This is a genomic window from Streptomyces sp. MB09-01, from assembly GCF_033794505.1.
Lineage (GTDB): Bacteria > Actinomycetota > Actinomycetes > Streptomycetales > Streptomycetaceae > Streptomyces.
In genome coordinates this window covers 1-41,375 of record NZ_JARAYQ010000040.1, presented here as the reverse complement: position 1 = coordinate 41,375, position 41,375 = coordinate 1, and the positions used below count along the sequence as shown (strand labels likewise).

At 70.2% G+C, this 41,375-nt stretch carries 26 protein-coding genes; 13 read left to right on the top strand and 13 right to left on the bottom strand.

The window, feature by feature from the left end:
• Window positions 1-353: 353 nt before the first annotated feature.
• The 5 genes from PV721_RS11790 to PV721_RS11770 form a co-directional block, all read right to left on the bottom strand.
• On the bottom strand, window positions 354-593 hold the full coding sequence (locus tag PV721_RS11790; protein ID WP_319723104.1) for a galactose oxidase early set domain-containing protein: 240 nt from the start codon (window positions 591-593) through the stop codon (window positions 354-356).
• Window positions 590-1,582, bottom strand: a complete 993-nt coding sequence (locus tag PV721_RS11785; RefSeq protein WP_319723102.1) for a hypothetical protein — start codon at window positions 1,580-1,582, stop codon at window positions 590-592. The genes PV721_RS11790 and PV721_RS11785 overlap by 4 nt, the downstream gene beginning before the upstream one ends.
• Before the next feature lie 14 nt (window positions 1,583-1,596).
• Window positions 1,597-2,454 carry a papain-like cysteine protease family protein gene (locus PV721_RS11780; protein ID WP_319723100.1) on the bottom strand — a complete coding sequence of 286 codons (858 nt, stop codon included), beginning with the start codon at window positions 2,452-2,454 and terminating at the stop codon, window positions 1,597-1,599.
• 1,424 nt (window positions 2,455-3,878) lie between these two features.
• Entirely contained in the window at window positions 3,879-4,121 is a 243-nt protein-coding gene (locus tag PV721_RS11775; protein WP_319723098.1) for a DUF2399 domain-containing protein, read from the bottom strand.
• Between the two features lie 15 nt (window positions 4,122-4,136).
• Window positions 4,137-4,328, bottom strand: a complete 192-nt coding sequence (locus tag PV721_RS11770; protein WP_319723096.1) for a DUF2397 family protein — start codon at window positions 4,326-4,328, stop codon at window positions 4,137-4,139.
• Between PV721_RS11770 and PV721_RS11765 the strand changes: the two genes are divergently transcribed.
• The 3 genes from PV721_RS11765 (at window position 4,306) to pglX (ending at window position 15,009) form a co-directional block, all read left to right on the top strand.
• Window positions 4,306-6,525, top strand: a complete 2,220-nt coding sequence (locus PV721_RS11765) for an AAA domain-containing protein (protein ID WP_319723095.1) — start codon at window positions 4,306-4,308, stop codon at window positions 6,523-6,525. The genes PV721_RS11770 and PV721_RS11765 overlap by 23 nt on opposite strands.
• Window positions 6,526-6,703: 178 nt before the next feature.
• A complete protein-coding gene (pglW, locus tag PV721_RS11760) occupies window positions 6,704-11,395 on the top strand; it encodes a BREX system serine/threonine kinase PglW (protein ID WP_319723094.1) in 4,692 nt (1,563 codons plus the stop codon).
• The gene (gene pglX / locus PV721_RS11755) at window positions 11,392-15,009 is read left to right on the top strand and encodes a BREX-2 system adenine-specific DNA-methyltransferase PglX (protein ID WP_319723093.1); all 3,618 of its coding nucleotides are present in this window, start codon (window positions 11,392-11,394) and stop codon (window positions 15,007-15,009) included. Before pglW ends, pglX begins: the two co-directional genes overlap by 4 nt.
• 67 nt (window positions 15,010-15,076) lie before the next feature.
• Here pglX and PV721_RS11750 read toward each other — a convergent pair whose 3' ends face one another.
• Together PV721_RS11750 and PV721_RS11745 are read right to left on the bottom strand one after the other, a co-directional pair.
• Entirely contained in the window at window positions 15,077-15,286 is a 210-nt protein-coding gene (locus PV721_RS11750) for a DUF397 domain-containing protein (RefSeq protein ID WP_319723091.1), read from the bottom strand.
• Window positions 15,268-16,110, bottom strand: a complete 843-nt coding sequence (locus PV721_RS11745) for a helix-turn-helix transcriptional regulator (RefSeq protein WP_319723089.1) — start codon at window positions 16,108-16,110, stop codon at window positions 15,268-15,270. Before PV721_RS11745 ends, PV721_RS11750 begins: the two co-directional genes overlap by 19 nt.
• A 208-nt stretch (window positions 16,111-16,318) precedes the next feature.
• On the opposite strand from PV721_RS11745, the gene PV721_RS11740 reads away from it, so the two are divergent.
• The 8 genes from PV721_RS11740 (at window position 16,319) to PV721_RS11705 (ending at window position 31,107) form a co-directional block, all read left to right on the top strand.
• Window positions 16,319-16,588, top strand: coding sequence for a hypothetical protein (locus PV721_RS11740; RefSeq protein WP_319723087.1), 270 nt, complete (start codon window positions 16,319-16,321; stop codon window positions 16,586-16,588).
• Window positions 16,585-16,821: a hypothetical protein gene (locus PV721_RS11735; protein WP_319723086.1), complete on the top strand. Its 237-nt coding sequence runs from the start codon at window positions 16,585-16,587 to the stop codon at window positions 16,819-16,821. Before PV721_RS11740 ends, PV721_RS11735 begins: the two co-directional genes overlap by 4 nt.
• 181 nt (window positions 16,822-17,002) lie before the next feature.
• Complete coding sequence (locus PV721_RS11730) at window positions 17,003-18,889, top strand: DUF2075 domain-containing protein (protein WP_319723084.1); 1,887 nt, start codon at window positions 17,003-17,005, stop codon at window positions 18,887-18,889.
• A 95-nt stretch (window positions 18,890-18,984) separates the two neighbouring features.
• Entirely contained in the window at window positions 18,985-22,890 is a 3,906-nt protein-coding gene (gene pglY / locus PV721_RS11725) for a BREX-2 system ATPase PglY (RefSeq protein ID WP_319723082.1), read from the top strand.
• Window positions 22,887-25,787, top strand: coding sequence for a BREX-2 system phosphatase PglZ (pglZ, locus tag PV721_RS11720; RefSeq protein ID WP_319723080.1), 2,901 nt, complete (start codon window positions 22,887-22,889; stop codon window positions 25,785-25,787). Before pglY ends, pglZ begins: the two co-directional genes overlap by 4 nt.
• Window positions 25,788-25,824: 37 nt before the next feature.
• A complete protein-coding gene (locus PV721_RS11715) occupies window positions 25,825-27,570 on the top strand; it encodes an AIPR family protein (RefSeq protein ID WP_319723078.1) in 1,746 nt (581 codons plus the stop codon).
• A 49-nt stretch (window positions 27,571-27,619) separates the two neighbouring features.
• Entirely contained in the window at window positions 27,620-28,948 is a 1,329-nt protein-coding gene (brxD, locus tag PV721_RS11710) for a BREX system ATP-binding protein BrxD (protein WP_319723076.1), read from the top strand.
• On the top strand, window positions 28,945-31,107 hold the full coding sequence (locus PV721_RS11705) for a DEAD/DEAH box helicase (RefSeq protein WP_319723074.1): 2,163 nt from the start codon (window positions 28,945-28,947) through the stop codon (window positions 31,105-31,107). The genes brxD and PV721_RS11705 overlap by 4 nt, the downstream gene beginning before the upstream one ends.
• 256 nt (window positions 31,108-31,363) lie before the next feature.
• On the opposite strand, the gene PV721_RS11700 is transcribed toward PV721_RS11705, so the two are convergent.
• Together PV721_RS11700 and PV721_RS11695 are read right to left on the bottom strand one after the other, a co-directional pair.
• Window positions 31,364-32,701: a class I SAM-dependent RNA methyltransferase gene (locus PV721_RS11700; protein ID WP_319723072.1), complete on the bottom strand. Its 1,338-nt coding sequence runs from the start codon at window positions 32,699-32,701 to the stop codon at window positions 31,364-31,366.
• Between the two features lie 93 nt (window positions 32,702-32,794).
• Complete coding sequence (locus PV721_RS11695; RefSeq protein ID WP_319723070.1) at window positions 32,795-34,849, bottom strand: APC family permease; 2,055 nt, start codon at window positions 34,847-34,849, stop codon at window positions 32,795-32,797.
• A gap of 219 nt (window positions 34,850-35,068) precedes the next feature.
• Between PV721_RS11695 and PV721_RS11690 the strand changes: the two genes are divergently transcribed.
• The gene (locus PV721_RS11690) at window positions 35,069-35,737 is read left to right on the top strand and encodes a potassium channel family protein (protein ID WP_030385679.1); all 669 of its coding nucleotides are present in this window, start codon (window positions 35,069-35,071) and stop codon (window positions 35,735-35,737) included.
• Window positions 35,734-36,396 (top strand): potassium channel family protein, encoded by a 663-nt coding sequence (locus tag PV721_RS11685; protein ID WP_319723064.1) that lies wholly within the window; start codon window positions 35,734-35,736, stop codon window positions 36,394-36,396. The genes PV721_RS11690 and PV721_RS11685 overlap by 4 nt, the downstream gene beginning before the upstream one ends.
• Before the next feature lie 369 nt (window positions 36,397-36,765).
• Here the strand turns inward: PV721_RS11685 and PV721_RS11680 are convergent, their stop codons facing one another.
• The 4 genes from PV721_RS11680 to PV721_RS11665 are packed head-to-tail and all read right to left on the bottom strand — an operon-like array spanning window position 36,766 to window position 41,235.
• Window positions 36,766-37,491 carry a DUF3159 domain-containing protein gene (locus PV721_RS11680; protein WP_319723061.1) on the bottom strand — a complete coding sequence of 242 codons (726 nt, stop codon included), beginning with the start codon at window positions 37,489-37,491 and terminating at the stop codon, window positions 36,766-36,768.
• 3 nt (window positions 37,492-37,494) lie between these two features.
• On the bottom strand, window positions 37,495-37,914 hold the full coding sequence (locus tag PV721_RS11675) for an OB-fold nucleic acid binding domain-containing protein (protein WP_125816976.1): 420 nt from the start codon (window positions 37,912-37,914) through the stop codon (window positions 37,495-37,497).
• A gap of 25 nt (window positions 37,915-37,939) precedes the next feature.
• Window positions 37,940-38,626 (bottom strand): response regulator, encoded by a 687-nt coding sequence (locus tag PV721_RS11670; RefSeq protein ID WP_319723055.1) that lies wholly within the window; start codon window positions 38,624-38,626, stop codon window positions 37,940-37,942.
• Complete coding sequence (locus PV721_RS11665; RefSeq protein WP_319723053.1) at window positions 38,623-41,235, bottom strand: sensor histidine kinase KdpD; 2,613 nt, start codon at window positions 41,233-41,235, stop codon at window positions 38,623-38,625. The genes PV721_RS11670 and PV721_RS11665 overlap by 4 nt, the downstream gene beginning before the upstream one ends.
• Window positions 41,236-41,375: the final 140 nt, after the last annotated feature.

The following is a 41,375-nucleotide window of genomic DNA, read 5'->3' as shown; positions in this document are numbered from 1 at the left end:
CCCCCATACCAAGCCCCCCTCGTACGCGGAGTGGCGATCATAGGACGGAACGCAACCGGAGCGGCAGGGCGCATGCCGGCCCGACCACGGCCCCGTCCTCACCCCTTGCGCCGGACGGTGGTGGTGAACCCCTCGTGCGCGGGGCAAGGGTGGGCGATGCGGGCCTCCGCTGACGTACGCCTCCTCGTCGCCGGCGACGCGCCGCAGCGCACGGACACGGACACACGAACGGGGACGAATGCACTTGGCTGGTGCCCAGCGGTCCTCACGGGCGACGGCCCGCCCCGGAATCCGTGGGTCCGGAATCCAGGACGGGCCGTCGCTACCGTTCGTTTCCTTCAGTTTCGTTTCCCTCAGCGCAGGGAGACGAATGTGGCGGTGCTCGGTACCCCCTTCTCGTCCAGCAGGAAGAGCATGTAGTGGCCGGGCGGGGCGTCGTTCGCGGAGGGCGGGGCCTGCAGCCCGATCGTGTTGCCCTCACGGTGGACGATCCGCAGTTCCAGGTGGCGCTGACTCGTGTTGACGGCGTGGGTCGCGGTGGTCGGCGCCAGCAGGACGGCCTTCTTGACCTGACCGGGAGGCGAAGTCGTCACCCTGAAGCGGGAGTCGTAGCCGATGGGGCCGCCGCGGTGGCCGTCCCCCGCCGGCGTACGTACACCACGACCCCGCCGATCGCCGCCAGGCCCGTGGCCCCGGCGATGGCGACCGGCTGCCAGGACGCCTCGGCCGCCATTCCGGACGCGGCGGCCACCGGCGTTCCGGACACGGCGGCCACCTTCTCCGGCTGGTCCTCCACGAGGCCTCCGTACCCGCCGGCCAGGCCCTTGCGGTCGTACTCCGAGCCGGGCATCTTGTCGCCGTAGCGGGCCGTGACCAGCTTCTGGTACGCGGCGAGGGTGACGCCGCGCTTCCCGCCGAGGCCCGTGGTCGCCTCCTCGTTGAGCGGCTCGACCGTGCCTTCGGGGGTGAGCCGGTACCAGGCGTGGATCTGAGGCTCGGTGAAGGTACGGGCCTGCGGAGTGCCGCGCTCCGCAAAGCCGAGCTCGGCGTCCCCGTCCCGGATTCCGGCCAGCTGCCAGCCCTCGGCACCGACGTTCTGCACGGCGCCTTCCGTGGCAGCGGCGTTGCCCTTGGGCTCGAGCAGTACGGCGGCGTGCTTGCCGTCGGAGGCGGTCACCCGGGAGGCCAGGTAGGAGAGCCGGAGCGCGGTCTCCGGGGTAGCCCGGGTCTTGCCGGTCACGAACTCGGGGCTGATCTCGAACATCGGCACCGGGTCCTTGAGATCGAACGCGGGCGGCGCGGCGACGGCGGCCGGCGCGTTGCCCGGGGCGCCGACGGCACCGCCGTCCGCGGCGGGGGCGCTGCCGGCCTGCCGGGCCGAGACCAGGAACCGGGAGACGGTGTCGCGAAGTTGGCCACTGCGGATGGCCTGCTGCGCGGACGGGTAGCCCGCGATGCTGTCACCCTCCGCAGCCTGTGCGGGAACGATTCCGCACAGGGCGGCGGCGAGCGCGGCCGTGGTGAGGACCGCGGCCCGGACGGCCGCGTGCCTGGTGCGTCGCATGGTCTGCGTGGTCTGCATGGTCGGTGTTCTCCTCAGCCCTGGATCCCGATGCGGGAGTGGGTCCACTGGAACGAGTTGTTGTTCACGTAAGTGGCGTGGTTCCACCAGGTGTAGGTCTGGGTGGTCTGCCACGGGTCACCGACCGCGATCATGTTGGTGGCGCTGTCGTAGCCGTAGATGACGTTCATGTGACCGCCGCCGGTGCGCCAGCCGAACCGGACCGCGAACGGCCGGCCCGCGGCGATCTCGGTGGCCGATTCACTGAACGAGGCGTTGCGGTACAGGCTGCGGCCGCTGTTCCTCAGCCCCAGCCGGGCCAGGCCGTTGGCCATGTCCTCCAGCGTCGCGGGCTGATTGTTGCAGTCCACCCAGGTTCCCTGGGCGGCGAGTTGACAGAACTGCTCCTGGCTGACGGAGCGGCCCCAGTGTTTGGCGATGGTCACGCCGGAGGCGTCCCAGCACCACTGGGTCCTGACCTGCTTCTGCATGACGATCGGGAGGGTCTTCGCGGTCGTGGGTTTCGGGTTCGGGTTCGGACTCGAACCGCACACCGGCAGGGGGGTGGTGTTCTCGCTGATGAAGGCGTCGGCGATGTAGTACGAGCCGGTGTAGATCCAACGCGGATTGTTCTCCACGGTGTCGCCGGTGGTCCGGCAGGACATCCGGATCCTGTCCCCCACCTTCGAGGAACCGTTCACCTGAGCCGAAAGGGACGGCTTGGCCCGGTGGTTGACGGTTCTGTAGTTGCCCTGCCCGCCAATGACCGTGCCGCTGACCACGTCGGCCTGGGCAAGGGCGCCGAAGCCGAACAGGAGACCGCCCGAGAGTGCGGCGGTCATTGCGGCTATCAGCGTTTTCTTGCGGCGGGACGCGCGACGTCTGTGCATCATGCTCCTTGATCTGAGAATGCGTGACTTGCTTGCCCGGCGGCGCTCGGGATGGGTGACGAACAGCCGGCCCGCCGGTCACGGAACATCACGGCCGTCCGGGCAGCCGCGACGGACTCCACTGCGCGGCGATTGCGGCGAGACCGCCGGCACTCCGAGGACCGGGGCCCGGAGCGGCGCCGCCAAGTGTGGACAGCTCAACCGCCTTACGAGGCAAGCATGTTGATGGCGAAGCCGCCGGGATGGGCCGGGGAAGGCACCAGCGGCGATGGGCCGACGGCGTCTGCGCCGGTCGCGCTCACCGTGCGGGTGATGGTTCCGCAGGTGGCGGCGAACTGCGATGCCCGGTGGCGACACCGCTAGCGATGGGGCTGCCGAACTGGAGGTGCTTGGTCTGCCGACCTGCCCAGACGACTACCGCCGGGCCGCACCGACTGACCGAGCGTCACATTCGGTCGGGCCGGGGGCCCTGCACTGCCGGTGAAACTGAGGTTCAGGCCCTCTGAGACCAGGCACAACCGCACCTCTTCCCTTGAGTGGATCGGGTGCCGGGAATCCTGCCAGAGGGACGGAGGGATACGAACGAAGTTGCTCTACGCGCGAAGATGTCGCCTATTCAATCACCGAAAGGACCCGACATGACGGAACGTCAATTCACCTGAGACACAATCCAGTTGGAGATCACTCGCGCTTTGGTCCAGGCCATTCACACACGCCCGCCGACGCACGACTTTACGCAAACTTGATACATCGCATCCCTTTATTGGACGCAACGTCAAATAGTGAAATCGCCGAGAGTGTACGGCGCGTGACTCTCCATCATTTCAGAAAGGGAAATCTCTCGGACCTTTTCCGGCTGAGCCACCAGCCGGACTGAAGGGCCCGGCGAGCCCAGGCCCGCCCTCGTCGCGGGCGGGAACGACCGGATGGGCAACGACACTGGCACGCCTGCCGCGGACCCTTCGGGACAAGGTCCTACGTGCAGGGAGCACACACGGAGGGACACCCGACGCGCCCTGCCGCAGCCCCAGCTCGACACCGTCTTCCGCGGCCTCATGACCGCACACGACGGGGAACCCGTGAAGGTCTTCATCGGCCGCCGCCCACTACAAGGACCAGCGGCGCAGGGGCCTCCGCCTCACGCACCCTCCCGCCCTCCGGGCGGGCCCGGGGCCCGCCCAGCCGGCCCTGCCGGACCGGGGGCTGGGCTCCTGCGCACAGACAGCGGCACCTGCAGCCAGATCAGGAGTCGTCACGGATCGGCTCCAGGATCGCCACGCACTCCACGTGGTGCGTCATCGAAAATATGGCGTAATGCGAGGAGGACTGGGCAGTTCAGGTCAGCGGCGGTGCGTGATCGTTCTGAGCTGTACTGCACGTGCCTGGAGCGTCAAACGAGCGTCGTGACGAACCAGGGCTGCATGTCGTCACACCAGGTCTGACAACAACTGACCGACTACCGTCTCCTCCTCCCGGCTACCGAGTTCCGCGAGTGGGCCGGACAGCTCCGGGTCCCAGGGAGCTTCGGCCGGGCGGCCGATGAGGGGCGATACTACCGGCCCCGTAAGCTCCGCAGCCCGGTATTCGGCAGCCGTGAACCGCCGCCACGGCTGCCGCGACGCGGCGCAGCAGGGCGGAGGCGATGCGCAGCCCGCCCCAGTCGAAGTCACCGTGGTAGCGGCCCGTTATGCCACCCTCATGAAGATCTCGATCGGGCCGCCCTCCTCCAGCTCCAGGATCAGCCGGGCGATCCGGCCGTCCAGCGTGATCAGGTTCTGGATGGACCGCTCCAGATACTGGCTCAGCCGGTCCTCGCAGGAGAGGAAGACCCCTTCCTCCACCTCGTGCAGATCGATGGTGCGCTGGAGGGAGCCCACGAACGACCCGCGCACTGTCGGCGAGCGCGCCGAAGCGGGATTCGACGCGCCGTCGTACTTCGCGGCGCACCTTGAGGCGAAGGGCGCCGTCGGCAGGTGGCGACAGCGCGACACGATCACCGCCCTCCAGGACGAACTGGCGGACGCGGCGGGCCGCCACCGACGCCCGTGTGGCAGCCCAGGAGGCCCGCGCCACCGCGACCGCGCACATCGCCCGTATCGGTGCACGCATCAACGCACTGGCCGAGACCATCCCCTCACCCGGGACCAGATCGCCCGGCTCGAAGCCGATGCCGCGTCCCTCCTGGTCGAGAGCGAGCAGGCGCAGCAACGGGCGGTCGCCCTCGAACAGGAGGCGATCCGGGCCTCCGAGACCGCCGTCCGCACCCGGCAGGCCCATGACCTGACCGAACACGCCGCCGGACGGGGCTGGCCGGCCCAGCACGAGCGGGCCGAACGACTGCGTCCCGCCGTGGCCGCCGACCGCACCCGCCGCCCGGACCTGGAGAAGCAGTACCAGCAGGCGCAGGAGGAGTACGAACGGCTCGCCCGCAACGCCCAGGGCGAGATCATCAAGTCCGCCAAGCTGGTCGCCACCACCCTGGCCCGGTTCCGCATTAACCGAACGGTCTTCGAGGGGCCGTACGACGTGGTCCTCGTCGACGAGGCGGGTGCCGCGACCCTCCCCGAGGTCCTGCTCGCCACCGGAAAAGCGGACCGGGCGGCCGTCCTGCTCGGGGACTTCATGCAGCTGGGGCCGGTGATCCCGCCGACCCTCGGCAACAACGACCGCCCCGACATCAAGCGGTGGCTGCACCCGGACGTCTTCCAGCACTGCGGAATCCAGGAACCCTCCGACGCCCGGGCGCACCCGTCCTGCGTCACGCTCACCGAACAGCACCGGTTCGGCCACGCCGTCATGCGTCTGGCCAACGACCTCGCCTACGGGGGTGTCCTCACGGGCGGCCCCCAGGTGCTGCGGGAGCGACCGGACAACGACCCCGAGATCGTCCTCATCGACACCGACGGCCTGCGCGAGCTGGCCCGTGCCCACCTGAACGGCAGCCGCAAGGGGTGGTGGCCGGCCGGCTCCCTCATCGCCCGGGCCCTGGTGGAACTCCACCGCGAGCAGGGTGAAGAGGCCGGCATCGTCACCCCGTACGGCGTCCAGGCCGAGGCCACCCTGGAGGCACTGCGCGACGTCGAAGGCGCAGGGCGTCCGCTCGCGGAGGTCGGTACGGCCCACCGGTTCCAGGGCCGGGAGTTCGACGTCGTCGTCTTCGACACGGTGGAGGGCAGCGGGGACAGCCGCGAGCTGTGGATGGCCCTCGCCCACCGGCAGCCGGGGGCCGACGCCTGGCACCGCAACAGCGTCCGCCTGTTCAACGTGGCGGTGACCCGGACGAAGGCCCGGCTGTACGTCGTCGCCGGCGGGGCCCGCGTCAGGAACGCCAAGCCCGGAACGGCCCTGGCCCGGCTCGCCGCGCTGATCGGATCCCCGGGCGTCCGGGTCCTGAAGGCCAAGCACCTGATCGCCCCGCCGAAGGCCCCGGTCCCGTTCCGCGGCGAGTTCGGCACGGCCCTGGCGGAGGTGCTGGGCCGGCACGTGGAGGTGACCGACGTCCACGACGAGAGGACCTTCTACGACACCTTCACCGAGGAGATCCACCGGGCACACCACTCGCTGTGGCTCTGGGCGCCGTGGGTCGCGAAGCGGCTCCGCTCCCTGCTGCCCGCCCTGGCTGCCGCCGCTGACCGGGGGGTGCGGATCACCGTCTTCATCCGCGACGACACGGACCAGTTGCAGCGCAAGCCCGCGAGCCAGGCGCTGATCACGGACCTGCGCGCCGTGGCCCACACCGTGATCCCGATGAACGTCATGCATCAGAAGATCGCGGTCTTCGACGAGCGGACCGTCCTGCTCGGCAGCCTGAACGCCCTGTCCCAGAGCTGGACCCGGGAGGTGATGGTCGCGATGCGCGGCGCGTACTTCGCCCGCAAGCTGCTCGCGCACGAGCACGCGGAGACCTTCGCCCGCCCGCCGAAGTGCGGCCGGTGCCGGGGCACGGAGATCGAGATCCGGCGGCGGAAGAACGGCAACTGGTTCTGGCGCTGCTACGCCACCGCGTGCAAGACCACCCCTTCCGGGCGCTCCAACGCCTGGACCCAGGACATCCATCTGCGGGCGGGCCGCTGACACCTCTCCTGTCCGTGCCCAGCCACCACACCGGGGACCTGCTCCTTTTCACTCCGATCAGGTCCGGCTGTCACTGCCTGCCGTTAGGATTCTCGGAGTTTCCGCCAAGTCCGGCAGTGCAGGACGGAATGGGCGGAGATCACAGACGGCGCGGTGACGGAGAAGGCAGGAACGGCGCATGCGGGAAGGCCGCTGGACCACGGTCACCGAGTCCGAGTTCGACCACGAGCGCCGCGCGCTGGACGCCATCCGGGAGCAGCTGCCCGACGCCGACCCGTGGCGGGCCTGGTCCAACTTCACCTTCACCGCGAACACCGGCCACGTCCGCGAAGTGGACCTGCTCGTCGTCGCCCCGGGCGGCGCCTGCATGATCGAGCTGAAGAACTGGCGCGGCACGGTCACCAGCGAGAGCGGCACCTGGGTGCAGATCAAGCCCAATGGCCGCCGGGAGTCCCACGGCAACCCGCTGCACTTGGTCAACAAGAAGGCCAAGGAACTGGCCGGGCTGCTCGGACAGCACGGCAAGCGCGTCTGGGTGGCCGAGGCCGTCTGTTTCACGGACGGCTCCCTGCGGGTCCGGCTGCCCGCCCACGACCAGAACGGGATCTACACCCTTCCCGAGCTGCTCGCCATGCTGAAGCAGCCGCCGCGGGACGAGCGCCACCGGATCACCGCCGTCGACTCCCGCGAGATCAAGGGCGCGCTGGAGCGGGTCGGTATCCGCCGCAGCGACGCCGAGTACAAGGTGGGCCCGTACGAGCTGGAGCGGAAGGCCTTCGACACGGGGCCGACCTGGGCCGACTACAACGCCAAGCACAGCGAGCTGCCCGAGACCGCCCGGGTCCGCATCTACCTCCGGGAACGCGGCTCCTCCGCCGCGTTGCGGCAGTCGGTGGACAACGCCGCCCGCCGGGAGGCCGCCGTACTCCAGCGGTTCAGGCACCCCGGCGTCGTCCAGTACCGGCAGTACTACCCGTCCGAGCACTCCGCCGGCCCCGTCGTCGTGTTCGACTACGACCGGCAGACCCTGCGCCTGGACGAGTACCTCCACCAGTACGGCGACAAGCTGGACATCCTGGCCAGGATGTCGCTGGTCCGGCAGCTCGCCGAGACGATGCGCTCCGCCCACTCGCGCCGCATCTTCCACCGGGCACTGGCCGCCCGCGCCATCCACGTGATCCCGCGCAGCCGGGGCTGCGAGGGCCGGACGGTCGGCGAGGAGGCCGCGTGGCTCGCCCCGCGCCTGCAGATCTCCGACTGGCAGATCGCGACCCAGAGCAGCGGCACCGGCGGCGCCGCCCCGGGTGCCACCCGGCTCGCGCCCACCGCGCTCTCCGCCATGCACCTGTCGGAGGGCTCGGACCCGTACTTCGCACCCGAGCTGACCGCTCTCAGCGCCGACCCGGTCTACCTGGACGTCTACGGTCTCGGGGTCCTCACCTACCTGCTCGTGACCGGCAAGCCCCCGGCCGCCAGCCAGGCCGAGCTGCTCGCGCGGCTCGAGGCGGGCGAAGGGCTGCGGCCCAGCTCGCTGGTGGACGGCCTGTCGGAGGACATCGACGACCTGGTCCAGGCCGCCACCGCCTACCGGCCCGCCCAGCGGCTGTCCACGGTGGACGAGTTCCTGGAGATGCTGGAGCTGGTCGAGGACGCCCTCACCGCACCGTCCGCCGATTCCGCGGCCGCCGTCCAGGACCTCACCGACAGCGCGGACACCGCCGACACCGCCGCCCCGGCCCCCGAGAAGGACCCGCTGGAGGCCGTTGCCGGGGACCTGCTCGCCGGCCGCTGGGAGGTCCGGCGCCGGCTGGGCACCGGTTCCACCAGCCGGGCCTTCCTCGTCCGCGACCGTGAGGCCGATCCGCGCCATCCCCGCTCCCTGGCGGTCCTCAAGGTGGCCCAGTCCGACAGCCGTGGTTCGGTGCTGGAGCGCGAGGCCGAGATCATGGGCCGGCTCCGCGCCGACTCCCGGGTGATCCGGCTCGTCGAACCGCAGCCCCTGAAGATCGGCGGCCGTACGGTCCTCGCCCTGGAGTACGTGGGCGACGAGCGTGCGGCGGATCCGGACGGCACGGACGAGTCCGGCAGCCGTACCCGCCACCGCGAGGAGACCGTCGCCCGCCAGCTCCGCGACCGCGGGCGCCTCCCCATGGACCAGCTGGAGGCGTACGGCGACTACCTGTTCGGCGCCGTCGACTTCCTGGAGGGCGAGGGCGTCTGGCACCGCGACATCAAGCCGGACAACATCGCCATCCGGATCCGCCCGAACCGCACTCGCGAACTCGTCCTGATCGACTTCTCCCTCGCCGGCTACCCGGCGACGGAACACGAAGCGGGCACCGAGGGGTACCTCGACCCGTTCATCGGCACCCTCACGCGCACGGCGTACGACTCGCACGCCGAGCGGTACGCGGTCGCCGTCACCCTGCACGAGATGGCCTCCCGCGAGCTGCCCAAGTGGGGGGACGGCTCCCTCCCGCCCCGGATGACCGATCAGAAGGAGTTCCCGTATCCGCTGATCGCGGCCGATGCCTTCGAGCCCGCGGTCCGGGACGGCCTGGTGGCCTTCTTCCGGAAGGCCCTGGCCCGGGACACGGCCAAGCGCTTCCCGGACCTCAAGCCGATGCGGGACGCCTGGAAGAAGATCTTCCTGGACGCCTCGCAGTCCGTCCCGTCCAGCCACCGCTCCCGCCACCCCGAGCCGACGACCGTCACGCAGACCCCGGAGTCCGGCGCCCCCGCCATCGCGCGGGCCGACTCCCTGACCGCTGACGAGCAGCGCGACCGGCTGGCCGCCGAGGTCACCCGGGACACCCACCTCTCGGCCGCCGGCCTGACTCCGGCCGCCGAGTCCTTCCTCTACGGGCTGGACATCACGACGGTCGGCGGTCTGCTCGACTACAGCCGCGTCAAGCTCCTCAACGCGCCCGGCCTGGGCGCCAAGACGCGGACCGAAGTGCAGCGCCGTCAGCGCGAGTGGGGGAACCTGCTGCGCGAGGAGCCGCTCTCACCGCTCAGCCCGCGCGGCCGGGCGGAGGCCAAAGAGGAGCTCGCCCGGCTCACCGCCGCGGAATCGGCCGTACTCGGCGGACTCGCGACGGCCGAAGGTGCGGGCGGCCTGTCGGGCAAGGCCCTCCGGTCGGTCACCCTGGACACCCTCGCCACGCTCCTCGTACCGGAGCTGAACAACAACCGTTCGAACGCCAACAAGATCGAAATGGTGCGGCTGCTGCTGCGCCTGCCCGACGAGCGCGGCGAGCTGCCCCCCATCGGAGTGTGGCCGAAGCAGAAGGACGTGGCGGAGTCGCTCGGCCTGTCCGCGGGACGCATCCCGCAGATGCTGAAGGAGGAGCGCAAACGCTGGAAGAAGCACCCGGCGGTGCAAGCACTCCGTGACGAGATCATCGGCCTGCTGGAAGGGCTCGGCCGGGTCGCTTCCGCCGTCGAGGTCGCCGACGCGCTGGCGGTGCGCCGCGGCACCCAGCTCGCCGAACGGGAGCAGCGGCGTGCGCTGGCGCTCGCCGCGGTCCGCGCGGTGGTGGAGGTCGAGCAACTCGACCCGGAGGAAGCCGAGTTCCAGCACCAGCCGAACCGCAAGGCGACGGAGGACTCCCTGGGCGCGGGCCTGCTGGCCCTGGACGTCCGCGAGTCCGACGGCCCGGACACCCCGACTGCCCCGGGCCTGCTGGACTACGCCTCCCGCCTGGGCCGTACCGCGGACCGGCTGGCCCGTCTGGAAACCCTCCCGACGGCGGCGACCGTACTCGGCGAGCTGAACGCGCTCACCGTCCCGCCGGGCACCATCGACTGGGACGAGCGCCGGCTGGTCGAGCTGGCCGCCGCCGCCTCGGCGAACGCGGCGGCCACCCCGCGCCTGGAGATCTACCCCCGCGACCTGGCTTTCGTACGGGCCCTGCGCCTCACCCAGGCCGGCCTGGTACGCCTCACCCCGGGCATGCCGGAAGGCCGCCAGCCCGGCATCCGGGCGGAGGACATCCACGAGCGCGTACGGGCCCGCTTCCCCGAACTGGTGGTCCAGGACGCGCGGGGCACGCTCACCCACGACCTGCCGACCGGCGGACCGCTGACCAAGGCCCTACGGGACGCAGGCTTCGATCTGTCCCTGTCCACCCTCCAGGGCACGAAGACGCAGCGCTACCTGCCCACCCGCATGGACAGCATCACCAGCTACCTCACCTCCGGCTCCGGCCCACGCGCCACGGACATCGGCGCCGCGATCCGCTACGCGGACGACCCGCTGCTCGCGGGGGCTGCCCGCGCGGACGAACGGCTGCGCGTCTCCGCCCGCAAGGACGGCTACCGGGTCCTGACCGTGCACCACGGCAGCTCGCCCGCGGCCGTCCGGGCCCTGGAGGACCGCATGGGCGCGGCAGCGGTCTCGGTCACCGAACTCTTCCTGGAAGCCCTGCACGCCCTGGTCCCGCCCGGCACCAAGCCGACGTGGGAAACCCTGCTCAAGGCGGACGCGGCGGAGTCCGGCTCGCGCGGCGCGCTGAAGTTCGCCGAGTACGCGCGGACGGCCTGGGGCGCGGTCGAGCCCCGGGTACGGGACCTCCTCTCACCTGCCACCGGCTCCGGCCCGGTCCTCCTCACGGACGCGTCGGTCTTCGCCCGGTACGACGCGATGGGCGTCCTGGACCGGCTGGCGGAAGCCGCCCGGCAGGGCGGTCGCGGGCTGTGGCTCCTCGTGCCGCAGGGCGACCCGGCGCGGGAGCCGAGGCTGGGGCAGGTGGCCGTGGCCTACCAGGTGGGCCTGGGCGAATGGATCGAACTTCCGGACTCATGGGTCCAGGACCGGCACCGGCACGCAGCCGGCGCCACTGCTTCAACCGAGGGAGACGCCAAGTGATCGACCGCAAGGCCCTGTTGGACGATCTGAAGAAGCAGGTCACAGCGGCCGAGGCCGATCTGACGAAACAGGTCAAGGCCGTCGAGGAGGTCGGGGCGAGGCTGAAGGCCGAGTACGACCGCGCCCGCAAGCTGGGCCGCACGGCGGCGACCTGGAACTCCTGGCTGGACGACCGCGTCACCCAGGTCGCGGTGGCCTGGGTCCTGGGTACGGTCTTCGTCCGCTTCTGCGAGGACAACGGCCTGATCCCGGAGCCGTACCTGACGGCCCCGGGGACGGACCGCCGCGACCTGGCCCTCGCCCGCTTCGAGGACTACGTCTCGAAGTCCCAGGACCCGACCTACCGCGGCTGGCTGGAGCACGCCTTCGAAGACCTGGGCGCCGGCCAGGCAGGTCGGCTGCTCTTCGACCGCCGCCACAACCCGCTGTACCAGATTCCGCTGTCCCACGACGGCGCCAGCGACCTGGTGGACTTCTGGCGCGCCCGCGACGAGGCGGGCGTCCTGATCCACGACTTCACGGACCCGCTGGAGGAGGACGGGGACGGCACGAGGGGCTGGGACACCCGGTTCCTCGGTGACCTTTACCAGGACCTGAGCGAGGCCGCCCGCAAGACGTACGCCCTGCTCCAGACCCCGGAGTTCGTGGAGGAGTTCATCCTCGACCGGACGATGAACCCGGCGGTCCGCGAGTTCGGCTACGAGGGCCTGAAGATGATCGACCCCACGTGCGGGTCGGGCCACTTCGTCCTGGGCGCGTTCCGCCGCCTGGTCCGCCTGTGGGCGGAAGGCCACCCGGCCAAGGACCTGCACGAGCGGATCGCGGCGGCCCTTGATTCGGTCCACGGCGTCGACCTGAATCCGTTCGCGGTGGCCATCGCCCGCTTCCGTCTCCTTGTGGCGGCGATGGCCGCGAGCGGGGTCCGGACGCTGACGGAGGCCGCGAGGTACGAATGGCCGATCCACTTGGCGGTGGGCGACTCCCTGATCAAGCACCGTCACAAGCAGGAGAGCCTGTTCGAGGGCGACGGCTCGGAAGACTCGGACGAACTGGCCGAGTTCAAATACGAGACGGAAGACATCCACGAACACCCGGACATCTTGAAGCAGGGCCGCTACCACGTGGTGGTCGGCAACCCGCCGTACATCACGGTAAAAGACAAGGGACTGAGCAAGCTCTACAAGGAGTTGTACAGCGCCTGCGCACTCCAGTACGCCCTCTCGGTGCCGTTCGCTCAAAGATTTTTCGAACTGGCTAAGGTTGGGGACGCCGACGGGCTCGGGTACGGCATGGTCGGTCAGATCACTGCGAACTCCTTCATGAAGAGAGAGTTCGGCACACGACTAATCGAGTCATACTTCGGTCACGAAGTGGAACTGACCGAGGTCATCGATACGTCTGGTGCAGTCATTCCCGGACACGGCACCCCGACCGTCATCCTGATCGGTAAGCGACGCGGTGGTAGCGGTCGCTCCGAGATGATTCGGACCGTCCGTAGCGTGCAGGGCGAGCCAGCCGCGCCGGAGCATGGTGAGGATGGGTTGGTCTGGAAGGCGATCGTGCAGCAGATCGACGATCCCGGGTCAGTAAGTCAGTGGGTCTCCGTTGACGATCTAGAGCGAGGCCGGTATTTCGGTAGGCAACCGTGGATCCTCGCCGACGGCGGGCTCGAGATGGTTGAGCAGTTGAAGGAGGCGCAGGCGGGGCAACTTGCAAGCGTCAGGAGAGTAATCGGTCGCTACACACATACCGGGTCGGATGAAAGCTATTTTGCACCCACGGGAACATGGGATCGACTGGGTGTCTCAGCGGACAACATTGTTCCTCTCATCAGTGGAGATGCTGTGCGCGATTGGAATATCTCCGCCGAAACCGAGTCCGCCTTCCCATATGGAACTGATCTCCGCGCCAACCTGCCGTCGGGCCTCGAACAAATCTTGTGGCGCCACCGGTCCCTACTTCGCGAGCGACGGGAACCCGGAGGGACGCACGAAGAAATCGGTCTCACTTGGTACGAGTGGAGTCGTTGGCACCCGGAGCGCTTCTCAATCCCCCTCGGCATTTCCTTTCCATTCGTAGCGACACACAACCACTTCGCCCTGGATCGCGGTGGAAAGGTCTTCAACCGTCACGCGCCAGTCATCAAGTTGCCGGAAGGCACAAGCGAAGAGGAACACCTTCGGATTCTTGGGGTGCTCAACAGCTCCACTGCCGGATTCTGGCTCAAGATGGTCAGCCACGACAAGGGGAGCCAGGGAGTTAACGAGGGCTACAAGTCACAGCCTTGGGAGCGGTTCTTTGAGTTCACGGGAACCAAACTGCAGGAATTCCCACTACCCTCCACTTACCCGACCTCCCTCGCTAAAGCCCTCGACGGCGTCGCGCAACAGCTCACCAAAACCAGCCCGGCAGTTGTATCGGCCAGCGCAACCCCCACTACCTCGGCCCTCCGCAACGCCGAGAGCACTTGGCTCGGGACACGGGCCCGGATGATCACTCTCCAGGAGGAGCTGGACTGGCAGGTCTATTCCCTCTACAACCTGCACCCCGAAGACCTCCGCGTCTCCGAAGACCCCGATTCACCCGATATCCCCGAACTCGTTCTCGGTGAGCGTGCCTTCGAGATCGTCCTCGCTCGTCGCGTGGCCGCAGGCGAGGCCAGCGACGAGTGGTTCAAGCGACATGGGTCGACGCCCATCACTGAGATCCCCTCCCACTGGCCCGCCACCTACCGGGAGGTCGTCCAGAAGCGGATCGACGCCATCGAGTCGTCCCGCGCCATCGGTATGGTCGAGCGGCCCGAGTACAAGCGCCGCTGGGCCACCGAGGGCTGGGACGCGCTCCAAGAGAAGGCGCTCCGCGCCTGGCTGCTGGACCGGATCGAAGACCGCTCGCACTGGTTCGACGAGAACGGCATGCCCGCACTCGTCACCCTCTCCCGGCTCACAGACAACCTGTCCCGCGACGAGGACTTCGTCTCCGTCGCCAAGATCTACGCCCCGCGCAAGGAGCTGCCCGCCGTCGTCGCCGAGCTGATGGCCGACGAGCACGTGCCGTTCCTCGCCGCCCTGCGCTACAAGCCCTCCGGGCTCAAGAAGCGCGCGGACTGGGAGCACGTCTGGGACCTCCAGCGGCAGGAAGATGCCGCCCCGGACGAGCCGGCCAAGCGGAAGATCCGGGACAGCATCCCTGTGCCGCCGAAGTACACCTCGGCCGACTTCCTGCGCCCCTCCTACTGGCGGGCACGCGGCAAGCTCGACGTACCCAAGGAGCGCTTCATCTCCTACGGGCAGACCAACGCCCCCACCCCGGAGCTGTACGGCTGGGCCGGCTGGGACCACGCGGAGCAGGCATACGCGCTCGACACGTACATCGCCGCCAACGAGGCCCTGACCGCCGAGGAAGCGACGCCGTTCCTGGCCGGCCTGCTGGAGCTCCAGCCATGGCTGGACCAGTGGCACGAGGAGTTCGACGCGACCTTCGGCTCCTCCAAGGCCGCGTTCTTCCGTGGTGACCGCCAGATGGAACAGGGCAAGCACGGCCTGACGGACGACGACCTGCGTGCCTGGCGTCCCGCCGCCCCAACGCGTGGCCGCCGTACCGCCAAGAAGTAGTAGTAGTCCCCACGACGCAGAACGGCTTCCCCTGATCCCTCGATCACGGGAAGCCGTTCGGTCATTTTCAGGCGGTCAACTCATCGTCCCGGAGCGCCGCAACGAACGAAGCCCACTGCTCTGCCGGGAACACCAGCACGGGCCCATGCGCGTTCTTGCTGTCCCGCACCGGCACGACGGCAGCGAAGTCATCCGAGACCTCGACGCACTGACCGCCGTCCGGGTTGCTGTAACTACTCTTGCGCCACGCAACGGCACTCAGGTCGATGGATCGCACGGCACTTCCTCCAACATGCGCAGGATGAACTTCCGCGACGCGGGCGGGGAAAGCGCCAGGTCACGAACCGCATCGTAGGCGCGTTGCAGACGCTCAACCGAAGCGTTTTCCTCGATGAGTTCACCACGATGGGCGCTCTCCACGTATGCCACGGTACGGGCATCAGGCAGCCGTAGGAACATGACGTCAGTGCTCACCAAGGCATGCGGCCCGACCTTCAACGGCAACAGGTGAATCGTCAGGCAAGGCCGATCGGAGAGGTCGAGCAGCCACTCAAGCTGGCTGCGCCACTCTTCTTCGTTCGCCAAGCCAGAGCGCAATACCGCCTCCGAGAGGATCGTCCGAAACGGCGGCGCACCCTTCCCCTCCAGCACCTCCCGCCGCGACATCCGTGCCTCCACCTGCTGCGTCAGCTCCGGCTCCACCATCCCGCCCGCCGTCAGCAGCTCACGCGCGTACCCCGGCGTCTGCAACAGCCCCGGCAGCACGCTCACCGCGAAGTGCCACAGGCTCACCGCCTCCGCCTCCAGCGCCATGTAGCGCCGGTACTGCTCGCGGAACTGGCGCTGGTCCCCCGCCGCCACCTCCCACAGCGCCAGCAGCAGACCCGGCGTCCCGTAGTGCTGGTCGAGCGCCTGGACCACCTCCGGGCCGCCCAGGGTCTCGCCCTTCTCCATCTTCCCGAACAGCGACCAGTCCCACCCCAGCCGCTCCCCCAGCTGCCGCAGGCTCGCCCCGCTCCCGGTCCGGAGTATCCGCAGTTCCTCCGCGAACCGCTGGCGTGGTTCCTGGCTGCGGCCGGTGATGACGCGTCGCTGCGGCATCGCGCTTCCCTCCGAGGACGGTGCTGGTGTGGAAGGTGTGGAACCACTGATCACCTGCGGCGAAGCACGGCGGCCCCACGGCGTGGCGGGCCGGTTCCGGATACATGCTCGTCATGCCCGCACTACGCACCGTAATCCGACGTGCCGACCCGGGTCAGGCGAACGACGCAAACCCCCTCGACCGGAACTCCCCACGACAGGAGCCCTCATGGCCACCACGCCACACCACCGGACCCCGGACACCGCCCGCACCACGCGCGCCGCCCGCGCCAAGATCAAGGAGGCCGTCACCGCGCGCGACGCACTCGCCGCCGCCCTCTCCCGGGCCGGAATCCAACTCCCCGCCATGGACGTCCGTACCCCCTGGCCCGACGAGCGCGCCGACGAGGCCCGGTACGCGGTCGTGCACCTGGGGGTCTGCTCCGCGCCCGTCGCCCACGCCCTCGCCACCGTCATCGCCAAGGGCGCCGCCGGGTGACGGACCCTCCACCCGTACGCCTGCGGCCCGGTGATGCCGTACGGGACCGCCGGCGCGGCCGGGTCGGTGTCGTCACCGGCCGCGACGACGCCCACGACGGCGTCCGGCTCCGCCCGCTCACCTCCGGCCCGGAGTGGACCGCCGAAACGGCCGATCTGGAGCCGGTGAGCCGCCGGGAGCGGCTGCGGGCCTGCATCGCCGAGGTGAACGCCCGCAGCCGGAGGTCGATTTGAGCCAGGTCGCCAGGCCATGCCTGCCCGGAGAGGTCGTGTGATCACGGTCTGCCCTACGATGGCCGGACCAATCTCAGCGGCCCGACGAGCTTCCTGACCGCACGCGCACATGCGCGGGCGGACACCGACCAGGACATGCCCCCACCCGCACGAGTCACTTCGTGCTGCCTGGGGGCAAGTCTTGCTGTTCCGTGAATCCGTGGCATCCGTGGCCGCCCGCTTCTTCGGCGGTTCGGTCGCGGAAGGGGCGCTCGCGCTGATGCTGGCCGAGAACTTCCTGCACGCCCGGGGCCACCGCCCGCACCCCTCGGAGATCCAGTCCTGGGAGCGCAGCCTCCCGGCGCTCGCGAACACCCTGGTCGAGGCCGGTCTCGGCGACGTCGAGATGCTGATCGAGTACGCGCTGCCGCTCACCAGCAAGCGCGCCGACGTGATACTGGCCGGCGTGCACCCGGCCACGGGCGAGCCCTCGTACGTGATCGTGGAACTCAAGCAGTGGAGCAGGACGTACCAGGAGGGCGACGACCCGCGGCTGTGCCGGATCGACGCGTACTCCGACGCCCAGCTGAACCCGATCGAGCAGGTCCGCGCCTACTGCGACTATCTGGTGTCCTTCAACGGAGCACTGGAGCACACCCCCGAGTCGGTCGCCGGGGTGGCTTATCTGCACAACGCCAAGGACTCCGACGTCCGGTGGCTGCGCGAGGTGCCGGAGGACGTGCACGGGCGGCTGTTCACCCAGGACCAGCGCAGCTCCTTCCAGACCTACCTGCGCTCCCGCCTCGCCCCGAAGGCCGGGGGCGAGGCCGCCGAGATCCTCCTCCACGGCAAGGTGCGGCCTTCGAAGCAGCTGATGAAAGTAGCGGCCGACGAGGTCCGCAACCGTGAACAGTTCGTCCTGCTCGACGAGCAGAAGGTCGCCTACGAGCTGGTCATGTCGGCGGTCCGCAAGGCCCAGCGGGCGAACCACAAGCAGGTGATCGTCGTCGCCGGCGGGCCGGGCTCCGGCAAGAGCGTGATCGCCCTGTCGCTCCTCGGGGAGCTGTACCGCCGCGGCGTGGCCGCCCTGCACGCGACCGGGTCCGCGTCCTTCACCAAGACCATGCGGAAGGTCGCCGGTGCCCGGAAGACCGAGGTGCAGCAACTGTTCAAGTACTTCAACAGCTTCATGGAGGCCGAGCCGAACGACCTCGACGTCCTGATCTGCGACGAGGCGCACCGCATCCGGCTGACCTCCGCCCACCGCTACACCCGGGCCACGCTGCGCACCGGGCGCCCCCAGGTCGCGGAGCTGATCGACGCAGCCCGGGTGCCCGTCTTCCTGCTGGACCAGCACCAGGTGGTGCGGCCGGGAGAGATGGGCACGGTCGCAGAGATCGAGCATGCCGCCAAGGCGCAGGGCCTGGAGTGCACGGTGGTCAAGCTCGACAGCCAGTTCCGGTGCGGCGGCAGCGAGGCGTATCTGCGCTGGGTGACCGGCCTGCTCGGGCTGGAGGGAGACGGCCCCGTCGTCTGGGAGCCGGACGACAAGGTGCAGCTGCTGACCGTGGACAGCCCGCAGGAGCTGGAGGACTTCCTGACCGCCCGCAAGGCCGAGAAGTACGGGGCTCGGATGGCGGCCGGCTACTGCTGGAACTGGACCAAGGAGATCACCTCGGAGATGACGGAGCTGCCGGCCGACGTGGTGATCGGGGGCTGGGCCAAGCCGTGGAACGTGCCCGGGGACCGGTCGCTGTTCGGTGCGCCGCCGGCGCCGCTGTGGGCCACCGAGGAGGCCGGGTTCGGGCAGGTCGGCTGCGTGTACACCGCCCAGGGCTTCGAGTACGACTGGTCCGGCGTGATCATCGGGCCGGATCTGGTCTGGCGTACCGACGGGTGGGTGGTGGACCGTACCGCCTCCAAGGACCCGATCTTCACCAAGGCGACCACGGACGAGGACATCGACCGGCTGATCCGCAACACGTACAAGGTGCTGCTCACCCGAGGCATGATCGGCACCGTGATCTACTCCACGGACGCCGAGACCCGGGAGAAGCTCCGCGAGCTGATCCCGGCCGCCCAGGTGTGATCGTCTCTGGCGATATCGGTCCCGCGATGTCCGACCCACCCCATACGATCGGGTGAGCAGCGCGACGACCGATTTACCGGAGAGTGAGCCCGTACATGGCCCAGCAGCCGCCCCTCCTCCGCGATGTGATCGACATCAAGGAGTCCATCTCGACCTCGGACTTCGTCCTGCAGCTCTCGGAGGCCACCTCCCCCGAGGGCGCCGAGCGGGCACTGAAGGACTACGTGGTCACCGAACGGCTGCTGGAGAACTTCGACGAGGCACTCGGGCTGATCAAGGCCGCCCTGGACGGGCACACCTCCAAGGCGGCCTATCTGCACGGTTCCTTCGGTTCCGGTAAGTCGCACTTCATGGCCGTGCTGCACGCGCTGCTCGGCGGCAGCCCGGCTGCCCGCACCAAGGGCGACTTCGACCCCGTACTGAGCAAGCACGAGTGGCTCGGGGCGGACGGCAAGCGCTTCCTGCTCGTGCCGTACCACATGCTCGGGGCGAAGGCCCTGGAGCAGCGCGTCCTCGGCGGGTACGTCACCCATGTGAAGCGACTGCACCCGGAGGCCGCGACCCCGCAGGTGTACCGGACGGACGCGCTGTTCGACGACATCCGCTCCATGCGCAGCCGGATGGGCGACAACGCCGTCATCGGCGGGCTGGCCGCCGAAGCGGCCGGCGTGGCGGACGAGGACGACGAGTGGGGCGAGTCCTTCGCCTGGACGCCCGCGCTGCTGAACACCGCGCTGGCCGCCGAGGAGGTCCACGAGGCCGCCCAGGGGCTCAACCTGGTCAGCCCCGCCACCCCGGCCGAGCTGCGGGCGCGCCTCGTCCAGGACGCGAGCACCAACCTCCTCCCCGGCTTCGCGAAGAACGCCACCGAGGACGAGCACGGGTTCATCTCCCTCGACGCCGGGCTCTCCGTCATCGCCGAGCACGCCAAGGGCCTCGGCTACGACGGCCTGATCCTGTTCCTGGACGAGCTGATCCTCTGGCTGGCGACGCTCATCCACGACCAGAAGTTCGTCGCCAAGGAAGCCAGCAAGATCACCAACTTCGTGGAGGGCGGAGACGCCCGTCGCGCGATCCCGGTGGTCTCCTTCATCGCCCGCCAGCGCGATCTGCGCGAGCTGGTCGGCGAGGAGGTGTCGGGTGCGGCGGAGTCCTCCATCCAGGACACCCTGAACCTGGCCTCCGGCCGGTTCGACAAGATCACCCTGGAGGACCGCAACCTCCCCCAGGTCGCCCACGCGCGCCTGCTGCGGCCGAAGGACGACGAGGCCGCCGCGCTGATCCGGGCCGAGTTCGAGAAGACCCGCAAGGTCCGCCAGGAGGTGTGGGACACCCTGCTCGGCTCGGACCGCGGCGCCGACGGCGTCGGGGCCGACGAGGAGAGCTTCCGGCTGACGTATCCCTTCTCGCCCGCGTTCATGGACACGCTGGTGCACGTCTCCTCCGCGCTTCAGCGCAACCGGACCGGCATGAAGCTGATGGGCCAGCTGCTCGCCGACCACCGGGACGAGCTGAGGCTCGGCGACCTGATCCCGGTCGGTGACCTGTACCCGCTGATCACGGCGGGCGGCGACAAGCCGTTCACCGACAGCCTCAAGGTGGTCTTCGAGGCCGCGGACAAGCTCTACCGGACCAAACTGCGCCCGTACCTCCTGGGCACGCACAACGTGACCGAGGAGGAGGTCGAGCAGTACACCCACCGGCCCGACAGCCTCACCGACCAGGGCCTGCGCGCCCGGGTCAAGCTGTTCGTCGGCGACAACCGGATCGTCGGCACCCTGCTGCTGTCCGCGCTCGCGCCGAGTGTTCCCGCCCTCGCGGACCTCACCATCCGGCGGCTGTCCGCCCTCAACTACGGCTCGGTGGTCGCCCCCATCCCGGGCCGTGAGTACGGCATCCTGCAGAACAAGGTCTCGGAGTGGGCGGCCCGGTTCCCGGAGATCGTGGAGACCGGCAGCGAGGCCAACCGGGGCGTCCGGCTGGAGCTTTCCGGCGTCGACGTCGACTCGGTCATCGCCAATGCCAACGTCAACGACAACCCCGGCAACCGCACGGCTCTGGCGCGGCGGATCCTGTCCCAGGAGCTGGGCATCGTCAGCCAGGGCCAGTTCGTCGACGAGATGTCCTTCGTGTGGCGCGGAACGGACCGCTCCGCCGAGGTCGTCTTCGGCAACGTGGCCGACGAGGACGAGCTGCCCGACCACGACCTGATGCCCCGCCAGGACGGCCTCTGGCGGATCGTGATCGACCTCCCCTTCGACGAGACCGAGTACGGGCCGGTCGAGGACCGGGACCGGATGCGCAGGCTGCGCGAGAAGCAGGGCGAACCCTCGCGCACGGTGGCCTGGCTGCCCACGCACCTCTCGCACCAGCGCTACGCCGACTTCCGGCGGCTCGTCGTCATCGACAAGGCCCTCGCCGACGACCAGCGGTTCGACAGCCAGTACGCCGGGCACCTGAACGCCGACAACCGTGCCCGCGCCAAGGGCCTGCTGGAGACCCAGCGGGAAAGCCTGCTGACGAAGGTCAAGGCCGCCTTCAAGCAGGCGTACGGCCTGGCCGAAAAGAAGGCCGGCGACGTGGAGGTCGGCTTCGACGACCACCTGGCCTCGCTCCGCGAGGTCGAGGGGCTGACCCTCTCCTTCGGCCAGTCGCTGCGCGACGGCATCCGGCACATCGCCGGCCGCCTCCTCGCCACCCAGTTCCCGGACCACCCCGACCTCGACCCCGAGAACACGGGGACGGCGGCCAAGCCGGCCGACGCCCGGAAGGTGTTCACCCACGTCCGTGCCGCGGCCGAGGCGCGGGACGGGCGGACCGAGGTCCCGGCGGCGGACCGTGCGCTGATGCGGCGGCTCGTCGGCCCGCTCCGGCTCGGACAGCAGAAGGAGGCGTACTTCGAGCTGTCCCAGTTCTGGGCGGACCACTTCCGCCGGCTGGCCCGCGAGCAGGGGGTGACCGGCGACCTCAGTCTGATCACTCTCACGGACTGGACGGACAAGCCGGCGCCGCGCGGCCTGCCCGAGTTCCTGACCCGGCTGGTGGTCGCCGCGTTCGCCGAGATGGACGACCGGGTCTGGGTCCGCGAAGGCACTCCCCTCGACCCCGCTCCGGAACTCGCCCAGATCAAGGAACGCGACGCCCTGCGCAGTCAGCCGCTTCCCTCGGAGGCCGACTGGGAGGCGGCCCGCCAGCGCTTCGCGACGGTCTTCGGGCAGAAGGCTCCGACGCTGCGGCGCGGGCGGATGGTCAACCAGCTGGCCCGCGAGATCACCGCCCAGGTGCGCACCTTCCAGGGACCGCAGGACGAGCTGGTGGACCAGCTCCAGAAGCACGCCGGCTTCCTCCGGCTCGACGAGACCGTCGAGACCGGACGCCTCGCCATCGCACGCCGGGCCGTCGACCTGCTCAAGGCCCTCGACCGGACCTCCGGTCCCGGCGCCACCGGTGCGAAGCGGACCGTCGAGGCCCTGGCCGGCTTCGACTTCGGACCGGTCAGCGGGGAGCGGCTCGGGAACTCCCTGAAGCAGGCGAGCGCCGTGTCGCGGGCCCTGGTGTCGGCTTCGTGGACCACCCTCGACCTCGCCTCCGGCCAGGGACCCGAGGGGGAGGAACTCCTCGACTCCCTGCGCAACGTCGCGGCTGAACCCCAGATCCCGGACGACCTGGTCGCGGCACTGACCCGCACCACGGACAAGGTCCTCGCGCTGATCAAGCGGAACCAGGCGGCCGCCGCCCCGGCCCCCGCACCCCAGCCGGCGGTCCGGGATCCTCGTGCCGATTACGTATCCCTGGACACTCGCAGCAGCCACCCGCCCGTCCCGGTGGACGCACCCTCGACGGATACGGGGAGCAGCATCGTCGGGCGGCCGGGCACCTCGGGTGCCCGCCGTACCACGGCGGCCCGGGCGGTAGCCGAACTGCAGTCCGAGCTGGCCGAGTTGGCCGCTCGCGAGCCGGGCGCCACCATCGAGATCACGTGGCGGGTCGTCGAAGGATGAGCACGGCAACGACCGGTTCCGTCGCGGTCCGGCTGAACCTGGCGACGATCACGCAGTACCTGTCCTCCCAGAGCTCGCTCGCCGGCTCCCTCAAGGGCGGCGGCAGGCGACGGGTGGTGCTGCTGCGCTCCGCACCGCACTGGGACGGGCCGGCCGAACCGGCCTGGGGGGAGGGCCGGACGGCGCGGATCGTGGCCGCGCCCTCCCCGCTCGCCGTCCACGAGCTGGTCCTCGGCCAGCTCACGGGGCAGGCGGCCGGTCCGGCCGTACTGGTCGTGCTGACCGACCGCGAGCAGCACGAGCTCGACCCGGCGATCCTGGCGCGCACCCACAAGAGGCGCATCGACACGGTGGACAGCTGGGACGTGGTCCGCGACGCGTTCGGCGCACAGGACGTGGACGGCCGGCTGCGGGCGGACAACTGGGCGGCCGAGGCCCTGCTGGACGCCACACCGCCCGGTGGCTGGCCCGCCCTCGCCGGCGGGATGCTGTCGCGGCGTTCCGCGCTGTCGTCGCTGGCGCTGCGGCGGCTCCGGCTCGGCCGGTACGGGCCGGACGCGCCGGCCGGAGCGAGCGGTCCTGCCGCGAGCGACGAGCTGGACATGCACACACTGCTGGGCTGGTCGCTGCTGCCGAGTGGGCCGGAGCGACTGCTGGAGCTGCGCGGTCCCGAGCGGTCGGGGCTGGTGGAGTTCCTCGCCGAGGAAGACCAGGCCGGGCTCCCCGGCCGGGCCCTGCTCGCACTGGTCCTGGCCGACCACGGCACCGACGCGGTGGCCTTCGGTCTGGTGTGCGCGGCCCTGTGGGTCCATGCGGTCCCGGACGCGGGCGTCTACCAGGCCCGCGGCCGTGCGGAGCGCTGGTTCGGGGAGCAGCCCCCGGCCTCCGGGGAGCAGTTCGACGTCCTGGCCGCTGCCTTCGGGCGGGCTGCCGAGGAGTACGTCTCCGGGCTCGCTGCAACGGCGCGCTCCCGCCTCGGCGCTGCCCAGGTGGAGGAGGCCCGGGAGGCGCGGCGGGCCCTCGACACCGTCCTGGACAGGGCCTCCGCGCTGGTCCGCCAGTTCGGAGCGGAAGCCGCCGCACGCAGGAGCCCGGTCCTCCAGACCGGACTCGACGAGGCCTTCACGGCCGTCGGCCGGGCCTTGGCGCGGGGCGACGTACAGGCTGCCGCGGGGGCGATCGCATCGCTGAACGGCCATGTGCGGGCCGAGGACCCGCACACCCTCGCCAGGATCGAGCGGACGCGCATGGCCCTGCGGCTCGCCCAGTGGCTGGCCTGCGAGCCCGCTCCCGGCTCGGACACGGTGGCGGCTGCCATAGAGCGGCACCTCACCGAGACCGGCTGGGTGGACCGGGCGGTCGAGCACGTCGAGGCTGGCGGCGACCCCGACCCGGAGCTGAGGGCGGCGTACGACCGGCTCGCGGAGCGCGTCCGCACCGTGCGGAAGGAGATCGACCGCGACTTCGCCGGCCTGCTGGCCGCCTGGACCGCCGCGGGCACCCCGCCGAACTCCATGCTGACCCTGGAGACCTTCCTCGACCGTGTGGTGAAGCCGGTCGTCCGGGGTGGCACGGGTCGCCGCGTCCTGCTGCTGGTGCTGGACGGGATGAGCGCCCCCATCGCCACCGAACTCGGCGAGGAACTGCGTTCCTCCTGGGCCGAGTTCGACCCGCTCGACGAAGGGGATCCGCGTCGGCGCGCCGTCGCGGCGGTCCTGCCCACGGTGACCGCGGTGTGCCGGACCTCCCTCTTCGCGGGGCGGCTGCTCCAGGGCACGCAGAAGGACGAGAAGCAGCTGTTCCCCGAGCTGTTCAAGCGGTGGGGCGGGGCATCGGCCGCGGTCTTCCACAAGGACGACCTCCGTGCGGACAGCGCCGGTCACGCCTTCGGGCCGGAGCTGACCGAGGCCCTGACGAACGGCCGGACGCACGTGGCGGTCGTCCTGAACGCGATCGACGACCGCCTGGGCAAGGAACAGAAGCTCGGCGACGGATCCTGGCAGGCCGCGCACATCCCTGGGCTCCCCGAGTTGCTCCGCGTGGCCGCGACCGAAGGCATGGCAGTCATCCTGACCAGTGACCACGGGCATGTGGTCGACCGTCACGGGGCGAAGGCCGAGGCCGCCTCGCCACTGTCCGCCCGCCATCGGGCACCAGGCGGGGAGACCGCACCGGCCGAGGTGGTGCTCTCGGGCCCGCGCGTGGTCGCACCCGAGTCCGGTGGCTCCGTCGTCGCCCTCTGGGACGCCGACTCCCGGTACACGGCGCGCAAGGCCGGCTACCACGGCGGCGCTTCCCTGGCCGAGTTCACCGTCCCCGTGCTCGCCTTCCTGTCCTTCGGCGCCGAACCGCCCGCCGGCTGGCGGGAGCTCGGTAACCGGAGTCCGGCATGGTGGGAGACCGGCGGGTCGGCTCCCCGACCGACCGCGCCCGCCGCCGAAGCTGTGCCCACACCCGCACGACCCGTCCGGCAACGTCCGACGAGGGCCCAGGCCGAACTCGCCCAGAGCCATGACTCGTTGTTCGACGTGACGGTCGTCCCGGCGGGCGAGGACTCCCAGACGCTCGTCGACCAGGTGCTGATGTCCCCGGACGATGCACTCGTGGAGGCGCTTTTCGCAGCCGAAGCGTTCCAGAGCCAGCTGGAGCTCCTCGCCCGGAAGCCTCCGAAGGACAAACTCGACCGTGCCGTCCGCGCCTTGCTCGATGCGGGCACCCTCCCGGTGACCGCTCTGGCGCAGCGGGTCGACTACCCGGTGACCAGGGCTGACGGCTTCGCTGCCATCCTGCGCCAGCTCCTCAACTTCGACGGGGTGCAGGTGCTGGAAACCCTCACGGACGGCCGTACAGTTCGGCTGGATTCTGCCTTGCTGAAGCTGCAGTTCGATCTAGGCTGACAGACCGTTTGTTGTCGAACCCATCGAGCAAGGACACATGAGCGCCAACGACCGTGTGCTGATCAACCAGATGATCGAAGAGAAGCGGAACTCGCGTTCCGTCGCGCTGTCCTTCGACGCGGCCTTCGAGAGGTTCGCCTGCGAGCATGCGCTGCACGGCTTCGGCCTCTCCGAAGAGGAGGTCGAGGCCGGGGTCATCGGCGGATCTGACGACGGCGGCATCGACGGTGCCTACGTGTTCCTGGGCGGGCGGCTGCTGCACGAGGACAGCGACGTACTGCAGCAGCCCTCCGCCGCCGCCCAGATCGACACCGGCACCCGGTTGACCCTGTGGCTCGTTCAGGCCAAGACTTCCTCCACCTTCTCGGAGACGGCCCTGGACAAGGTCGAGGCCACCTGCAAGAACCTGCTCGACCTCCAGGCGGACGACGCCGACTTCGCGGTCCTCTACTCCGCCGACCTGATCGCCAGATTCCGGCTCTTCAAGGACGCACTGAGCCGGCTCATCACCCGCCACCCGACCGTGCTGATCAAATTCTCCTACGTCACCCGCGGCGAAGCGGGCGAGGTGCATCCCAAGGTGCAGGCGAAGGCGAAGATCCTGGAGGACCGGTTCGACAAGGCCTTCGCGATCTCGCAAGGTGAAGTGGAGTTCCTCGGCCCCGCGGAACTCTGGAAGCGCGCCAGCACCCGGCCCTCGTACACCCTGGAACTCCCCTACCAGGAGAGCATCACGCACGGCACCAGTCACATCGCTCTGGTGGCACTCCGGGACTACATAGAGTTCCTCAGCGACGACAACGGCGTGATCAAGTCGCACATCTTCGACTGGAACGTGCGGGACTACCAGGGCGACGTCGAGGTGAACCGGGAGATCACCCAGTCCTTGCGGGACCCCGCGGCACCGGAGTTCTGGTGGCTGAACAACGGCATCACCATCGTCTGCTCCCAGGCCACGTCGGTGGGCAAACGGCTCAGCCTCTCCGACGTCCAGATCGTCAACGGACTGCAGACCTCCTACACCCTCCACCAGACGCTGTCCGCGCGGCACGCGGCCGACCCGGCCGAACCCGTCTTCGGCCGACTGGTGCAGGTCCGCATCCTCGTCACCGCGGACCAGGCGGCCCGCGACGCCGTCATCCGTGCCACCAACCGCCAGACCACCGTCCCCGTCGCCTCCCTGCGGGCCACGGACGACATCCAGCGGCAGATCGAGACGTACTTCCACGAGCACGGCTGGTTCTACGACCGGCGCAAGAACTTCTACCGCAACCAGGGCAAGCCGGCCGACCGGATCATCAGCATCCCCCTGCTCGCCCAGTCCGTCATGGCCATGGCCCTCGGCCGGCCCGACTACGCCCGCGCCCGGCCGTCGAGCCTGCTCAAGTCGGACTCGGACTACCAGCGGGTCTTCTCCGAGAAGACCGGGCTCCCCGTCTACCTGTGGCTGGCCAGGACACAGCGCCAGGTGGACGACTTCCTCCAGTCGCGACCCCAGCCCATCTCCCGCTCCGCATACACCAACCTCCACTTCCACTTGGCCATGCTCGGGGCCGTCGACCTGGTGGGACGTGTGTTCACCCGGCCGGACGCCCTGACCAATGCGGCACGGGAAGAGGTGTTTCCCACGCCGGTGCGCCTCGAATCCCTCTGGACCTCGCTGCGCGAGCAGTTCGACGGATTCCAGGACGAACACGGCTGGGGAGCCGACAAGACCGCGAAGAGCGCGGAGTTCGTCAACGCACTCACGAGGAACCTCGGCTACGGAAGCTTCCGCGGCTGAGCGGCGATCGCCCGCAGGGACGATCCGGCACGGATGGAAGAATGCGGGGGTGACCGACCCGCGCTCTTCCGCCGTCTCCGCCGCCCGTCGTCGTACCGCCATCGACGCACTGCGCCGCGGCGCCGTACCCGAAACCGGGCTGGACCTGCTGGCCACGGGCCTGGACCGGTTCGAGTCCGCGCTCGATGCCGAACTGGACGCGGTCATCTCGGGCGCTTCCGTTTTCAAGGCCGTCCGCGGTGAGTACGGCTCCGGGAAGACGTTCTTCACCCGGTGGCTCGGCGAGCGTGCCAAGCAGCGAGGGTTCGCCGTGGCCGAGATACAGATCTCGGAGACGGAGACCCCGTTGCACCGCCTGGAGACGGTCTACCGACGTCTGACCGAGCGGCTGACCACGGCCAGCTTCCCACCCAGCGCCCTGCGCCCGGTGGTCGACGCCTGGTTCTACGCCCTGGAAGAGGACGCCCTCGCCGACGGAGCGAGCGAGGACGAACTGGCCGACGCGGTCGAGAACCTGCTGACGGCCCGCCTCACCGAAGTGTCCCGGCACGCCCCGTCCTTCGCCACCGCACTGCGCGGCTACCGGGCCGCCCTCGCCCGGGGAGACGAGGCGACGGCCTCCGCGGTCCTGGCCTGGCTCGGCGGCCAGCCGCATGTGGCCGCCGCAGCACGCCGGTCGGCCGGCGTCCGCGGCGACCTGGACCATTTCGGCGCTCTGGGCTTCCTCCAAGGGCTGCTCACCGTGCTGCGCGACTCCGGACACCGCGGGCTGTTCCTCGTGCTCGACGAGGTGGAGACCCTCCAACGGGTCCGGTCGGACGCCCGCGACAAAGCCCTCAACGCACTGCGCCAGCTCATCGACGAGGTGCATTCCGGGCGCTTCCCCGGCCTGTACCTGATCATCACGGGTACGCCGGCCTTCTACGACGGGCAACAGGGAGCCCAACGGCTGGCCCCTCTCGCCCAGCGGCTCGCCACCGACTTCACCACGGACCCGCGCTTCGACAATCCACGCGCAGTGCAGATCCGGCTGCCAGGGTTCACCCAGGACTCCCTGGTCGCGCTCGGGATCACCATCCGGGACCTGTACGCGGCCGGCGCCTCCGCACCGGACCGGGTGAGGGTGCTGGCCGACGACGCGTACGTCGCCGACCTGGCCGGCGCGGTGGGCGGAGCCCTCGGCGGCAAGGTCGGCGTCGCGCCCCGCGTCTACTTGAAGAAGCTGGTCGGCGACGTACTGGACCGCATCGACCAGTTCGACGACTTCGACCCACGACAGCACTACCGCCTGACCGTCTCCAGCGGTGAGCTGACCGAGGTGGAACGGAACCTGGCCGCCGCGGTCTCCGCCGACGAGATCGACCTGGACATCCCATGACAGGACCCGCCGACCGGTCCGAGCACCACCACGACCCCGTCGACCGCCTGGACCCCGTCGTCCTGCACCATGTGGTCAACACGCTTGGCTGGCCCGACCTGCGGCCCCTGCAGCGAGCGGCCATCGATCCCGTGATGGACGGGCACGACGCGGTGCTGCTGGCCCCCACCGCGGGCGGCAAGACCGAGGCGGCCTGCCTGCCGATTCTGTCCGCCATGTCGGAGCAAGGCTGGTCAGGCACGTCAGCACTCTACCTCTGCCCGCTCAAGGCGCTCCTGAACAACCTGGCGACCCGTATCGACGGCTACGCACAGTGGCTGGGGCGGAGCGCCGCGCTCTGGCACGGGGACACCAAGGAGTCACAGCGAAACCGCATCCGCACCGGCCGACCGGACATCCTCCTCACCACGCCCGAATCGCTGGAGGCCATGCTCATCGGCGTGAAGACCGACCATACCCACCTGCTCGGCGGGCTCCGGGCGGTCGTCGTGGACGAGGTGCACGCTTTCGCTGGGGACGACCGGGGCTGGCACCTGCTGGCCGTGCTGGAACGCCTGGAGCGGGTAGTGGGCCGCTCGATCCAGCGGATCGGACTGTCGGCGACCGTCGGCAACCCCGAGCAGCTGCTGACCTGGCTCCAGGGCTCGGGGGCCGGGCGAAGGCCGGGCCGCGTGGTCTCCCCGGGCAGGGCTCCGGCTCCGGACGGAGGGGTGGCTCCCCCGCCCCCCGGTGACGTCGAGCTGGACTACGTCGGCTCCCTCGACAACGCCGCCAAGATCATCGCCTCGCTCCACCGGGGCGAAAAGCGGCTGGTGTTCTGCGATTCGAGACGCCAGGTGGAGGAACTGGGCGCCGCACTCCGCGCACGCGAGGTCTCCGTGTTCCTGTCCCACGCCTCCCTCTCCGCCGAAGAACGTGCCCGGTCGGAACAGGCGTTCGCCGAGGCCCGTGACTGCGTGATCGTGGCCACCTCCACCCTCGAACTGGGCATCGACGTGGGCGATCTGGACCGGGTCATCCAGATCGACTCCCCTGCCACCGTCGCCTCGTTCCTGCAGCGCATCGGACGCACCGGACGCCGGGACGGATCGAGCCGCAACTGCCTCTTCCTCACCACCCGCAAGGACTCCCTGCTTCAGGCAGCCGGCCTGCTGTTGCTGTGGAGCCAGGGTTGGGTGGAACCCGTGGTCCCACCGCCTGAGCCCCGGCACCTGGTCGCCCAGCAACTGCTTGCCGTCATCCTGCAGAAGCACAAGGTGGGGGACCGGCTGTGGGCGGACGAGTGGAACGGACTGGCGCCCTTCGACGCTTCCGCGGCTCCCATCCTGCGCCATCTGGTGGGCGAGGGGTTCCTCGACTCCGACGGGGGACTGCTGTTCATCGGCCCGGAGGCGGAACACCGCTTCGGACGACGCCATTTCATCGAGCTGACCGCCTCGTTCACGGCGCCCCCGCAGTTCACCGTGCTTTCCGGGCGCACGGAGATCGGCCAGGCGGATCCGGCCGTACTCACCGAGGAACGGCCGGGGCCTCGCCGACTGCTCCTGGCGGGGCGCAGCTGGCAGGTGACGTACATCGACTGGGGACGCAGGCGCGTGTTCGTCGAACCCGTGGAGGGCGGAGGCATCGCCAAGTGGTCGAGCGGCACGCCCACCGGCCTCTCGTACGCGCTCGCCCGTGCCATGCGGGACGTGCTGCTCGGCGCCGACCCACCCGTCTCCCTGACCCGCAGGGCAGCCGTGGCCCTGCGCGAGTGGCGTGACGAGGAAGCGCCCCATACGGTCCACCCCGGCGGAACCCTCATCACCCGGCGCGGAGGGGACGTCCGCTGGTGGACCTGGGCCGGCTACCGGACCAACGCGACCCTCGCCGCCACGTTGTCCACCGCAACCGACCCGCTCCAGCAACCGACCGACTGCTACGTGCGCCTGCGCGAGGACCTGACGCCGCACGCTTGGCGAGCAGCCAGGGACAGCGTGCCCTGTGCCTCCGCCCTGGTCCTGCCGGATGTCGACCAGCGAGCCGTACACGGCCTCAAGTTTTCCACGGCGTTGCCCACCCGACTGGCAACGGCCACACTGGCCGCCAGGCTCGCCGACTTCGACGGCGCGCGCCGAACCCTGGCCGAATCCGTACGGTTCGTATCAGACCAGCGGTGATACGGCTCGGTGGTCGACACCCGCGAGGTGACCCTCTCGCTCTGCTTGCCGACCGCACTCCTGCTGCGTGACGGGCCTTCAGAACGAGCGTCATGCGAGCGTCAGCAACCCAAGACGTGAGCGGACACGCTGTGTGTCGCCAGCGTCGTACCCGTCTGAATCCGCAGGTCAGACGGGTACCCGAGACAACTCCCAGCTTCACGCGTTGGACGATAGGAAACACGTCGAGCGGACGACGAAGGCCAGAAACTGCAGGTCAGGCGCCCTTTGCGACCGGCTCCAGGATCGCCACGCACTCCACGTGGTGGGTCATCGGGAAGAGGTCGAAGACGCGGAGGGTGCGGACGCGGTAGCCGGCCTCCTTGAAGTAGCCCAGGTCGCGGGCCAGGGCCGCCGGGTCGCAGGCCACGTAGGCGATGCGGCGGGCCGAGAGGCCCGCGACGTGGCGGACCGTGCCCTTGCCTGCGCCCGCGCGGGGCGGGTCCAGGACGACCAGGTCGCACTCCGTGATGCCGGTCTTCGGGAGGATCTGGTCGACCTTGCCCTGCTCGATGCGGACCCGGGGGAAGTCCGCCAGGTTGTGCCGGGCGTCCTCGACCGCGCGCTTCGTCGACTCGATGCCGAGCACCGCGCCGGTCTCGCCGAGGCGTTCGGCCAGCGCGCCCGCGAAGATGCCGACGCCGCAGTACAGGTCGAGGGCCATCTCGCCCTTGCGCGGCATCAGGCCCTGCATGACGGCCTTGATCAGGGTGTCTGCGGCCTGCGGGTGGACCTGCCAGAAGCCGCCCATGCCGACGCGGTACGTACGGCCGTCCGCGCGCTCCCGTACGAAGGGGCGGCCGTGGACACGGTGCACTCCGCCGTCCTTCTCCTCGACCCGGAGGACCGAGACCGGCTTGTCCAGCTCGACGAGCGGGAGGCGGCCGCCGGGGCGGGGCGTGAGGACGACCTGGCGGTCCTGGGAGCCGGTCGCCGCGATCGCCTCGACCGTCTCCATCTGGGGCCAGTCCTGCTGCTCGATGCCGAGCTCCGAGACACCCGGGGCGGCGATCATGCAGTGGTCGATCAGTTCGATGTCGTGCGAGCGGTGCTTGCGCAGGCCGACCCGGCCGTCCTCGTCGATCGCGAACTGCACGCGGGTGCGCCACTGCGGCACCTGACCGGCCGGCAGCTTGTCGCCCTCGGCGGGCATCACGGTGCCGTCCCAGCCCGCTTCCTCCGGGGTGAGCCCGGCGAGCCGCTTCAGCTGCTCGGCGACGACCTCGCCCTTGAGCCGGCGCTGCGCGCCCGGCTTGGCGTGCTGCCAGTCGCAGCCGCCGCACTTGCCGGGGCCGGCGTACGGGCAGGGGGCCTCGACGCGGTCCTTGGAGGCGTCGAGCACGGTGATGGCGTCGGCGCGCAGGTAGCGGGAGTCGACGTCGCCCTCGGTGACCTTCGCGACGACCTTCTCACCGGGCAGGGTGTGGCGGACGAAGAGGACGCGGCCGTCCTCGGTCCGGGCGATGCAGTGTCCGCCGTGCGCGACGGGGCCGACCTCGACCTCGTACTCCTCCCCGACCAGTGACTGCTTCTCGTTCTGCTCGACGCTCGTCATGGTGGGGAGACTCCAAAAAACCGAAAACGGGGAACGGCCGGACGACCGACCCACCAGTTTACGTGGATCTCGTCCGGCCGTTCACCAACCTGCTCAGTCCTTCGAGGCGGGCTCCTTCGGGGGCCGCGGGGTGTCGACCGGGCCGCGGCGCACGGCGCCCGGGGCGTTCCAGTCCTGGCGCTTCTTCGCCCGCTTCTTGGCGAGCTCCGAGGACTCCAGCTGGTAGGGCACCGAGGTGACCATCACACCGGGCGTGAAGAGCAGCCGGCCCTTGAGGCGCAGCGCGCTCTGGTTGTGCAGCAGGTGCTCGTACCAGCGTCCGACGACGTACTCCGGGATGTAGACGCTGACGGCGTCGCGCGGGTTCTCGCTGCGCAGGCCCTTCACGTACTCGACCACCGGGCGGGTGATCTCGCGGTAGGGCGAGTCGAGGATCTTGAGCGGCACGTTGATCCCGCGCCGGTCCCACTCGTCGCGCAGCGCCTTGGTCTCGGCCTGGTCGACGCTGATGCTGAGCGCCTCCAGGGTGTCCGAGCGGGTCAGCTTGGCGAAGGCCAGGGCGCGCAGCGTGGGCTTGTGGACCTTGGAGACCAGGACGATCGAGTGGACCCGGGAGGGCCGCACGCTGTCGTCGCTGGGGCCTTCGGCGGCGGCGATCTCGGCGGAGACCCGGTCGTAGTGCTTCCGGATCGCGCTCATGGTGCCGTAGAAGATCACCATGCCCAGCAGGGCGACCCAGGCGCCGTGGGTGAACTTGGTGGCGAGGACGACGACGAGCACCATGCCGGTGAAGAAGGCGCCGAAGGTGTTGATGGCGCGGGAGCGGTGCATCCGGCGGCGGGCGGCGGCGTCGCGCTCCGACTTCAGGTGGCGGTTCCAGTGCCGGACCATGCCGATCTGGCTCAGGGTGAAGGAGACGAACACGCCGACGATGTAGAGCTGGATCAGCTTGGTCGAGTCCGCGTCGTAGATCCAGACGAGCAGGATCGCGGCGCCGGCGAGCAGCACGATGCCGTTGGAGAAGGCGAGGCGGTCGCCGCGGGTGTGGAGCTGACGCGGCAGGTAGCGGTCCTGGGCGAGGATCGAGCCCAGCAGCGGGAAGCCGTTGTACGCGGTGTTCGCGGCCAGGAACAGCACCAGCGCGGTGGCCGTCGCCAGCAGGATGAAGAGGAAGCTTCCGTCGCCGAAGACGGCCTCGGCGACCTGCGAGATCACCGGGTCCTGGACGTACTCGGGGCCGACCGGGACACCGTTGTGCAGCAGGTCCACGGCCGGGTTCTCGGCCATCCGCACGTCGGTGGCCATGGCCAGGCCGATGATCCCGCAGAACATGGTGACCGCCAGGCCGCCCATGAGGGCGAGGGTGGACGCGGCGTTCTTGCTCTTGGGCTTGCGGAAGGCAGGAACGCCGTTGCTGATGGCCTCGACGCCCGTCAGTGCGGCACAGCCCGAGGAGAAGGCGCGCAGCAGCAGGAAGACCATCGCGAAGCCGGCCAGGCCCTTCTGCTCCGGTTCGATCTCGAAGTCCGCGGTCGGTGCCGCCATGGTTTCGTCGAGGACGATGCCCCGCCAGGCACCCCAGGCGATCATGACGAACACGGCCCCGACGAACACGTAGGTGGGGATCGCGAAGAGCTTGCCGGACTCCTTCACGCCGCGCAGGTTCATCAGCGTGAGCAGAAGGATCATGACGATCGCCGAGAGCACCTTGTGCTCGATGACGAAGTGCACGGCGGAGCCGAGGTTCTCGACTCCGGAGGAGATCGACACGGCGACGGTCAGGACGTAGTCGACGAGCAGGGCGCTCGCGACGGTCAGACCGGCCCGGGGTCCGAGGTTGGTGTTCGCCACCTCGTAGTCGCCGCCTCCGCTCGGGTAGGCGTGGACGTTCTGGCGGTAGGAGGCCACGACGGTGAACATCAGTACGACGACCGCGAGTGCGATCCAGGGGCTGTACTGGTACGCCGACACGCCCGCGATCGACAGGACCAGCAGGACCTCGCCAGGGGCATATGCCACGGAGGAGAGCGGGTCGGAGGCGAAGACGGGAAGGGCGATCCGCTTGGGCAGGAGGGTTTCTCCGAGGCGGTCGCTGCGTAGCGCCCGGCCGATCAGGATCCGTTTGGGCACGTCGGTCAGTTTGGACACGCAGAGGATCGTAAGCGTTCGAAATCAGACTGACGAACCCCCACCCCCTCATACCGCAATCCCGCCGCAATTCCTCCCCGGTCGCATCACGACTGCGGCGCAAGAGGCCACACCCGTGACCGCCCGTGTGTAGCTTGGGCCATGGTCTGAGACCCTGTTAAACCAGAGCATGCAATGAGGCTGGGAACCAGCGAGTCGCTGACAGCCGGAAGGACGGCCGTGCACATCGTCATTATGGGCTGCGGAAGAGTGGGCTCCGCCCTCGCGCAAACCCTGGAACAGCAGGGGCATACGGTCGCCGTCGTCGACCAGGACCCCACCGCATTCCGCCGGCTCGGCGCCGGATTCGGCGGCCGCCGCGTCACCGGGGTCGGCTTCGACCAGGACACCCTGAGGGAGGCGGGAATCGAGGACGCGGGCGCCTTCGCCGCCGTCAGCAGTGGTGACAATTCCAACATCATCGCCGCCCGCGTGGCCCGGGAGATGTTCGGCGTCGAGAACGTCGCCGCCCGCATCTACGACCCCAAGCGCGCCGAGGTCTACCAGCGCCTCGGCATCCCCACCGTCGCCACCGTGCGGTGGACCGCCGACCAGATGCTGCGCCGGCTGCTGCCGTCGGGCGCCGAACCGCTGTGGCGCGACCCGAGCGGCGGTGTCCAGCTCGCCGAAGTGCACACCTCCGCCGCCTGGATCGGGCACAAGGTCAGCAAGCTCCAGGAGGAGACCGGCGTCCGCGTCGCCTTCCTCACCCGCTTGGGCGAGGCCATGCTGCCCACGTCGGCGACCGTCCTCCAAGAGGGCGACCTCGTCCACGTCATGATGCGTACGGACGAGATCGACAAGGTCGAGGCGGCGTTCGCCGAAGGACCTGAGGAGGCACACGCATGAGGGTCGCGATCGCAGGGGCGGGCGCGGTGGGCCGCTCCATCGCGGGCGAACTGCTGGAGAACGGCCACGAGGTGCTCCTGGTCGACAAGGCCCCGACCGCCATCTCGGTGGAACGGGTGCCGCAGGCCGAATGGCTGCTGGCCGACGCCTGCGAGATCACCTCGCTGGACGAGGCGGCGCTCCAGCGCTGCAACGTGGTCATCGCGGCGACCGGTGACGACAAGGTCAACCTCGTCGTCTCGCTGCTCGCCAAGACCGAGTACGGGGTGCCGCGCGTGGTGGCCCGGGTGAACAACCCGAAGAACGAGTGGCTCTTCAACGAGTCCTGGGGCGTCGACGTCGCGGTCTCCACGCCGCGCCTGATGTCGGCCCTGGTCGAAGAGGCCGTCAGCGTCGGCGACCTGGTGCGCCTGCTGCGCTTCAGCCACGGTGACGCCAACCTCGTCGAGCTGACCCTGCCGCCCGACTCCTCGGTCGCGGGCACCCAGATCAGCGAGATCACCTGGCCCGAGGACACCTCGCTGGTCACGATCATCCGCGGCAACCGCGTCCTCACCCCGCACGGGGAGGAGACCCTGGAGCCCGGCGACGAACTGCTGTTCGTGGCCGCCCAGGCCCGCGAGGAACAGCTGGAGGACCTCCTCCAGGCCCGCGGCTAGCCCTTGGCCCTGCGGGCACGCTCGACGACGAAGGGGGCGCGCCCTGCGGGGCGCGCCCCCTTCGGGCTTTCCGCCCCCGGGCCGTCTCGGGTGCGACGGCGCGGGTGCAGGGTTTCTGCCCCTGCACGGCGGCGCCGGCACCCGGCCCGGCACGGACGCGCGCTCCCGGGCCCGTCGCGGGCCGTGGACGGGTCCGGCGGCGGCGCGCGAGAGGCCGCCGGCTCTACGGGCTCACCCTTGCGCCCGCAGGCGTGCTCCCACCGCCGGGATCGCGTACGCAGTGCCGCCCGGCGCGCGGGGGCCCGGCAGCACGAAGGGGCGGGACCGGCCACCTGGGCCGGTCCCGCCCCTTTCGCCGGCTGTGGGCCGTCAGGCCTTCGGCCCCTTGGCGGCGGCCTCCTCGGCCTCCTTCGCCTCCCACTCCGCGATCACGTCGATCGGCGGCGGCGCCTTCGCCAGGAAGAGCCAGGTGAAGTACACGGCGAGCACCATCGGGGGCAGCTTCAGCGCGACCAGCACCCAGCCCAGCTGCGTCGCGTCACCCCACCAGTACAGCGGGAAGAGGATCGCGTACTTGGCGAGGAAGATCAGGCCCCAGGCCAGGCTGGCCTTGGTGTAAGCCCTCTTGCGCCCCGGGTTGCGCGTGCGCCAGGACAGGTTCTCCTTGAACACCGGGCCCAGGATCACGCCCAGCAGCGGGAAGCCCACGAGCGCGGAGAGGGTGAAGGCGACCCCGAGTCCGGCGCCGTAGATCATGCCCGGCAGATAGAAGCCCTTCGGACTGCCCGTGAACAGGGCGAAGGCCACGCCCACGCCCACGCCGAAGACCCCGCTGAAGGCGTGCTTCACCGTGTCCTTGCGCAGCAGCCGGACGATCACCAGCAGCACCGCGACGGCGCCCGCGGCGAAGGCGGACCACTTCAGGTCCTTGTTGATCGTGTAGATCATGACGAAGAGCAGCCCGGGGAGCATCGTCTCCACGGTGCCCCGGATGCCTCCGAAGGCGTCGAACAGCGCCGCCTGCGTGACCGCGCTCTGGTCCTCGGACGGCGTGGCGTCGGGTTCCGGGGTGGTCGGTTTGTCGAATGACGTCACCGGTCAGTGCTCCTGTCCGAGCGGTCGGAGTTCGTACTTCGGGTTGAAGAGCACCCGACGGCCATGACTCATCGAGATGCGCCCGGAGGCGATCATGCGTCGCCCCGGCTCGATTCCCACGATCGAGCGACGCCCGAGCCAGACCACGTCCAGGGCGGCGGAGCCGTCGAACAGCTCCGCTTCCAGTGCGGGGACGCCCGCCCGCGGCCGCAGGGTGACGGTACGCAGGGTTCCGGTCACCTTGACTATCTGGCGGTCGTGGCAGTCGCAGATCCGCGTGCACCCCGCGGCTTCTGCGTCCTCCTGCAGCTCCGCCGAATGCAGCTCCTCCTGCGAGGTGGACAGCCGCTCAATCATCCGGCGGAACCGGCCCGCCGGCCTGGCCGGCTTCGCGGGCTTCTCGGGACGCGGTTCAGCACTCATACAAGGAAGCCTACCGGCGTGCCCACTACCTCTCGAAGCGGTATCCCATGCCCGGTTCGGTGATGAAGTGGAGGGGGCGCGAGGGGTCCGCCTCCAGCTTGCGCCGCAGTTGGGCCATGTAGACCCGCAGGTAGTTGGTCTCGGTGCCGTACGAGGGCCCCCAGACCTCCTGGAGCAGTTGCTTCTGGCTGACCAGCTTGCCGCGGTTGCGGACCAGGACCTCCAGCAGGTGCCACTCGGTCGGCGTCAGCCGTACGTCGCGCCCCTCGCGCACCGCCTTCTTCGCGGCCAGGTCCACGCTGAAGCCCTCGGTCGCCACGATCACCTCGTCCTCGCCGGAACCGGCCGCGGGTTCGGCGCGGCGGACGGCGGCGCGCAGCCGGGCCAGCAGCTCGTCCATGCCGAAGGGCTTGGTGACGTAGTCGTCGGCCCCCGCGTCCAGCGCCTCGACCTTCTCGTCGGAGCTGTGCCGGGCGGAGAGGACCAGGATCGGCACCCGGGTCCAGCCGCGCAGCCCCTTGATCACCTCGACGCCGTCCATGTCGGGCAGCCCGAGGTCGAGGACGACCACGTCGGGGTGACGGGCCGCCGCCAGCTCCAGTGCGGTGGCGCCGTCGGCGGCGGCGTCGACCTCGTACTTGCGTGCCTTCAGGTTGATCACAAGGGCTCGGACGATCTGCGGCTCGTCTTCCACCACGAGCACCCGGGTCATTGAGGTCCTGCCTTCTGTCGCGTCATCCGATCACTGTTGTGATCACGTTCCGTGTGTTCCGGTTCCACGGGTTCCACCGCTTCCGGCGGGTCTTCCGGCGGCGGGCCGGGGGGCGCCGCGCGCAGGGTAAGCACCATGGTCAGCCCGCCGCCGGGGGTGTCCTCGGCCGCCAGGGTGCCCTCCATGGCCTCGGCGAACCCGCGGGCGACCGCGAGCCCGAGGCCCACGCCGGCCCCCCGCGGGGCGTCACCGTACCGCTGGAAGGGGGCGAAGATCCGGTCCCTGGCCTCCTCGGGCACCCCCGGCCCGCGGTCGACGACCCGTACCTCGACGCGGTCGCCGAGACAGCTGGCCGCCACCAGGACCGGTTTCCCCGGCGGGCTGTACTTGACGGCGTTCTCCACGACGTTGGCCACGGAACGCTCCAGCAGCCCCGGATCCACCGCCACCATCGGCAGCGTCTCGGGCACGTCCAGCAGCACGCTGTCCTCCGGTACGCCGACCAGCGCCATCGGGACCACCTCGTCGAGGTAGATCTCCCGGATGAGCGGGGTGACGGTGCCGGTCTGCAGCCGGGACATGTCGAGCAGGTTGCCCACCAGGTGGTCGAGCCGGTCGGCGCCGTCCTCGATGCCTTCCAGGAGCTCGGCCCGGTCCTCCTCGGACCATTCCACGTCGGCGGAGCGCAAGGAGCTCACGGACGCCTTGATGGAGGCCAGCGGCGTACGGAGGTCATGGCTCACGGCGGCCAGCAGCGCGGTCCGGATCCGGTTGCCCTCGGCGAGCCGGCGGGCCTCCTCGGCCTCTCCGACCAGCCGCTGGCGGTCCAGGACCACCGCCGCCTGGGCCGCGAAGGCGCCCAGCACGCGGCGGTCCTCGGCGGGCAGGACCCGCCCGGACAGGGCCAGCGCCATGTGGTCGCCGATCGGCATGTCCACATCGGCGTCTTCGGGCCGGTCGGCGGGGCTGGGGCCGACGCTGCCGGCCGGCTTCCAGGGCTCCACGTCGCTCGCCCGCTCCAGGAGGGCCACGGACTCCATGGCGAAGGTCTCGCGCACGCGCTCCAGCAGCGCGTCCAGCGTGGTCTCCCCGCGCAGCACGCTGCCGGCCAGGAAGGAGAGGATCTCGGACTCGGCGCGCAGCCGGGCCGCCTGGTGGGTGCGGCGCGCGGCCAGGTCCACCACGGACGCCACGGAGAGGGCCACCCCGACGAAGACGGCGATGGCGACGATGTTCCGGGAGTCGGAGATGGCGAACCGGTGCAGCGGCGGGGCGAAGTAGTAGTTCAGCAGCAGCGAGCCGACAGCGGCCGAGGCGAGGGCCGGCCACAGGCCGCCGAGCAGCGCCGCCGCGACCGTCAGCGCCAGGAAGAGCAGCATGTCGTTGGCGAGCCCCGGGTCCCACGCGACGTGCGTCAGCAACATGCACAGCAGCGGCGGGAAGACCACGCCCACCACCCAGCCGGCGAGGAGCCGGGGCCGTCCGAGCCGGGCCGCCGAGCGGACGACGGGCAGGCCGCGCCCCTTGGCGGCCTCCTCGTGCGTGACGATGTGGACGTCGAGGTCGGGCCCCGAGTCGCGGGCCACGCTCGCGCCGACACCGGGGCCGAAGACGTACTGCCACGAGCGGCGGCGGCTGGAGCCGAGGACGATCTGGGTGGCGTTGACCCCGCGGGAGAATTCCAGCAGCGCGTCCGGGATGTCGTCGCCGATCACATGGTGAAACGTTCCGCCCAGGTCCTCGACCAGCGTCCGCTGGACGGCGAGCTCCTTCGGCGAGGCCGCGGTCAGCCCGTCGCTGCGGGCGATGTAGACGGCCAGGATCTCGCTGCCCGAGCCCTTGGCCGCCATCCGTGAGGCGCGCCGGATCAGCGTGCGCCCCTCCGGCCCGCCGGTCAGCCCGACGACGATCCGCTCCCGCGCCTGCCAGGTCGAGCGGATGCCGTGCTCGCCCCGGTACTGCTGGAGGTACTCGTCCGCCCGGTCGGCCACCCACAGCAGCGCGAGCTCGCGCAGGGCCGTGAGGTTGCCGGGCCGGAAGTAGTTGGACAGGGCCGCGTCGACCTTTTCGGGCTCGTATATGTTCCCGTGCGCCATCCGCCGGCGCAGCGCCTGCGGGGACATGTCGACCAGCTCGATCTGGTCGGCCCTGCGGACCACCTCGTCGGGCACGGTCTCCCGCTGCCGCACCCCGGTGATCGACTCGACCACGTCCCCCAGGGACTCCAGGTGCTGGATGTTCACGGTGGACACGACGTCGATCCCGGCCCGCAGCAGGTCCTCGACGTCCTGCCACCGCTTGGCGTTGCGCGAGCCGGGCACGTTGGTGTGGGCGAGTTCGTCCACGAGCGCGATGGCGGGCCCGCGGGCGAGGAGCGCGTCGACGTCCATCTCCGTGAAGGAGGCTCCGCGGTAGGTGAGGGCCTTGCGCTCCACCTGTTCGAGACCGTGCAGCATGACCTCCGTACGCGGCCGCCCGTGGTGCTCGACGTAGCCGACGACGAGGTCCGCGCCCCGCTCCACCCTGCGGTGGCCCTCGGAGAGCATCGCGTAGGTCTTGCCCACACCGGGTGCCGCGCCGAGGTAGATCCTGAGCTTGCCGCGTCCCATGCGCCCATTCTCGGGGACGTCCGCACCGTCCTCGCACCGATCGACGTCCCCGCCCAGATCCCTGACGGATCCCTGACGCACCGCGCGGATCCGCTGCGGTGCGGGCGGTACGGGGGCGGGGCGGGATGGTGGAACGGCGG

Bases quoted from the DNA above. Each gene is read 5' to 3' on its own strand.
- PV721_RS11785 (WP_319723102.1), bottom strand. From the start codon at position 1,582: ATGCAGACCACGCAGACCATGCGACGCACCAGGCACGCGGCCGTCCGG.
- PV721_RS11780 (WP_319723100.1), bottom strand. From the start codon at position 2,454: ATGATGCACAGACGTCGCGCGTCCCGCCGCAAGAAAACGCTGATAGCC.
- PV721_RS11765 (WP_319723095.1), top strand. From the start codon at position 4,306: ATGGTGCGCTGGAGGGAGCCCACGAACGACCCGCGCACTGTCGGCGAG.
- pglW (WP_319723094.1), top strand. From the start codon at position 6,704: ATGCGGGAAGGCCGCTGGACCACGGTCACCGAGTCCGAGTTCGACCAC.
- PV721_RS11745 (WP_319723089.1), bottom strand. From the start codon at position 16,110: ATGCCGCAGCGACGCGTCATCACCGGCCGCAGCCAGGAACCACGCCAG.
- PV721_RS11740 (WP_319723087.1), top strand. From the start codon at position 16,319: ATGGCCACCACGCCACACCACCGGACCCCGGACACCGCCCGCACCACG.
- pglY (WP_319723082.1), top strand. From the start codon at position 18,985: ATGGCCCAGCAGCCGCCCCTCCTCCGCGATGTGATCGACATCAAGGAG.
- pglZ (WP_319723080.1), top strand. From the start codon at position 22,887: ATGAGCACGGCAACGACCGGTTCCGTCGCGGTCCGGCTGAACCTGGCG.
- PV721_RS11715 (WP_319723078.1), top strand. From the start codon at position 25,825: ATGAGCGCCAACGACCGTGTGCTGATCAACCAGATGATCGAAGAGAAG.
- PV721_RS11705 (WP_319723074.1), top strand. From the start codon at position 28,945: ATGACAGGACCCGCCGACCGGTCCGAGCACCACCACGACCCCGTCGAC.
- PV721_RS11700 (WP_319723072.1), bottom strand. From the start codon at position 32,701: ATGACGAGCGTCGAGCAGAACGAGAAGCAGTCACTGGTCGGGGAGGAG.
- PV721_RS11685 (WP_319723064.1), top strand. From the start codon at position 35,734: ATGAGGGTCGCGATCGCAGGGGCGGGCGCGGTGGGCCGCTCCATCGCG.
- PV721_RS11675 (WP_125816976.1), bottom strand. From the start codon at position 37,914: ATGAGTGCTGAACCGCGTCCCGAGAAGCCCGCGAAGCCGGCCAGGCCG.
- PV721_RS11670 (WP_319723055.1), bottom strand. From the start codon at position 38,626: ATGACCCGGGTGCTCGTGGTGGAAGACGAGCCGCAGATCGTCCGAGCC.
- PV721_RS11665 (WP_319723053.1), bottom strand. From the start codon at position 41,235: ATGGGACGCGGCAAGCTCAGGATCTACCTCGGCGCGGCACCCGGTGTG.